Origin of the sequence: Methanobrevibacter sp., from assembly GCF_051877095.1 — an archaeon.
Classification (GTDB): Archaea; Methanobacteriota; Methanobacteria; order Methanobacteriales; family Methanobacteriaceae; genus Methanocatella.
Window position 1 is genome coordinate 288358 of sequence record NZ_JBJEIO010000005.1, and the last position, 57671, is coordinate 346028.

Below are 57671 nucleotides of genomic sequence, written 5' to 3' on the forward strand. Positions count from 1 at the left end.
ATGATATCCAAAGAATATGAAGATTATTCAAGAGGTATTAAAATAACACCAGAAGCGATTGTAGAAAATGCAATTAATTATAATTGTAAGTCAATTGCTTGGACATATAATGAACCTACTATACACTTACCATTCAATGAGAAAACTTCTTTACTTGCAAGACAAAAAAACTTGAAGGTAATTTATGTTAGTAACGGATACTTTTCAGATAAGTCTATTGAAGAGGTTTTAACATTCGTTGATGCTTTTAATATAGACTTGAAATCTATGTCAGAAAATTTTTATAAAAAAGTTTGTGGAGCAGACTTAGATGTTGTTCTTGATAATTTGAGAAGAATTTATCAAGAAGGAAAACATTTAGAAATTACAAATTTAATTATTAATGATTATAATGATTCAATAGAAGAAATTAATTATTTATGTGATTTTGTTGTTAATGAATTGGGTCCAGAAGTGCCACTTCATTTTTCAAGGGCTTTCCCTTATTATATGATGAATGATATTTCCCCAACAAATCATGAAACCTTATTTAAAGCACGTGACATTGCAATTAAAAAAGGAATTTCGAATGTTTATTTGGGTAATATTTAAAAAAAGTAAATTAAAAGTTAGTTATTCTGAAAAACTAACTCTTTCGAATTTTTCAATTGTTTTAAGTGATTTAGTTGCATCTACTCCAATTTTAGTAGTAGTTCCATCACTTTCAGCAACAGGATCAAGAGATGATCCACGTACATTAGGAACAATCATTATGTCTCTATCACCTTTAACACGTGTAGCTATTGCATATTCAACATCTTCAGCATCAAATACATTAACATCTGTATCTACAACAACACAATGTTTAAGTGAAGGATGAGCAGATAATGCGGCCATAATAGCATTTTTACCATCACCTTCTGTCTGTTTATTAATTGAAACAACAGAATGTAACCAACAACAACCACCTTCAGTTAAAACAACATTTTCAACTGTAGGAACTGCATTTTTAACAGATTTGAATATTCTTGGTTCTTGAGGAAGACCTTGTAATAGTTTATGTTCAAATCCTGCTGGTAAAATTGCATGATAGTAAGGATTATCCTTTTTAATGTGCATTTTTTCTAAGTTAATAATTGGTTGCTCACGGATAATATCATAAGTGTCAGTTAAATCAACAAATGGACCTTCAGAAATAGTTTCTGTTACTGAAATCTTACCTTCTAAGATAATATCTGCTGGTGGTACTTCTAAATTTCCACATTTGATTAATTCAAGTTCACCATTTTTAAATGCATTTGCAACTTCCATTTCATTATAGTCAATAGGTATTGAAGTAGTACTTGCAAGTAAAATTGCAGGATCCATCCCAATATCTATTGCGATTTCTAGGTCTTTACCTTCTTTTTGAGCATTTTCAAAATAGGTATAAAGATTTCTAGGAACAATCCTAATAACTAATCTTTTATTATCAAGTACCATCATTCTATGAATTGATGCATTTTGAATTCCAGTCACTGGATCACGTGCAAACACTACACCTGCAGTAATGTAAGCTCCACCATCTCTTGTATAATGAGTTAAAATAGGAATTTTATCTAAATCAATATCTAATGTTTCATATTGGGAAAAATCAGTGTATTTATTTACTTTAATTGGATTTTCCATAGCTTCAATGATTTTTTCAGTAATTTCAGAGACTTCACAATTAATGGATTTTGCGATTTTATCTCTAGTATTACATATTCCTGAAATAACTGGAATATCGAAACCTTTTACATTTTTTATAATTACAGTGTCTTTTGGATATTTTCTTAAAATTTTTGCGACTTCAAACTCGCTTGAAAGCTCTTCAGTAATTTCTATAATGTTTTCATCTTCTAATATCATAGTATCCCTATAAGTTAATTTTTTTGTTTTTTAATTTTCCAAGAAGTTCTGTAATAGAAGGATTGTCAATAGATAGGATTTCTGCTGCGAGAACTGCTGCATTTTTACTATTGTTTATTCCTACAGTTGCAACAGGAACTCCTGGTGGCATATTAACGGTGGTAAGCATATAATTATCCCCATTTTCATTAGTGCAAGGAACACCAATTACTGGTCTATCAGTAAGACCTACAATTCCACCAGTTACTTGAGAAGAGTTAGAGCTAATTCCAATGAATATTTTAGCGTTTTTCATTGATTTAACATAATTTGTAAATTTTTGAGTGGATCTAATCGGACAGACAACTTTGATATCATGTGAAATTTTAAGTCTACTTAATATTACTGAAAGTTTTTTTGCAATGACAACATCTGTTTGTCTTCCAACAATAATTACGACAGTAGCATCTTTATTTTTGCAACCAGGGTCTTCTTCATTTACTTCAGCTTCATTAATATTAAGATCTTTAATTCTTAAAAAATCATTTTGGATGAATTTTTTATCTTCAATTTTTTGTATAATTTCTTCGTTACTATTTTCAACTTTTAAAGCATATTCTTTTCTTAAATTAATTACTTTTTGACGTACTTCTTCATCATGGAGTCCAATAAATTGTGCAGCTAGTATTGCAGCATTATCTCCTCTATCAATTCCTACAGTGGCAATTGGGGAAGGATAAGGCATTTGAACAATGGATTCTAATGCATCAAGACCATCTGTTTTAACATCTACTGGTACGCCGATAACCGGTCTTGGTGTATAAGCTGCTATTGCACCAGGTAAGTGTGCAGCAAGACCTGCAATACCAATAAATACTTCAATTCCAGCATTAGTACCTTGAACAACAATTTCACGGACTAAATTAGGTGTTCTGTGAGCTGATGCGATTTTTAAACTATATGGTATTTCTAGTTTTTCTAATATTTTCATACTTTTTTCAGCTATAGCGATATCTGATCCACTGCCAAGAATAATCATTATCTTTGGTGTCATTTAAAATCCTCTATTTCATATAATTGTTTATTAACTATTACTTATTGATTTTAAAATATATAATATTAAAGTATCATTGAAAGGTTAATCCTATTTCTTTTTAAATCAATGTCTAAAACTTTCACATCAACAATATCTCCGATGCTAACGATATCAAGGGGATGTTTTACAAATTTGTCTGCAACTAATTGTGAAATATGAACTAGTCCATCTTGATGAACTCCAATATCAACAAATGCTCCAAAATCTACTATATTTCTAACAGTTCCTTGCATTATCATACCTATTTCTAAGTCTTCAATTGATAATACATTTTTTCTAAGCATAGGTTTTGGCATATCCTCACGTGGATCTCGTCCAGGTTTTTTAAGTTCTTTAATAATATCTTTTAATGTTTCTTGACCAACATCTAATTCATCTGAAATTTTGTTAATGTCAATATTATCTAATTTTAAATTTGGGTTTCCAATATCATTAACACTATAATTTAAATTTTCAAGTAGTTTATAAGTAATATCATATGATTCAGGATGTATTGTAGTATTATCAAGAGGATATTCTGGATTTTTAACTTTAATAAATCCTGCACATTGTTCATATGTTTTTTTACCAAGTTTTTTAACTTTTAATAATTCTTTTCTAGAGTTAAAGCTTCCATTTTCTTCTCTGTAATTTATAATATTCTTAGCAGTAGTATTTCCAATTCCGGATACATAATTAAGTAAGCTTACAGATGCAGTATTTAAATCTACACCTACTTCGTTTACTACTTTTTCAACAACACCAGTTAATGAGTTATTTAATAATTTCTGATTCATATCATGTTGGTATTGTCCAACTCCAATGGATTTTGGGTCAATTTTTACGAGTTCTGCTAATGGATCTTGAAGTCTTCTGGCAATTGAAATAGCACTTCTTTCTCCTTCAGAAAAATCAGGAAATTCTTCATCAGCATATTTTGAAGCTGAATAAACGGATGCTCCAGCTTCATTTACGATGGTATATTCTACTTTAGTGTTTTTAATTATTTCAGCAACAATTTGTTCTGATTCCCTTGAAGCAGTTCCATTCCCAATAGCTATTACATTAATATTATATTTATCAATTAATTTTCTAACGGTTTCAATTGATTCTTTAACTTTATTTTGAGGTTGTGTTGGATAAATTAATGCAGTATCAAGGACTTTACCTGTTTTATCGATGATTGCTAGTTTACATCCGGTTCTGAAAGCAGGGTCCCATCCTAATATGGTTTTTCCAACAAGAGGACTTTCCATTAATAGTTGATTTAGATTTTTTGCAAATACTTCAATTGATTTTTCTTCTGCTTTTTCAGTTAGGTAATTTCTGATTTCCCGTTCTATTGCAGGTGAAATTAATCTTTTATAAGCATCTTCAACAGATTCTTTGATAATTTTTGTCGTATATGGATTATATTCAATTTTTTCAGGAATTTCTGAGATGTTTTTTAGAATGTGTCTATTTAGATATTTAATTATTTCATCACTATCACATGTGATTTTACCTTTAATAATTCCTTCTTTTTCTGCTCTATTAATCGCTAAAATCCTGTGTGGAGGTATTTTTTTAATGTTTTCTGAATAATTATAGTAAAGATCGTATTCAGTTGATTCTTCATTATTTTTAGCTTTTGTTTCGATTTGACCAGTATAAAAGGTATTTTGCCTAATTTTTTTTCTAAATTCAGAGTTGTCTGAAATTTCTTCAGCTATGATGTCTTTGGCACCTTGAATTGCTTCTTCAATGGTTTTAACTTCTTCAGTTATGTAATTTTTAGCAATAGTTTCTATTTTTTCTTTAGTTTCTTGTTTTAATATTATTGATGCTAAAGGTTCAAGACCTTTTTCACGAGCTTTTGTTGCTCTTGTTTGTTTTTTAGTTTTGTATGGTCTGTATAAATCTTCAAGTTCAACTAGTGTTTTAGAATTGAGAATATTGTTTTTTAAGTTATCATCTAATTTTCCAAGCTCATTTATTCTTTTAATGATTTTTTCTTTTTTATTTTCTAAATTTCTAAGATATTTTAATCTTTCATCAAATTTTCTAAGAGTAACGTCGTTTAATGAGCCAGTAACATCTTTCCTATATCGTGCAATGAATGGTATTGTGTTTCCATCATCAATTAATTGGATTACCTTATTAACTTGCCAATTAGATAGGTTTAATTCTTTTTCGAGTGTTTTTGCTATCATTTTTTCACATAAATTAATTTAATCTTTCTATTACTATTTATATGTTATAAAAAATATAATTAATACTATAGTAATTTGTAATGGTGAATTTTAATGTATTGGTTTTTTGTAATTCTTTCTTTTTTGCTTGCAGGTGTAAAAACTCAAAAACCTAATAAATATAAAAAAGTTTCAGTTATCATTCCAGCATTTAATGAAGAAGATACTGTAGCTAAGGTTGTACAGGTAGTTAAGAAAGTATCCTTTGTTGATGAAATCATTGTTGTTAATGATGGATCATTGGATAATACTGAAGCAGAAGCCTTAAAGGCTGGAGCTACTGTAATTAATCATGATATTAATAAAGGAAAAGGGGAAGCTCTAAAAACAGGATATAGATGTTCTGAATGTGATATCATTGCATTTATTGACGCGGATATCTATAATTTAACATCTAGTAAAGTTGAATCAATGATTAAACCTATTTTAGAGGGTAAAACAGATATTACTAAAACTAAATTTTCTCGTGCAAGTGGACGTGTTACGGAACTCACTGCTAAACCGTTACTCAACTTTTTTTTCCCAGAAATTTCATTTGAACAACCATTAAGTGGTCAATTTGCAGCACGTAAGGAAATTTTAAAAAAGATTAATTTTGAAAGTGATTATGGTGTGGATGTTGGTATTGTTATTGATGCTGATGTTTTAGGAATTTCTATCATGGAAGTTGACATTGGTGCTATTGAACATGACATGTCTTCACTTTCTGATTTGAATTTAATGGCTAATGAAGTTGTAAGAACAATTATAGGTCGTGCTAATAAGTACGGAAGAGTTACAATGATTGATGATATTGGATATTATATCAGGATGGCTATTGTTGGTTTATCTTTAGTAATTCTTGGATTATTTACAATTTTCTTTGTAAAATTTGTTCCATTATCTATAGGAGTTATAATTTCAATCATTGGTATTTTAATTGCAATTTTTTACATTATTAAAGTTATTATTAAATCGATTGTAATGTTTAGGAAGGCACCTGGAAGTAGTTTAATAAAATCTTTTGTTAAAATTCATTTTCCAATGATTATTTCAATAATAATATTACTTTTGATGATTTCAACATTTATTGGTGCAGCACACTTTGATCATGGAGTCTTATCTATTGAACCTAACTCTAGAAATTTAATAATCTATGCTGATGATTCTCCACAAGATACAATTTCTGTAAGAGGACCATATACTATTGATACTGCAATTGAAAATGAATCTAATCAAATACGCATGCCTTCGGATGCGATGATGACGCTGGGTATTGGTATTAATGATACAATTGAATTAGGCGGTAATATATATAAAGTAAATGAAACTAGATTTGGGGAACCTGATATTTTAAGGATGCCTATTGAAGTTAAAAAATTATTGCATGTTAAAAATGGTGAAGTAATTCAAAATAGTCGTTTAAAAGATATTTTTGATGGATCTTTAATTACTCATGCTTATGAATATAATAATACAACAATCAAGGAAAAATATTTCATTTCATCAAGTGAAAAACAATCATCTAAATATGAAATATTTTTAGATAATGAATCTATTGTATCCTCATATGGTTGTTTTAAAGAAAATAGTACCTATGATATTTCTGTAGGTGGAAGTTATGTAACTTCATTTAATTATAATGATAATTTAACTAAATCCTTTGAATATGGTAAGCATAATATAGAAATAGTATTTAACGGTACAAATTCCACCTCAATAAAACAGTTTGCTAGTGGAAATCAGGGTAATTTCTTAAATTTTAATTTTAAAAAGTAGTATAAATCTAAAAAGAATAATTTCTTTTAGATTTATTTATCGTATGCTTTTACAGCTTCTTCAACATCATCATAAAGACCTAAAGCAGCAAGAGCACCAACTTTTCCTTGTTCACCTGTAACAGCGATTAATGGTATGTTTAATTCTTTTGCAAGTGATTCTGCAGTTTTGACATCCATCATTCCAGATTTTGTAGCTATTGAATATTCTCTTAATTTTTCAGGAATATCTAAACCTCCTAAAATAGCAATTGCTGTTTTATCGGATAAAGTGTCTCTTTTAAGAATTTCAATAACTCTGTTTATTAGCTCTTCTTTTTTAGATTCTTCAACAGCGAATGTTAACGCTATAGATACGCAATTTTGAGTTTTATGCGGATTATGTGGGTATAATTGGACAATAATATGATCTAAGTATTCAAAACCTTCATTTTTAAGTTCAACACCTAAATTATGAGCCATTGTCCAAGTAGCTCCAGCATCTTTAACATCTGTATCATCAATACCAATTACTACTTTTTCAAGTTTTGGAGTAACAACTGTAGCTTTTCCAGCTTTTGAACCTCCTCCAACTTGAATAAGTTCAATGTATTTAACGCCTTCTCCCATTCCTCTGCACATTCCAGCTCCAACACCAGCACCAGCAAGTCCACTATGGGTTATTTTAACTTCATCACCATCAACAACAATTTCATCAATTCCTGCTGCATTAAAACTTGCTTTAAGATCTAATGGTGCTTTACCGACATGACATTTATAGACATGTTTGTTACCGTCACGATAAGCTGAATCAATTAACTCAGAATTGTTTCTGTATTGATTTAACAACCAATGGGAACCGGAAATACATGGGTGATATTCAACGAGTTCTACTTTATCTCCTTCTACCATTGTTAGAACTTTTTGGTATGGTGCAATCCACGGATCGTTAAATTTTTCTCGTAATTCATTAGGTTTTAATATTTCCATGTGATCATCTATTCGTCTAATTCACTTAATCTATCACACATTTTAATAGCTGCTTCAACTGCACTTTTTGCATTTTTAACACGTCTGTGAGCATCTAATCTGGTCATTCCAGGACCAGTAATACCAAGTGCTACTGGAGTATCATATTCTAATGCTAAGTCAGCAATTTTACGAGAAGCATGTTGTGCTACAATTTGATCATGATCGGTTGCACCTTCGATTACAGCACCTAATGTAACAATTGCATCATATTTGTCTGATTTTAATAATTTTTTAATTACAAGAGGCATATCGAATACGCCAGGAACAGCGACTACTTTTGTAATTTCGCATCCTCTGTTTTTTGCTTCTGCTTTTGCGAGTTCTAACATCATTTGTGTAATATCATAATTAAATTCTGCAACTACTGCTGCAATTTCATATTTTACCATTTTATCTAACCTCTATATTTTTTTACATACTTCCACTAAATAATGTGAGAAGGAATCCAGCAACACCACTTATTACCATAATAAATATAATAAAAAGTGCTGCAAATTGTATTTTTGTTAATTTTTTAAAATTCATGCAATCTATCTCCATTTTATAAATTATTTTTAACTTCCTCAGCTAGTTCCATAGTGGTCGCAGAACCACCTAAATCGCAAGTTAAAATATTAGCATTATTAAGTACTTTTAATATTGCATTATCAAATTTATCAGCCGCTTCATTTTCACCAAGATATCTAAGCATCATTATAGCTGAGAGCATCATAGCTAGTGGATTGGCTTTTCCTTGACCTGCAATGTCTGGTGCTGAACCATGAACAGGCTCAAATAATGCTGCATTCTTACCAATATTAGCAGATGGTATTAAACCAAGTCCTCCAACAAGACCAGCACCTTCGTCAGAAAGTATGTCTCCAAAAAGATTTGTGGTCACGATCACATCAAAGCTTTCTGGCTTTGTAATAAGATACATTGCGGTTGCATCAACGTAATAATCCTCAGTTGCAATTTCAGGATATCTTTTAGCAACTTCATAGAATACATCTTTGAATAATCCATCACTTTTTTTTAATACATTAGCTTTGTGAACACCAGTTACTTTACTTTTATTATTTTCTTTTGCATATTTAAATGCATAGTCAATAATACGTTCCTCTGCTTCACGTGTAATAATACGTCTAGCTACAGCACCTTCTTCAGTATAATCTTCTTCACCGGCTATGTATAATCCTTCGGTATTTTCACGTACTATCATGAAATCTATATTCTCAGATAAGGAATTAGTGTTTGGATATGATTTTACCGGTCTTAAGTTAGCAAACATTTCCATTTCTTGGCGTATTTTAACAATTACGTCTGCTGCGGTTTCACCTGCTGCACCAAATAAACAAGCATCAGATTTTCTAATAATTTCTAATGTTTCATCAGGTAATGCAGTACCATTTTTTTCAAGACATTCATCACCTGCTTCTGCATAAATATACTCAAAGTTAATGTTTAAAGCATCTAAAACATATATTGCTGCTTCCATCACTTCATTACCTATGCCATCACCTGGAATAACAGCAATTTGATATTTATCTTTTGTTTTTGAGGTATTCAATTAAACCACCTTGTTCTAATATTTCTAACATGAATGGAGGTAATTTTTTAAATGTGATTATTTCGCCATTCTGAGATTTTATAGTTGCTTTATCTAGGTCTATTTCAATTTTTTCTCCATCTTCTATGATTTTACTAATTCCCGGAGCTTCTAATAGTGGGATTCCAACATTTGTAGCGTTTCTATAAAATATTCTCGCAAAAGATTCAGCAATGATAGCTGAAACTCCTGCACCTTTAAGTGCTATTGGAGCATGTTCTCTTGAAGAACCGCATCCAAAGTTTGTTCCCGCAACAATAAAATCGCCTTTTTTACATTTTTTGTTAAATTCAGAATCTAAACCTTCCATACAATGTTTGGATAATCTTTCTTCATCAGTATAAATTAAGTATCTTCCTGGAATGATAATGTCGGTATCAATATCATTTCCGAATTTCCATGCTGTTCCTTTCATATTATTCACCTGGAGCTACAATTTTTCCTTCAATTGCTGAAGCAGCAGCAACAGCCGCAGAGGATAAAAATACTTCTCCATCAGGACTGCCCTGTCTTCCTTTAAAGTTTCTATTGGAAGTGGAAAGACTTACTTCGTCTGGTCCAATAATTCCAGTGTGTCCTCCAAGGCAAGGACCACAACATGGAGCAGATACAAGTGCACCAGATTCAACAAATATTTTAATTAATCCTTCATCTAATGCTTTTAAATATATTTCTCTAGATGCGGGAATAACTAACATTCTAGTGTCTTTAGCTATCTTATTACCTTTCAATATTTTAGCAGCATCTCTTAAGTCACTTAATCTACCATTAGTACAGGAACCTAAGAATACTTGGTCAATTTCTTGGTCTACTTCACTAATTGGCTTTACATTATCTACATTATGAGGACAAGCAATTTGGGGTTCTAAATTGCTTACATCAATGTCAATAAGATTAAGTGAAGGTGAATCCAAATCAGTTTTAAATATTTTATAAGGTTTATTGGAATGTTTTTTAACATAGTCAATTGTTTTTTGGTCAGGTTCTACTAGACCAGTTTTTCCACCCATTTCAATTGCCATATTACATAATACCATTCTATCTGAAATGCTCATATTTGATATGGTTTCACCAGCAAATTCACAGGCTTTGTAAGTTGAACCATCAGCACCCATTTGACCAATAATATATAAAATAACATCTTTTGCATAGACATTTTCTTTTAAATCTCCAGTAATGTTAAATCTATTTGTTTCAGGCACTTTAAGCCATAAATTACCTTCAGCAAATACCATTGCCATATCTGTTGATCCAATACCTGTTGAAAATGCACCTAATGCTCCATGAGTACATGTATGAGAATCTGCACCCACAATTACCTCTCCAGGAACTACATGGCCTTGTTCTGGTAAAATTTGGTGGCAAACTCCAGCATTAACATCATAAAAATTTTCAATATTGTATTTTTTAACAAATTCTCTCATTATTATATGATTATTAGCTGAATCAATAGAATCTGCAGGAACTTGGTGATCAAAAGGAATAATAATTTTTGATGCATCCCAAACATTTTTAGCTCCAATTTTTTCAAAAGATTCTACTGAAAGAGGTCCAGTTAAATCATGTGTCATTGCTACATCGATATTTGCAATAACTATGTCTCCAGCTTCTACATTATCTTTTCCAGAAGCTTTAGCTAATATTTTTTCTGACATTGTTGGCATATTATAATCCTCTTTATTAATGATAAATATATATCTATTATAAAATATATAATGATTGCTTTATTTTTGAAAATTTAATTTTTATATATTTATATAATATGTTTATCAAAATATACAATATGAGTAACTCAATTTTTAAAAGATTTAAGAAAAAGGAAACTCCTGTAATTGAGGAGAAACCTTCTATTTTGGAAGATAGAATTTTTTGGGTTTCAACTTTACAAAAAATTGCTTTTCCAGTATTAAATAATTTGGCAAATGGTTCTCTTAAAAAAAATATGTCTGTTGAATCCATTTCTGCTGATAATTATGAATCTGCTTATTTGGATGCTTTTGTCAGAATATTTAATGGAATTGCACCTTGGTTGGAACTTGGTGTAGATAATTCTGAAGAAGGTAGAATTCGTGAGAAATATATTTATTTGACATTAAAATCTATTTCTAATGCTATTAATCCAAAAAGTAATGATTATATCTTTATTGTAGGACCTAAACAATCTTTAGTTGATGTTGCTTTATTTGCTCAAGGGTTACTTAGAGCTAAAAATCAAATTTGGCTTAACTTACCTATTAATGTTCAAGCTAGAATAATTGAAGATCTTAAAAGTACAAGAATCATAGCTCCTTATGAAAATCATTGGTTATTATATACTTCAATGATTGAAGCTGCTCTTTTAGAATTTACTGGTGAATGTGATAAGGAACGTTTGGTTTATGGTGTTCGTAAGTTTAGAGATGAGTTATATATTGGAGATGCAATGTATGCTAATGGTGAAGATTTTGAGGTAGGTTATTATAATAGCTTATTTATCCATCCTATGCTTAATGATATTTTAATGGTAATGAGAAAATATGGTTTGGAAGATGGTGAATTTTTAGATGTTCAATTAATGAGGTCTTCAAGATTAGCATCACAGCTTGAAAGAGTTATTTCTCCTGAGGGAACTTATCCATTAATTGGAAAATTTTTGTCTTATCGTTGCGGTATTTTTCACGCATTGTCACAAGCTACTTTATTTAAAATATTGCCAAGAAATATTAATCCTGCTCAAGTTAGATCTGCTCTTACAAAAGTTTTAAAAATTCAATTTGAATCTTATAACAATTTTAATTCTAATGGATGGTTAATTATTGGTTTAAATGGTTTACAGGCAGATGTATCTGAAGATACTACTAACACAGGGACTCTTTATTCATGTTGTTCAATCTTTTTACCATTAGGTTTGAAGATAGATGATATGTTTTGGAAATCTCCTTCTGCAGAATGGAGTAGTCTTAAAGCATGGAGCGGTCATCCAATTGAAAGAGATCAATCTATTAATTTTTAGTTTAATTCATATAAGTTCCCGTAATTATATAACTTAATTTCAGAGGGAACTTCTTTTATTATATTTTTTGTATCAAATATTATTGGATTTTTCATACTATTTTTTATTAAATCATAATCTAAATTCTTAAATTCATCATGGTCACAAAGTACTAAAATTAAATCACTATCTTTTATTACTTCATTAAAATTTAAGTAATTAGGATTTTCAATGTGAGGGTCATGAATTAGAATATCATAATCACTACTTAATTTAGATATTATTTCATAAGCAGGACTTTCCCTATCATCATCTGTATTTCCTTTATAAGAAACACCTAAAACAGCTATTTTACCTTTTTTAATAATTTTTTTAACATTTTCACAAACAAAATCTGGCATTGAATTGTTTGTATCTCTTGCTAATTTGATAATTTTTGCAGTTTCGGGAGCTTTTGCGTAAATAAAATATGGATCAATTGCAAGGCAATGTCCTCCAACACCAGGTCCAGGAGAATGAAGGTTAACTCTTGGATGTTTATTTGCCATTTCAATTACATCAAGTGCATTAACACCAATTTTTGCACAAATTTTTGCAAGCTCGTTTGCAAGTGCAATATTCACATCTCTAAATGTGTTTTCCATACATTTTGATAATTCAGCTGTTTTTGCTTCAGTAAGTATTAATTCTCCTTTAACAAATTTACCATAAACTTCACTTGCTTTTTTAGCACATTCTGGTGTAATTCCACCAATAATTCTATTATTATTAACTAATTCATACATTATTTGTCCTGGAAGGACTCTTTCTGGACAGTGTGCAAGATATAAATCTTTTCCAATAGTAAATCCTGCTTCTTCAAATATTGGTTTTATTTGTTCATCAGTTGACATTGGAGCGATTGTAGATTCAATAATGACAGTATTTTCTTCTTCTAAAAATGGTATTATGGAGTGACAGGCATCAATAACGTAAGTTAAATCACAACTATAATTTTCGATAACATATGGTGTTGGTACGGTAATAATAAATGCATCGGCTTTTTGTGGAGTTAAACTAGCTACATATGTTTTTTTTTCTACTGCATTTTTGATTAATTCTCCTATCCCAGGTTCTTCAATGTGAACTATTCCTTTGTTTAAATTATTAATTATTTTTTCAGAAATATCTACTCCGACCACTTTGCAATGACTTTTTGAAAAAAGTGCTGCAGTTGGAAGCCCAATATAACCTTGACCTATTACACATACTTTCATGATGTCAACTCCACATTTTAAATATAAATATAATATTTGTTAAAACTAATATTAAAACATTTAAGTGGTAATATGAAGATTTTAATAACTGGTTCTAATGGAATGTTGGGATATGACTTAAAAGAAGTTTTAAGAAAGAATCATGAATTGATACTTACAACTTCTAAAACATTAGATATAACTGATAAAAAACATACAATTGAGTTTATTTTAGATAAAAAACCAGATATTGTTATTAATGCAGCAGCATACACTGATGTTGATGGATGTGAAGAAAATCAAGATATTGCTTATGCTGTTAATGGAGAAGGCGTTAGGAATTTGGCTCTTGCATGTAATGAAATTGATTGTCCTCTTGTTCATATAAGTACTGATTATATTTTTAATGGAAAAAAAGATAAACCATGGGTTGAAGATGATGGGGTTGGTCCTATAAGTATTTATGGTAAAAGTAAACTTAAAGGGGAAGAGGCGATTATAGAAATACTCGATAAGTATTTTATTGTGAGAACTGCTTGGTTATATGGTATTAATGGTAAAAATTTCCCCAAAACTATGCTTGAACTTGCAAAAGATCACACTGAAATCACTGTTGTTTATGATGAAGTTGGAACACCAACTTATACTTTAGATTTAGCTAATGGTATTTCTAAGTTAATAGAAACAGATTTTTATGGTATTTATCATTTAACTAATTCTGGGAGTTGTTCTTGGTGTGAATTTGCAAGATACATATTTGAGGTAGCTAATATTAATGTTAAAGTAATTCCAGTCACTGCATCTGAATTTGCTCGCCCTGCACCACGTCCTAGTTATTCTGTATTGGAAAATAAAAACTGGATTAATAATGGTTTTAATCCATTTAGAGGTTATAAAGAAGCTATTAAAGAATATATTAAGCGAATTTATGAATAAATTAATATTGTTGTATGTGCAAATTAAGTTCTAATAATCTATTGTACTTTTAGAAGGCATTTAAAAAATTTTTAAATCTAAATAATATATTAGTTATAAAAAATAAAATTAATAGTGATTGTTATGAAGGGTATAGTACTCGCAGGCGGTTCTGGAACTCGTCTTTATCCTATTACAAAGACGATCTCAAAACAATTATTGCCTTTATACGATAAACCAATGATTTATTATCCTATTTCTGTATTAATGTTAGCAGGGATTAAAGATATATTGATTATTTCAACTCCTAGAGATTTACCAATGTATAAAGATCTTTTAGGTGATGGGTCAAGTTTAGGAATTAAATTTTCATATGCTATTCAAGAAAATCCTAATGGGCTTGCAGAAGCATTTATAATTGGGGAAGAATTCATTGGAGATGACAATGTAGTTTTAATTTTAGGAGATAATGTGTTCCATGGTCATAGGTTTACAGAAGTTCTTGAAAGAGCAACTCAGTTAGAGGAAGGTGCAGTGATATTTGGTTATTATACAAATAATCCAGAGGATTTTGGTGTTGTTGAGTTTGATGATGAATGGAATGTACTTTCTGTTGAGGAAAAACCAAAAAATCCTAAATCAAATTATATTGTGCCTGGTTTATATTTTTATGATAATGAAGTCATTGAAATAGCTAAAAATATCAAACCTTCTAGTAGGGGTGAAGTTGAGATTACTTCTATTAATGAGGAGTATTTAAAACGTGGAAAACTTAAAGTTGAGCTCTTAGGGAGAGGTATGGCTTGGCTTGATACTGGAACTCATGAAGGGCTTTTAGAAGCAGCAAACTTTATTGAAACTATTCAAAAAAGACAAGGTTTATATATTGCTTGTCTTGAAGAAATTGCTTATTTAAAGGGATATATCGATGTAAAACAATTGTTGAAGACTGCAGAAGAACTTAAAAAAACTGATTATGGGCAATATTTATTTAATTTAGTTAAAAAGTGATTTTTATGGGAAAGTTTAACTTTATTGAAACTGGTATTGAGGGAATGTTTGTAGTAGAGCCTACTATCTTTGAAGATAATAGGGGCTATTTTATGGAAACATATCAGGAAAAGGATTTTAAAGATGCTGGCTATGATTTGACTTTTGTTCAAGATAATCAATCAAAATCAACAAAAGGAGTTTTAAGAGGTCTTCATCTACAAGTTAAATATCCTCAAGGGAAATTAGTTCGTGTTATCAAAGGAGAAGTATTTGATGTTGGAGTTGATTTAAGAGCTGGTTCTCCTACTTATGGTAAATGGTTTGGAACTATTTTATCTGATGAAAACAAAAAGCAGTTATTTATTCCACCAAAATTTGCTCATGGATTCTTAGTATTATCAGATGAAGCTGAATTTGTATATAAATGTACAGAACTTTATCATGGTGAAGATGAAAGTGGAATTAAATGGGATGATGAAGATATAGCTATTGATTGGCCATTAGATGGAATTGATGAAATAATTTTGTCTGATAAAGATAAAGAATGGTTAAGTTTTAAAGATTCTCAAATTAAATATGAGTGATTATATGTCAAAAATACTTGTTACTGGTGGAGCAGGATTTATCGGAAGTAATTTTATTAGATACATGGTTAATAAATATTCAGATTATGAAATTATAAACTTAGATGCTTTAACATATTGTGGAAACCTTGAAAATTTAAAGGATATAGAAAATAAGGATAATTATTCATTTGTTAAAGGTGACATTAGGGACAAGAATATAGTTGATGATTTGGTTAAACAGTGTGATTACATTATTAATTTTGCGGCTGAAAGTCATGTGGATAGAAGCATAATTGATCCTGAAATTTTTATTAAATCAAATGTCTTGGGAACACAAGTTCTATTAAATGCTGCTAAAGAGTATGGTGTGGAAAAATACATTCAAATTTCAACTGATGAAGTTTATGGTACTCTTGGAGAAGATGGGTATTTTACAGAAAACACATCTTTACAGCCTAATAGTCCTTATTCAGCTTCAAAAGCAGGAGGGGATTTAATAACTCGTGCTTATGGTGAAACATTTGATTTACCAATAAATATTACTCGTTGTTCTAATAATTATGGACCGTATCAATTTCCTGAAAAATTAATTCCATTAATGATTTCAAATGCTTTAGAAGATAAAAAATTACCAGTTTATGGTGATGGTAAAAACATTAGGGATTGGTTACATGTTTATGACCACTGTCAAGCTATTGATTTGGTATTACATGAAGGTAAGTTAGGTGAAGTTTATAATATTGGCGGAAATAATGAAAAAGAAAATATAGAAATCGTTAAACTAATATTGGCTCAGTTAGATAAGGAGGAATCTTTAATTGGATTTGTAACAGATAGATTAGGTCATGATAGACGTTACGCTATTGATTCTAGTAAAATTCAAAATGAATTGGGATGGAGTCCTAAATATACTTTTGAAACGGGGGTTAAAGAAACAATCCAATGGTATTTAGATAATCAAGTGTGGATTGATCAAGTTAAAAGTGGACAATATCAAGATTATTATAATAAAATGTATGGTAATAGGTAAATTTTACATTGGAATTCCATCTCTTCTACTTATTCTTTTTAATTATATTCTTTTTTAGTATATTGTTCATTTTTCTTTTATTTTAAGTGCTTAAAATTGATATTTTTTAATTTTTATAATGGAATTTAGAATATTTAGGATAATTATATATATTATCATAATATTAAATAAATTAGTGAAGTAGATTAATAATTTAAAATATTTGTATGGAGGGATTGTGAAATGTTGGAGCAATATTTACCTTTTGTTGGGTTAATAGTTTTTGGTAATATTGAGAATTTGGTGTTGTCTTCTCAAGGTGTTGTGGCAGGTGTAAATCCTCTTAAATTAGGAATTGCTAGTTTTATTTGTGTTATTTTATGGTTACTTATTGGTACAGTTGCTACTTCAATGTTAATGGATTATGTTTCTTTTATTGATTTTATTGGTGGTTTAGCTATTTTTATTTTAGGTCTACAAGCAATGGTAGAATCTATTAGAGGTGTTTAAATGAAAGAATTAAAACCATTTTTAGCATTGTTAATTTTTGGTAACATTGAAAACTTGATTTTAGCGGCACAAGGTGTTGCAGCACATGTTGATCCAATTATTCTTTCAATTTTAAGTTTAATTGCTGTTGTTTGCTGGCTTTTAATTGGAACTTTTGGTACAAAGATTGCAATGAAATATGCTCGTTATATTAATTTCATTGGAGGTCTTGCTATTTTCATATTGGGTATTCAATCTATGATGGGATCATTACCTGGTATTTTGGCATTTTTCCATTAATTAAATTTTATAGTTTAATATGAATTATTTAAAGCATAAAATATATGGTGTTTTATTTAAGTTATTTAAAAACACCAATATTAAAAAAAACAGAGTTTCCTTTATAATTGATTCAAAAGAGTCGTTTAAAGGCAATTTAAGTTATATTCAAAAAGAATTTGAAAATAGGGGAAACTTTGAATTTCATTATTTTTACAAGGATAAATTTTCTATAGATAGTTTTAGAAAATTGTCTAGTTCTAAGTTTATATTTTTAAATGATAATTTCTTTCCATTAGCTTTTATGGAATTTAATCCTGAGAGTATGGTTGTTCAATTATGGCATGCTCCTGGTGCTTCTAAGAAATTTGGTGGTTCTGTTGATATTAAAAGTAGAGCAATTCTTGAAAAAATTTCTAAAAATACGGATTATTTGATTGTCACATCAGAAAATATTAAAGATTATTACTCTGAAGCTTTCCAAATAGCATTTAATAAAATTAAATCATTGGGTCTTCCTCGTATGGATTATTATTTTGAAAATCATGATGTTGATGCTTTAAAATCAGAATTTCTTAAAAGAAATGGTATTTCATCAAATAAAAAAATAATTCTCTATGCTCCAACATTTAGAAACGAGGAAAAATATAATAATATATTTGATTATCTTGATTTAGAAGAATTCAATGAAAATTTAGGTAATGATTATATTTTAGCTTTAAGACTCCATCCAAAGATTAAGGATTTTTATAAAGGTAATATTTCTGCTAATGGGCAGTATATCGATGTAAGTGATTATGAAAATGAACAGGAATTAATGCTCATGAGTGATTTATTAATAACTGATTATTCATCCATAATGATTGAATATGTAGCATTAAATAAACCAGTAGTATTTTTTACATATGATTTGGATAATTATTTATCTAATGAACGTGGTTTTTATTATGATTTTAAAAAAACAGTACCTGGGACAATTGTTTATAACTCACAAGAATTAGTTGAGGTAATTAAAAATAATAAATTTGATAAAAGTAAAATTTCTGAATTCCTTAAAATTCAATTTGATGTAATTGATGGTAATTCATCTAAAAGAGTTGTTGATTTTCTGTTAAAATAATGGTGGGTATAATGGATAATATTAAAGTCAGTGTTATTGTTCCAGTTTATAATAATTGTGAATATATAGGGGATACACTAGATTCAATAATTAATCAAGATTTTGATGATTTTGAAATAATTGTTATTGATGATGGGTCAACTGATAATAGTTTAAAAATTGTCAAAGATAAGTTATCCTCTTCAACAAGGTCTTATGAGATTATTCATCAAGATAATGCAGGTGTAAGCCAAGCTAGAAATCGTGGAATTGAGAAAGCTAATGGAGATTATTTGGTTTTTGTTGATGCTGATGATTTCATTACTAAAAATCATTTATCAGAATTATATAATGGTGAAACTGACTTTAGTTTAATACAATTGGTTAAAAAGGATGATGATAAGTTATCAATTCCTTATAGTTTTTCAGAAAGTTCAATTTCATGCAATGATTTTATTAAAATGGAATTAAATATGGAGATACCGTTTAATTTCTGTCAATTAATGTATAAAGCAAGTATTATAAAAGAAAATAATATTAAATTTACTCCTAATCTTGTTTATGGTGAAGATACAGAATTTGCACTTAAAGCATTAAGTTTTGGTGATAAAATGTCTATAAGTAATGAAGTAACTTATTACTATATTCAACATGGCCAATCTGCAATTAGGACATCTGAGTTTAGACGTTTTGAGATTGTAGATATTTTTGAGAACTTATCTAAGTACTATCAAAATCAAGGAAAAGGTGATTTAGCTAATTTAATAATTACATCTAGAATTCCAAAAGCTATATTTGGTAATATGAATTATTTTTTCTACAATAATTATGATTTTGATGAAGTAATTTCAAAAATGCACCATTTAGATTTATTCACAAAATTATCTAAATTTGAGGGAAATTCTAAATTTAAATTTAAAATAAAATTATTTTTATTAAGTCCAAAAATTTATTATAAAATATGGAAAAAATTTAAAAATTCAATTGATTAATATGAAAGTTTCAGTTGTAACACCAAATTATAATGGGGAAAAATTTCTAAAAACGTTTTTAAAATCCCTTAGTGAAGATAGCCAATATATTGATGAAGTTATTATTGTAGACAATGGTTCTACTGATGGTAGTTTAGATTATATTAGAAATAATAGTTTTAATTTTCCTATAGTATTGATAGAAAACAAAGAAAATGTTGGATTTTCTCCAGCTGTTAACCAAGGAATTAAAAAAGCTCAAAACAATTTTGTTTTTTCAATTAATAATGATACTGAAATTAAAAAAGGTTCAATTAAATCATTAATAGATACAATTACTTCTAGTGATGATATTTTTTCAGTTCAAGCTAAAATGCTTCAATATAATAATAAAAATTTAATTGATGATGTTGGAGATGAATATAACTTGCTTGCTTGGACTAAAAAAGTAGGTGAAAATCACGAATCTAGTGAATATGTTCAAGTAAAAGAGATATTTTCAAGTTGTGCAGGAGCAGCAATGTATAATAAAACAATTTTGGATGAAATTGGGCTGTTTGATGATAATTTTTTTGCATATATGGAAGATGTAGATTTAGCAATCAGATCTAAAATTAATGGTTATAGGAACTTGTTATGTCCAGAGGCTATTGTTTATCATATTGGTAGTGCAACCTCTGGAAGTAGATATAATGAATTTAAAGTAAAATTAGCTGCACGTAATAATGTATGGGTAGTTTATAAAAATTTTCCTATTCCTTTAAAAATTATAAATTTTATTTTCTTATTTTTAGGTTTTTTAATTAAATATCTATTTTTTTGTAAAAAAGGATTTGGATCTACATATTTGGAAGGTATTCGTGAAGGATTATCCACAAGAAGTAAAATCGATAAAGTTAAATTCAAATCAAAGAATACAAAAAATTATTTTAAAATGGAATTCAAATTAATAATAAACACAATTAAATTTTTAAAAAGATGATTGTATGGACCTGTCAGTTGTAATTGTAAATTATCAAACATTTGAGCTAACAAAAAACACTATCAACTCTATATTTGAAAATAAGTATTCTTTTGACTATGAGGTTTTAGTTGTTGATAATGCTTCTAAAGATGATAGTTTATCTCGTTTAAAGGAATATTTTGGTGATGAAGTATATTTTATTGCATCAAAAGATAATGAGGGTTTTGCAGCTGGAAATAATCAAGCTTTAAGAGTTGCACAGGGCAAATATGTTCTTCTTTTAAATTCGGATACAATTGTTTGGAAAAATACATTGGAAAATATTTATGAGTACATGGAAAAACATACTGATGTTGGAGCTTGTGGATGTAGAGTTCTTTTAGAAAATGGAGAACTGGATAAGGCATGTAAAAGAAGTTTCCCTAATGTTAAAAATTCATTTTTTAGATTATTCCATATTCCAAGCAATAGTGATGATAATGATTATAATTTGGATAATCTCCCTGATGATGAGATTTATGAAATTGATTGTTTAACAGGAGCATTCATGTTCATGAGATCTGATACATTAAAAGAAGTTGGTTTATTAGATGAGACATTTTTCATGTATGGTGAAGATATTGACCTTTGTTTTAGAATTAAAAAAGCAGGTTGGAAGATTATTTATTATGGTCAGTCTAAACTCACTCATTTAAAAGGTGCTAGTAGTAAGAAACAGAAATCTAAGTTAATTTATGAGTTTTATCGTGCAATGTATATTTATTATAAAAAACATCATGCTAATGACTCTTTTTTTGCAGTAAATTTGGTTGTTTATCTTGGAATAACTATCCTATGTGTTTTAAAATTATTTTTAAATTTATTTAAAAAGAAAGATTAAATAATTATTAATTTCAAAATATACTTAATAATAATCTTGGAGTAGTTACATGATTAAAGAGAACCAAAAATTATTAAATTTTACATTAGTTTTAATTGATATTATAGTCATTGGGCTAGCTCTTTTATGTTCTGTATGGTTAAGATTCAAAACTACTCTATTTGGGCCAATAGGAGGGCATTTGGGCTTTTTTAGTTATCTTTTATTTTTTACTTTTGCTGTTATGCCCGTTTATTTAATTCTGTATTTCGCATTTGGTCTTTACAAACCACGTAGAACTTATAAAAATATTTTTTCAGAAGCAACACAGCTTATTAAAGTAAATGTATTGGCATTTATATTATTAGTCTCAATTTTATTTATTATAAATCAGCCTGATTTCTCAAGAATAATGTTAATTTTATTAGCTATTATTGGTGCATTCTTTGGAATTATTGAAAGATTTACTATTAGATCTATTTTGAGGAAAATGCGTATTAATAATAGGAATATTAAGCATATTCTCATTGTTGGAGATAATGATTTGGCATTTAATTTTGCACGTAAAATTCGTGAAAATCCATATTTGGGTTTTGCTGTAAGTGGTTTTTTAGGGCGTTCAAGTCATATAGGTCGTGAAATAGAAGGAAGTAGTGTTATTGGTTCATTTTCAGATATTGATATGATTCTCGATAAAAATAGATTTGATAGAGTTGTTTTAGCTATCCCTTTAGAATATTATTATAAAATTAATGATTTGGTTGAAAGTTGTGAAAGAGTTGGGATTAAAGCAGAGATTATTCCAGATTATATTAGATACTTCCCTGCTCAGCCTTCTGTAGACATGATTGAGGATATACCTATTATCAATATAAGGTATGTTCCGTTAGATGATGAATTTAATAAATTTTTGAAATATTTCTCAGATTATATTATTTCCATAATTGCTATTATTATTACATCTCCGATTATGATACTTACTGCAATAGCAATTAAATTATCTTCTCCAGGACCTATTATATTTAAACAAGAGAGAATAGGATACAATAGTAAACCATTTATGATGTATAAATTCCGTAGTATGAAAGTTCAAGACCCTACTGAAGAAAAATCTGAATGGACAACAAAAGATGATCCAAGAAAAACTAAAGTTGGTAATTTTATAAGGAGAACTAGTATTGATGAATTGCCTCAATTTTTCAATGTATTAAAAGGGGATATGAGTGTTGTGGGGCCTAGACCTGAAAGACCATATTTTGTTGATCAATTTAAAGAAAAGGTTCCAAAATATATGGTTAAACATCAAGTTAAACCAGGATTAACTGGTTGGGCTCAAATTCATGGTTGTCGCGGAGATACTTCTATTAAAAAACGTATAGAATATGATATTGAATATGTAGAGAATTGGCACATGGGTTTAGATTTAGCAATAATGATTAAAACAGCATTAAAGAAAAATCCTAATGCATATTAACTGGTTTTCATATTTTAATATAGTCACATTTAAGAAATATATATTAATAATTTTTTTTAATTTTAATTATATGGATTACATTTCAAATGCTCTCTCTAATAATTTATATACATTCTAATTACAAACTAATAATTAACTTTCAATGAGGGTTTGGTATGCAAGAAGAAATTTTAGAATTATACGAAAAGATTAAAGATCAACTTTCAGAAGATGAATTTGAAGCTGAAATGGCTGAAATTCGTGAAAATAATGCAGATATAAACTTTTTCGATGATTTAGATATTGCACGTATGGTTTTACAAAATCATGGAATCGTAGAAACAATTGCTCAAAAAAAAGAATATGCTGAGCAATTATCTTTAGAGTCTAATGAAAAGGGAATTATTATGAACGAAGAAATTTTAGAAAGATATAATAAAGTTAAGGATAAACTCTCTGAAGAAGAATTTTTAGCTAAAATGAAAGTTCATAAAGAAAATAATGAGCATGCTTCATTTATGAATGATGTTACATTTGCAGACATGGTAGTTGGGGAATTTATCACTGAAGAAGTCGAAACTATTTCTGAATCACCAGAGTTTTCCGATAAGACAATTAGTGATCTTGAAAAAAATAGTAAGGATGTAAATGTTTCCGGTAGGGTAATTTCTATTTCTAATCCAAGATCATTTAAAACACGTAAAGGACAAAGTGGTAAAGTGTGCAATGTTGAGTTAAAGGATAATACTGGCTCTATTAAGACTGTTTTCTGGACTCAAAATATTAAACTTCTCAATAGTGTTAATGAAGGGGATATTATTCAAATTAAAGGTGTGGATATTAAAGAAGGATATTCAGGACTTGAAGCTAACCTAAGACCAAGATCTATCATTGTTCATTTAGAAGATAATCCTTCAAAATTCCCAGAATATAAGGAAGAAATTACTGACATTGCAGATATTAAACCAGAAACTAAAGTTAATATAATTGCAAGAATTATTAGAATTCCAGCAATTAGAACTTATGAAAAGAATGGTAAAGAAGGTAATGTTGCTTCTATTGAACTACAAGATTATTCTGGTAAAATTACTTACACATTATGGAATAAAAATGTTGAACTTATCAATGATTTAGGTCTTGAAGATGGTGATTCTGTCAAAATTATTCAAGCTCAAGCTCGTGAAAGAATTAACAGAGATGGTGAAAGTGAAATCTCCTTGACTCATTGGGATGGAAGAATCATTAAAGGTGATTTCGATGTTCCTGAAGTTAAACAAGAGTTCACACCTATTGGGGATGTATCTGAAGCACAAGATGTTTCTATTAAAGGTATTGTTTCAAGACTCCAAGATGTTAAAACATTTATAAGAAAAACGGATGGTGCTGAAGGAAGATTAAGGAATTTTGATGTTAGAGATGTTACTGGTGAGATAAGAGTAACTTTATGGGGAGATGATACTGCTAAACCAATAAATAAAGGAGATATCATCAAAGTCATTGGTGGAAACGTGAGATATGATGAATATACTCAAAGCCAATATTCAATGAATACTAACTTTAACACTCAAATTACTATTAATCCTGAAAATTTATCTGCTGAAGAATTAGATGAATTAAATGCATTAAGAAATGAATTAAGGCCAACACCAATTGGGGAAATTTACGAAATTGATGATGATGGTATTGAAATTGATGTAATAGGTAGGATTCTTTCAGTAAATGATGTTAATGAATTCCAGAGAGATGATGGGAGTGTTGGTATTGTACGTTCAATAATTTTTGCTGATGAATCTGGTAAAGTTAATTTATCATTATGGAATGAACGTGCTGAAGAAGAATATACTGTTGGTGATGCATATCAAATTGAAAATGCAAGAACTAGGATGGGAATGTATAGTGTAGATTTAAATATTGGTAGTGGAGCTCGTCTTATTAAATTATCTGAGGAAGAAGCTTCTGCAAGATTTATTCCAGAATTATCTACATTAGAAAAAGCATTATATGATTACAAAAAAATTGATGAAATCGATGAAGATGATCAAGATGTTATCATTATCGGTAGAGTAATTGAATTAAATGATATTCATACCTTTGAAAGAGACAATGGTGATACAGGGTCTGTTAGAAATATTGAAATTGCAGATGAAACTGGTTCTATGAGGATTGTTTTATGGAATGATGATGCAAAAAGAGAGTTTGAGATGGGTCAACCAATCAAATTACAAAATCCGCGGTTTGATTTAGATAGGGATAATCGTATTGAAGCTATTGTAAATAGAGGTACAACAATTTTAGAACCTAGTGAACGCGAAATAGAAAGATTACCAACTCAAGAAGAATTGATGGAAGCAATATATGTTCCTAAACCTATTGAAGCATTAACAGAAGATGATGTTAATGTTTGTGTAACTGGTGTGATTAGTGATGTTGAATCAGATAGGGTTATTCGTAAAAGATGTCCTGCATGTGGAAGGGGTGTAGAGGAAAATGAAGATGAATATATTTGTGACAATTGTGGTCATTTATTTGATGAACCTAACTACCTCCTTATGGTTCCTTTGAGAATTGAAGATGATACTGGTTCAATTAAAGTTACCTTCTTTGATAACTTAGCTGAGGAATTAATTGGTAATACTAAAGATGAAATTGTCAGTATTGTTGAAGATGGTTATGGAATTGAAGATAAACTTGAAGATTTAAATGGTCAAACTATTGAAATTATAGCTAATGTTAGTTTCGATGAGTATAGTGAAGAAAATAGGTTAAATCCTAAGAAAATTTTATCAAAATATATTTAAATAAACAAAAGGAATGAGAGTTATGGTTGAATTAAATGATTTACCAGGTGTTGGAGAAAAAACTGCAGAAAAATTAAAAGATGCAGGATTTGCTGACATGATGAGATTAGCAACTGCTACTGCAAAAGAATTATCTGTAAAAGCAGAAATTGGTGAAGGTGTTGCTGAGAAAGTTATTGAAGCAGCACGTAGATCTGAAAACATTGATTTCGAAACTGCATTGGAAGTTGATGAAAGAAGAAAAGATGTTGGCCATATTACTGTTGGTAGTCAAGAATTTAATGATTTAATTGGGGGTGGAATAGAAACTCAATCTATTACTGAAGTATTTGGTGAATTTGGATCTGGTAAAAGCCAAATTTCTCATGAATTGTCTGTAACTGTTCAATTACCTGAAGAATTAGGTGGTCTTGATGGTGAATGTGTATTTGTCGATACTGAAAATACTTTCCGTCCAGAAAGAGTTAGGCAAATTGCAGAAGGTTTTGAATTAGATGTTGAAGAAGTTTTAAGCAAGATTCATGTTGCTCGTGCATTCAATTCTTCTCATCAAATTTTAATGGTTGATAAGATTAATGATTTAATTCAAAAAGGTAACAATGTTAAATTAGTCATTGTTGATTCATTAATGGCACATTTCAGAGCAGAATATGTTGGAAGGGAGTCTTTAGCTGTAAGACAACAAAAATTAAACCAACATTTACATTCACTTCAACAAATTGCTAATACTTATAATGTTGCTGTATTTATTACAAATCAAGTTCAAGCTAAACCAGATTCATTCTTTGGAAGTCCAACAAAAGCTATTGGTGGTCACGTTTTAGGGCATGCATCTACTTACAGGATTTGGCTTAAAAAAGGATTAGCTGGAAAAAGAATTGCACGTTTAGTTGATTCACCTCATTTGCCTGAAGGTGAATGTGTATTTAAAATTACTAGCGAAGGTATTGTTAGTTAATTGTTAATAAATATTATTATTTTTTACTTTTTTTAAATTTTTTTCATTTTTTCCCTATTTATTTTATTTTTCATTAATTTTAAATACAATTAAATTTAATTATTTGTTATGGATGCAATAGCTATTACTATTTTCTCAATTATTATAATGATTGGATTAGGTTATTTTCTTAAGAGAATTGACTTTTTATCTAAGAAAGATATGGATCCGTTTAATAAAATAGTAATGTATGTTTTAATGCCTTGTATGATATTTAATGCAATTTATAATGCAGATTTATCATCACTTCCAGAATTGAGTATATTGCCATTTATTATTCTGATTTCATCAATAATCACAGGAATCATTTCATATTTCATTTTAAAAAGATTACATTTTGATGATAAAAAGATATGGAGTGTATTAGTCACAGTTATGATTGCTAATACTGCTTTTATGGGTTATCCTGTTAATTTGGGTATTTATGGACAAGCTGGTTTTTTGAGAGCAATATTTTGTGATATGGCAACATTATGTATATTTTTATTGTTGTCTTTTATTTTAATTCTAAGATTTGGAGGAACAATTAAAGTAGCTATTAAAAAAATTGCACTTTTCCCACCTTTATGGGCTGTTGTTTTAGGATTAATTTTTAATTTATTACATATTCATATTGCGGATGTTTTTGAATACACTATAAATTATTTAGGTCAAGGAGCAATTCCTTTAATCATGATTACTTTAGGATTATCTATTGATTTTTCAGCTTTATCTAGAAGTAAATCTATGATTATTTTTACTTCAATCATGAAATTAGCATTTTTCCCACTAGTTGCATTTATACTTGTAATTAAATTGGGTTTAGTTGATTTACAATACACTGTTTCAATTATTGAAGCAGCAATGCCTTCTGGAATGTTATCATTGTTACTTGCAATTACTTATGATTTGGATTATGAACTAACATCGGATTGCATATTGATTAACACTGTAATCTCTTTGATTACACTACCTATTATTATTTCATTATTGTAGTTAAAAAATGAATTTTTTCTTAACTATATTTTTTTTATTTTTTTAAATTATCTATATTTTGCCTTTATTTAATTTAAATATAATTTTAAACTTGTTATTTATAAAATACTATGTTTGTTTCATCTACATTATTTTATCATATATAAAGTTTACTCCAAGTAATTTATAGAAATGTTTATAAGTGTGTATTTACTACATTAAATATATCTAATACTATGTAAAATTTTTATAGTCTATTTTTAAAAAATTGCAATTTTTTATATATATTAGATATTTTTCACGACTTGTACAAGGTGAATTATATGGCAGAAGAAAAAAGAGATAATAACGAAGAATTAAGGATTGGAGTTTACGTCTGTCACTGTGGTGTAAACGTTGGTGGAGTTGTAGACTGTCCTGATGTTGCAGAATATGCTAGTTCATTACCAAATGTAGTTTATGCTACTGACTACAAATACATGTGTTCTGACCCAGGTCAAGCTATGATTCAAGAAGACATTAAAGAGAAAAACTTAAACAGAATTGTTGTTGCAGCATGTTCTCCTCGTCTTCACGAACCTACTTTCCGTAGATGTGTAGAAGAAGCTGGATTAAACAAATTTTTATTTGAATTTGCTAACTTAAGAGAACAAGACTCTTGGGTACACATGGACGAACCTGAAGCAGCTACTGCAAAAGCTAAAGATTTAGTACGTATGGCTGTTGCAAAAGCAAGATTACTCGAACCATTAGAAGCTACTAAAGTAGCAGTAGATAACAAAGCATTAGTTATTGGTGGTGGAGTATGTGGTATCCAAACTGCATTAGATTTAGGTGATATGGGATTCAAAACCTACATGGTAGAAAGAAACCCAACCATTGGTGGAAGAATGGGACAATTAGATAAAACTTTCCCTACTCTTGACTGTTCAATGTGTATCTTAGCACCTAAAATGGTAGACTGTGCAAAACACGAAAACATCGAATTAATTTCCTATGCAGAAGTTAAAGAAGTAGACGGATACATCGGAAACTTCACTGTAAAAGTAGAGAAAAAAGCTAGATATGTAGATGAAGATCTCTGTACTGGATGTGGATCTTGTGTAGATGCTTGTCCTATCGAAATACCTAACTACTACGATGAAGGTGTAGGTATGGTAAAAGCTGCATACATCCCATTCCCTCAAGCTGTACCATTATGTGCAACTATTGACAAAGATTATTGTATTGAATGTATGTTATGTACTCAAGTTTGTGGACCTGAAGCAATCGACCACAACCAAGAAGCTACTGAAATTGAATTAGAAGTTGGTACTATCATCGCAGCTATCGGTTACGACCCATTCGACCCATCTGGAATTTACCAATACGGATACGGACGTTACACTAACGTTATTACCGCTATGGAAATTGAAAGGATGATTAACGCATCTGGTCCTACTGGTGGTCACGTAATCAAACCTTCCGATGGTATCGAACCTAAACGTGTTGCATTCATCCACTGTGTAGGTTCAAGAGATGAAACAATTGGTAAACCTTACTGTTCCAGAGTATGTTGTATGTACTCCATGAAAAACGCTCAATTATGTATTGATCACGAACCTGATACTGAAGTTACCTGTTACTACATGGATATTCGTGCATTCGGTAAAGGATATGAAGAGTTCTATAAAACTTCCCAAGAAAAATACGGAATTGAATTTATTAGAGGTAAACCAGCTCAAATCTTCGAAAATGATGACTTAACCTTAACTATCAGAGCAGAAGATACTTTACTTGGTAAAGTAACTGAATACACTTACGATTTAGTTGTATTAAGCGTAGGTCTTGAACACTCTGCAGGATCTGACGAACTCAGACAAACCTTAGGTGTTTCAAAATCTGCAGATGGATTCTACATGGAAGCTCACCCTAAACTCAGACCTGTTGACACCTTAACTGATGGTGTTTACATTGCTGGTGTAGCACAAGGTCCTAAAGATATTCCTGACTCTGTTGCACAAGGTTCAGCTGCAGCATCCAGAGCAGCTATTCCAATGGCACAAGGTGAAGTAGAAATCGAACCTATCATTGCAGCTAACGATGAAGCTATTTGTGGTGCTTGCCAAGTATGTGTTGAATTATGTCCATATGCTGCAATTACTATCGCAACCGGTGTAGGTGGAAAAGAATTTGCACAAATTAACTCCGCATTATGTAAAGGATGTGGTACTTGTGTAGGTGCATGTCCATCTGGTGCAATGAACCAACAACACTTCAAAACCGAGCAAATTATGGCACAAATCAGTGCTGCTCTTGAAGACTTAGGTAAATAGATTTAGAGATTCTATCTCTATTTCTTTTTTTTATTTTTTTTTAAACTAATTTTTAAGAATTTTTTATTATACTTTTATAACTTTCCTATTTTTTCATAAATCTTATATTATAAGATAAACAAAAATTAAATCATAAATATTTAATTGGATATTAGGTGTAGTAAATGACTAATTATCATGATGAAATTTTAAATTTTGAAAAAATTGCAAAAGAACATACTGAATATATGAGAAATAGTGTTAACCTCATTGCTTCTGAAAATGTTACTAGTGTAGAAGTAACCGAAGCATTAGCTACTGATTTTGCTCACAGATATGCTGAAGGACAAGCATTTGAAAGGTTCTATGAAGGATGTCAATATGTTGATTTAATTGAAGATAAGACTAAAAAACTTTCTTGTAAATTATACGACTGTGATTATGCTAATGTTCAACCAGTTTCTGGAGTAACTGCAAACCTTGCAGCATTCTTTGGATTTACTAAACCTGGTGAAAAAGTAATGGCATTAGAAGTACCTTCTGGAGGTCACATATCTCATGCTGATGTAAGTGCAGCAGGTATTCGTGGATTAAAAACTGTTTTCCATCCATTAGATAAGGATATTATGAACATCGATATTGATGCAATGAACAAAAAAATCCTTGAAGAAAAACCACAAATTATCTTATTCGGTGGAAGTTTATTCTTATTCCCTCACCCAATTAAAGAAGCACGTGATGCAGCTGATGAAGTTGGTGCAAAAATTATGTACGATGGAGCTCACGTATTAGGTTTAATTGCTGGAGGACAATTCCAACAACCTCTTAAAGAAGGAGCAGACTTAATGATGGGAAGTACCCACAAAACATTCCCTGGTCCACAAGGAGGAATTATTCTCTCACATGAAGAAAATGCAGAAATTATTGATGAGGCTGTATTCCCAGGTGTTGTAAGTAACCATCATTTACATCATTTACTTGGTTTAGGTATTGCAACTACTGAAATGTTAGAATTTGGTAAAGATTACGCAAAACAAATCATTAAAAACGCTCAAGCATTAGGTCAAGCAATGTATGAAAGAGGTTTCGATGTATTATGTGAAGAACAAGGATTTACTCAATCTCACCAAATTGCAGTAGACTTATCTAACATTAGATCTGCATCTGATATTGCTCGTGAATTAGCTGATAATAATGTTGTTTTAAATAAAAACCTCTTACCTGGAGATAACAGAGATAATTCAGATGATCCATCAGGTATTAGAATAGGTACTCAAGAGATTACTAGAAGAGGGTTAAAAGAAAAAGAAATGGATGAAGTTGCAGAATTCATTAAACGTGTTGCAGTTGATAAAGAAAACATTGCTGATGAAGTAGCTGAATTCATGAATCAATATACTAAACTTGATTATTCATTCTCTGATAGGGAAGCTTATCAATATCACAAATTATAGATTAAAATGAGAATAGGATTTGCATTTACTGGAGCGGGTCATTTACTCAGAGAATCAGTACAAGTAGCTGAAAAACTCGCAAAAGATCATGAAGTTACCATATTCTTGTCTGGGGCTGCTGAAGAAGTCCTTAAAATGTATGGTCTTTATGAAAGGGTTGAACGTTTAACTGGTGGAAAATACCGGGAACTTGCAACTGATTCCAATCAAAAATTTTCGTATCCAATAACAGGTCGTCTTTCTCTTGGAAAGTATGATTTATTAATCGTTTCACCAGCTACAGCAAATACAGTTTCAAAAATTGTTTGTGGGATTGCAGATACTTTAGTGACCAATGCTGTTGCTCAGTCTGGAAAAGGTGCTGTTCCAGTGTATATGGTACCTGTTGATATTCATCCAGGTCCAATCGATACAGTTCTTCCATCTAAAATAGAATTGTCTAAATGTCAGTCATGTGATGATTGTGTTGCGGCTCTTGTGTGTGAACAGGGTGCAATAATCCCCCATGAAGAAATTAATTTGACAAAATGTATTGGATGTGGTTTATGCAGAAATTCATGCCCATATGATGCAATTTCTGAAGGTAAAATCATAACAATCTATATGAGAGATATTGATATTGAAAATACTCGTAAATTAAGTAGTATTGATAATATCAAGATATTTGAAAATCCGGAAGAAATCTTAGATAAAATCTAAGCAATCTCCTATTTTCAATTTTAACTTATCTTTTTTTGTTTCTAATATAAATTTAGCTTGTTTTTTTGGTCTATAAAATTTCCAAGGTTTCAAACTGGTTTTTTCATAAATTACCTTATTTTCATCAAAAAAATAGACATCTATTTCAAATCTCATGAAAATAGTATGAATGCTTGAATCTTTGAGATTTGTAAATATTGGTCCTTCATCAAAATCTTTTTTTAGCATCAATCCTTTAAAACGTTTGTAAAATGTATTTGCATAGGCTATTTTGATTTTTAATGTATTTTGTGGTGTTTTTTTTAAAATCATCAAAGTAATTTATCTTAATGGTTATATATAAATTTAGAGGAATGTTTTCTTTTTTATTTCACCACTAATTAACTCTTCAAATGCAATTTTGAAAGCTTCTTTTTCAAAGACTCCAGGAATCATTAATCTTTCACCATCGTAATTTATGAAATAATATGGGGTTGTACTTATTCCATTTGAAATAGCTTCGTCCATGTCAAGATCAACTTCAATAGAGTAGGTTTCCTTGTTTAGAAATTCTTCAATTTCACTTTTATTTAATCCACATGAAGATGTGATTTTTATTAATGTGTTGTGGTCTGCAATATTCTCATTTTTAATAAAATTAGATTCGAAGGTTTTTAGGATAAATTCTTGAGTTACTTCAGGATAATAACGTTCTAAATATTTAACAATTCTATGGGCATCTTTTGAACTTGTAAGTTGAATATCTTTGTAGTTCATGTTCAATCCTTCATTTTGAGCAATTTTTTCTAGTTCTTCAATTTCTTTTTCACTATCTTTGATGGATAATTCATTTCTAATTGCATATCTCTCTACGCTACTTACTGGAATATTACTTAATCCAGGTTCTAGTTCGAAGGATTTCATTTCCCATTTAACATCTAAATTGAGCTCATTACATATGTTCTTGATACGGTTCAGTCCAATGTATGAATAAGGGCAGTTAAAATCACTTAAATATTCTATTATCATTTTTTATCATCCTTATAATTCAATAAATTTATCTGGTTTCTGTAAACTTCTATGATTGTTATTTTATATCAAATTTTTTATATTAGTAATTACTTTATATCATAATTTTAAATTTAATTTCAAAATTAAGGTACTTCATTCTAACGCAAATCACGATTAAAATTATCAATTTTAAATGTGCTTTTATTAGAATACTTCTTCATTTTTCAATTTAAATTAATCAAGAATTCCTTTCTAAATTTTGTTTTTAATGTTATTTCCATAACCTTTATTTATTATCTAAAACAAAAAGATATATATTATAAATTAATTGATATGTGTGATGATAATATGAGAAATATTGTAGTAAAAGAATTAGACCAAACATATATTGAAGATTTGGAAATTGAAATTGTAGAAAGAAAAGGAATAGGTCACCCTGACAGTATCAGTGATGGAATTGCTCAATCAGTGTCTAACGCTTTATGTGAAATGTATCAAGAGGAATTAGGTGAAGGATTTATTTTACACCACAATACTGACGAAGTTCAAATTACTGCTGGTGATTCTGAGCCTGATTGGGAAGGTGGAATTATCAGAAAACCAATTGATATTTTATTAACTGGTAGGGGAGTTTCTGAATTTGAAAAAGATGGAAAAATTATTAAATTCCCACTTGAAAGAGTAGCAATTAAAGCTGCTAAAGACTTTTTAAGAGAAACAATTATTAACTTAGATGTTGAATTAGACACAGTTGTTGAATGTAAAATCGGTCACGGTTCTGGAGATTTAGTGAACGTATTTGATAGAAGCCCTGAAGCTATTCCTAAATCAAATGATACTTCCTTTGGTGTAGGTTTTGCTCCTTTATCTGAAGTTGAACAATTGGTTTTAGCAACTGAAGAATTATTAAATTCCAAAGAATTCAAAGTAGAACACCCGGCTGTTGGTCAAGATATTAAAGTAATGGGATTAAGAGAAGGGGATGAAATTACTTTAACCATTGCTTGTGCAATGGTTTCAAAATATCTTAAAAATAAAGAAGAATATATTGAAGTTCGTGAAAGCTTAAAATCTATTGTTGAAGAGCTTGCACATAAATATACATCAAGGAATGTTCAAGTTGATGTAAATACTGGAGATAATGATGATATTGAAGATAAATCTGGTTATTACTTAACTGTAACAGGTACTTCTGCTGAAATGGGAGATGATGGTTCTGTAGGAAGAGGAAACAGAGCAAACGGATTAATTACTCCATGCAGACCAATGTCCATGGAAGCAACTTCTGGTAAAAATCCTGTTAACCATGTTGGTAAAATTTACAATGTTTTAGCAAATAAAATGGCTAATGATGCTGTTAATGAAGTTGATGGTATTAAACAAATGCATATTATGCTTTTAACTCAAATCGGTTCCCCAATTAATGAACCTACTGCATCTATTCAAGTTATCCTTGAAGATGGTATTAAATTGGAAGATGTAGAAGATGAAATTAATGTTGTAATTAACAGGAACTTAGATAATATTAGGGATGTTACTAAATTAGTTATTGAAGGAAAAGCTAGAACTTTCTAGAGATTAACTATTTATTTATTATCGGCATGTCAATTTATTTGATTTTAAATCTCTTTTAAAGAGATTATTTATTTTTTTTTATTTACACATATTAATTTTAATTTTTGAGGAGTTACAATGCCAATACAAGAGGCAGAAAAATCATACAATCATGATAAAATAGAAAAGAAAGTACAAAAATTCTGGAAGCAGAATGAAACTTTCAAAAAAGTCAATGAACTTAGAGAACAGGGACCAAGATACTCATTTTTAGATGGACCACCTTATTGTAGTGGTAAAATTCACTTAGGCACTGCTTGGAACAAAGTTATTAAAGATTCATATCTTAGATTCAAATCAATGAATGGATTTAGCTTAAGAAGACAAGCTGGATGGGATATGCATGGTCTTCCTATTGAAAATAAAGTAGAACATTTAATGGGAATTCAAAGTAAACAAGAAATTGAAGAGGATATTGGAATAGCTACTTTTGTTGATAAATGTAGAGAATTCGCAATTGAAAATAAAATAGCTATGGAACATGAATTTGACCAATTAGGTGTTTGGATGGATTGGGATGATCCATATATGACACTTGATCCTAAATATATGGAATCTTCTTGGTGGACTCTTAAAAAAGCAAATGAGCAGAATTTACTTATAAATGACCAAAGAGTAATCAGTTGGTGTCCTCATTGTGGAACTGCACTTGCAGCTGCTGAAATTGAATATGAGGAAAAAGTTGACCCATCTATTTACATTAAATTCCCAGTAAAAGGGGAAGAAAATACATATTTCCTTGTTTGGACAACTACTCCATGGACTTTACCAGCAAACATGGCAATTTGTGCAAATCCAGAGTTTGATTATGTTTATGTTTTAAAAGATGGTGAAATTTACATTTTAGCTGAAAACTTAATGGAAGAAGTATTAGGTAAACAGGTTAAAATTCATAGAACTAAAATCCCTGCTGAATCTGAAGATGAGGAAGATCAAATCATCGAAGAAAAAGAAGTTATGTACGAAGTTGTTAAAACAGTTAAGGGTGAGGAATTAATTGGAATGAGCTATGATTATATTTTAGCTGATGAAGTTCCAAAACATGCTGAATTTGATAAAATCGAACCTGTTCACACTGTTTTATCTGGAGATCATGTAGAACTTGGTGAAGGTACTGGATTAGTACATACTGCACCAGGACACGGTCCAGACGATTTTGAAGTAGGTCAAGTTAATGATATTCCTATTTTCTGTCCTGTTGAGGAAGATGGATGTTTTAGTGAAGATGCTGGAAAATATGCTTCTAAATTTACTAAAGATGAAAATTCCCAAATTATCAAGGATTTAGAAGACAAAGGATTAATGTATAGGTCTGAAACCATTGAACACAGGTATGGTGTATGTTGGAGATGTAAAACTCCTATTATTTATCGTGCTACCAAACAATGGTTTTTAAAAGTAACTGACATTAAACAGAAAATGTTAGATGAAATTGGCAATGTTGAATGGGTACCTAAATGGGCTGGAGAAGGAAGGTTCTATGATTGGGTAGATAATGCTCGTGATTGGACAATTTCAAGACAAAGATATTGGGGTATTCCAATTCCTATATGGGAATGTCCTGATTGTGGTGAATTAAAAGTAATAGGTTCTCTTAGGGAATTAAAAGAAGAATCATTAACTGAAATAGATGTTTCTGATGCTGAACTTATCCACAGGCCGTATGTTGATGAAGTTGAAGTAAAATGTGACAAATGTGGAAAGACTATTAAAAGAATTCCTGATGTATTAGATGTATGGATTGACTCAGGAGTAGCTGGATGGGCTTCACTTTATTACCCTGAAGAAAAAGAAAAATTCAACGAATGGTATCCTTATGACTTTATTACTGAAGGTCACGATCAAACTAGAGGATGGTTCTATTCACAATTGGGTACTGGAGTGATTTCTATGGGTAAAGTTCCATATCAAAAAGTATTGATGCATGGATTTGTATTAGATGAAAATGGAAATAAAATGTCTAAATCATTAGGCAATGTAGTAGCTCCAGAAGAAGTAATTGAAAAATATGGTGCGGATGTTTTAAGATTTTACTTATTATGGGCTTCAAAACCATGGGATGATTTAAAATTCGTTTGGGATGAACTTTTAAACATTAATAAAATGTTTAACATTTTATGGAATGTTTATGTATTCTCAACCACTTACATGTCATTAGATGAATTTAATCCAATGGATTTAAGTGAAAATGATATTATTTTAAGGTCTGAGGATAAATGGATTATTTCTAAAGCAAATACTTTAGTTAAAGAAGTATCTGAAGATTTAGATAAATTATTCTTCCATAATGCAACAAGAAAAATTAATAACTTCATCTTGGAAGATTTAAGTCGCTGGTATGTGAGACTTATTCGTGGAAGAACTTGGGTTGAAAGTGATGATCCTGATAAATTAGGTGCTTATTATAGTTTATACACTGCACTTGTAAAATTAATTTCAGTATTATGTCCAATTGCACCTCATGTATCTGAAGAGATTTATGAAAATCTTGTAAAAGGAGTTAATCCTGATGCACATGAAAGTATTCACATGAACGATTGGGGATATGATGAAGAGGCAATTGATGTGGAACTTGAAGCAAAAATGGATGTTGTTCGTGATGTAATTGATGCATCTATCAGAGCTCGTGATATCGCACAATACAAACTTAGATGGCCAGTTTCAGATATTACTGTTGTATCTCAAGATGAAAAGGTTTTAAATGCTATTGAAGAGTTAACAGATATTATTAAAGATCAATCAAATACAAAAGATGTGCTTTGTGCTAGTGAATTCGAAAAATTATCATTTAATGCTAAACCTAACCTTAAAAATTTAGGTCCTAGACTTAAAGGAGATATGGGTAAGGTAATGAAAGTATTAAAAGAATCTGATGGTAATCAAATAAAAGCTGAAATTGAAGCAAATGGAAGTATCACTATTGAAGGTCATGAGTTATCAAAAGATGATGTATTATTCGACTCAGAACTTCCAGATGATTTTGTTTCATCAGAATTTGAAGGTGGAAATGTCTTTGTAAATACTAATGTTACCTTAGAAATTAAACAAGAAGCTATGGCTCGTGAATTAATAAGAAGGATTCAAGATATGAGGAAGGATTTAGATTTAGATGTTGAAGCAAACATTAATGTTGGTGTTGAAACTTCAGATGAATTTAAAGATTTAATCGTACCGCAATCTGAGGTTATTTCTCATGAAGTTAGAGCTAAAAGTTTAATTATATACACTAGTGAAGAATGTAGTAAAGATTCTAAAGAGTATACCAAAGAATGGGATATTGAAGGAGAAAAAGTAATTATTTCAATTAAAAATTAGGTGTTTAACATGACTTTAGCTGACTCTGAAATTGAATATATTGAAGAAATTCTTGGTAGGGAAATGAACGAACTGGAAGAAGGAATGCTTGATGTAATGTTTTCAGAACATTGTTCTTACAAAAGTAGCAGACCATTTTTAAGGGCTTTCCCAACTGAAGGAAAAAATATTATCTTGGGTCCAGGTGATGATGCAGGACTTGTATCTGTAACTGATAAATATGCGTTAGCAGTAGGAATGGAATCTCACAACCATCCTTCAGCTATTGAACCTTATGGAGGTGCAGGTACCGGAATTGGAGGTATTTTAAGAGATATCATATCTATGGGAGCAATGCCAATTGCACTTTTAGATTCACTTAGATTTGGACCATTAGAAGATGATAAATCAAGATATCTATTTGAACATGTTGTTAAAGGAATATCTGACTATGGAAATCGTGTAGGAATTCCAACTGTTGCTGGTGAAATTGAATTTGATGAATCTTTTAGGACAAATCCTCTTGTAAATGTAATGTGTGTAGGACTTGTTGAAAAAGATAAAATCGTTCGTGCTCAAGCACCTAATATTGGGGATGTATTCCTTTTAATGGGAGGAACAACTGGTCGTGATGGAATTCATGGTGTAACATTTGCATCTGAAGAACTTACTTCTGATTCTGAAACTGAAGATAGACCAGCTGTACAAGTAGCTGATCCATTTACTAAAAAAAGAGTTTTAGAAGCTTCATTAGAAATTCTAGAAAAAATAAATGTTAGTGGTGTAAAAGATTTAGGTGGTGGAGGTCTCACCTGTTGTATATCTGAACTTGTAGATTCATCAAGTAATGGAGCATTAGTAGATTTACGTTCTATTCCATTAAGAGAAACTGGTATGACTCCATATGAAATCATGCTTTCTGAATCACAAGAAAGGATGGTATTTGTTATCAATCCTAATGATGTGGAACTTGCTTGTCAAATATGTGATAAACATGAAATATCTTCAGCAGTTATTGGTGAAGTAATTGAAGGAAATAATATGGTTATTTCAGATGAAGGGGAAACAATTGCTAATTTACCAACTATTCTCTTAGCAGATCCACCTTCAATTGACAGACCTATTGCAGAGATTCCAGAGGATACAGATGAAATAATTGTTAAAGATCCTCCAATTTACGAATCATTCTCTAAATTATTATCTAGTCCGAATATAGCTTCAAAAGAGTGGGTTTATAAACAATATGATCATGAAGTTCAAGTAAGAACTGTTGTAAAACCTGGTGATGATGCAGCAGTTTTAAGAATTGATGAAAACACAGCAATTGCACTCACCACAGATTCAAATACAATTCACACTAAATTATCTCCATTTGATGGAGCTGCAGGTTGTGTTGCAGAAGCTATTAGAAATGTTATTTCAATGGGTGCAACTCCATATGCTGTTGTAGACTGTCTAAACTTTGGAAATCCAGAAACTCCAGAAATTTTATGGCAATTCAAAACAGCTATTGAAGGAATGAGTTTAGTAGCTGAAAATTTCGATGCACCTGTAATTAGTGGAAATGTAAGTTTCTATAATGAAACTGAAGGAGTTAAAATTAATCCAACTCCTGCTGTAGGAGTAATTGGTGTAGAGGATATTGAAAATATAAGAACATTAGACTTCAAAAATGAAGGAGATAAAATTATCTTAATAGGTAAAACCTATGATGAATTATCTGGATCTGAATATCACAGGACTATCCATAATATTGAAAAAGGAATAGCTCCAAAAGTCAGAATTGAAGAAGAAGTTGCTAACGGTAAAACAGTTTTAGATTTAATCAGCAATGATAAGGATAAAAATATCACTGCTGTGCATGACGTATCTGCTGGTGGACTTGCAGTAGCTTTATCTGAAATGGTTATCAAATCCGGACTTGGATGTGATGTGACTTTAGAAGAAGATAACTTAGATAAAATCCAAATGCTTTTCTCTGAAAGTCATGCTAGATATATTTTAACCGTAAAAGCTGATGCTTTAGAAGATATTTTATCTCAAATTGATGTTGAAGTAAAAGTTATTGGGGAAGTAAAAGGTACTTCATTATTTATCAATAATCATGAATTTAAATTTGAAGATTTAGATGATGCATATCATGGTGTTATTGAACAATATATGGCTTAAATAACACGGGGGGGAGTTTAATATGTTTTTATCTAAATTAGAATCTTTAAAAAAAGCTATTAAATTAGTTGATGATAATCAAAAATACACAGAAACTGAAGAAATTCCTATAGCTGATGCTCATAAAAGAGTTTTAGCAGAAGATATCATGGCATTTCATGATTCTCCTCCATTTGATAAATCTGCAATGGATGGATTTGCAGTAATTGCTGAAAATACTTTTGGTGCATCTCAATCTGCTCCTAAGAAATTTAAAATCATTGATGCAATTGGGGCTGGAGATTTCTCATCTAAAACAATTGGTGATAATGAGGCTATAGTTATTGCTACTGGTGCTCCAATTCCTGATGGAGCGAATGCTGTTTTAATGAAAGAGTATACTACTACTGATGGTGATGATTTAACAATTTATTCCCAAGTAACTCCTGGTGAAAATGTAAGTCCAAAATCTGAAGATATAGAAAAAGGCCAAAAAGTATTGGATAAAAATACTTTTATAAGATATCAGGAAATGGGTTTGATAGCTTCTGCAGGTTATGATACTGTTAAAGTCTTCAAAAAACCTAAAGTTAAAATTATTATCACAGGTAATGAATTAGTAGAACCTACAAAAGAAGAAATTGATAAAGCTAAAATTATTAATTCAAATAAATTCACTATAAAAGCAATGGTTGAAGATTCAGGTGCTGTTGCTGAAATTGCACATGCTGGTGACACATTTGAAGAAGTAAAGGAGGCTATTTTAAAAGCTTCTGAGGAATATGATGTTATCATAACAACTGGAGGAACAGCAATAAGTAAAGGAGATGTTGTTTTAGATGTAGTAGATGACATTGGAGATATATTATTCCATGGTGTTGCTGTAAGACCAGGTAAGCCAGTAGGTGCAGGTGTAATTAATGAAAAAATGATATTTACACTTTCAGGACAACCTGTAGCATCTATGAGTCAATTTGACATGATTGTAAGAAAATACTTATTTGAAATGCAAGGAAGGTTTTTTGATTTTCATGTTGAAAAAAGAATATCTGAACTTAAAATTCCTTCTCAACTTGGTAGAACAGATTTCATACGTGCGGTTGCTGATGATGAACATGCAAAACATGTGTTAAATAGGGGTTCTGGTATTATTAGGTCAATGGTTGAGGCGAATAGCTATATCATAATTGACGAAAATGATGAAGGGTATCAAAAGAATGATATAGTTAATGTAGTGTTCTTTAATTCATTACTTTGGTAACTCAAAGGTGTATTTAATGAATGGCATTTATTATTATTTGATAGCTTTTGTTATCATCTGGGTATTAGTCGCAATATTTCATGAGAAATTATCTAATCGAGGTGTTGAGTTAAATTTTCCAGTAATAATGTGGAAAACTCAAAGGTTTAGAGGACTAATATCTAAAATCTCTAATTTTTCTCCAACATTCTGGAGATGGTACATGAATGTTGGTATTATTGTGGCATTTGGTGCTATGATTTTTATAACTGGAACATTAATTTCATCATTGCCATCAGTTTTTGACACACCGGCTGTTTCAATTGCAGTTCCAGGTGTTGAAATTCCAGGATCTACATTTTATGTTCCTTTTGTATATGGTTTAATTGCTCTTGCAACTGTATTGATAGTTCATGAATTTTCTCATGGTATACAATCAGTTTGTGAAAAAATTCCAATAAAATCAATTGGTCTTTTATTATTTATTTTTCTTCCAGGTGCATTTGTTGAGCCTGATGAAAAAAGTTTAAAGAATTCTAAAAAAGCATCGAAATTAAGAGTTTATGCTGCAGGATCAATTGCTAATATTACACTGGCACTTATTGCAATACTTTTAGTATCTTTAATATCTATGGGTATCCCACATTATTTTGAAGAAGATGGTATAGCAATAGATAGAGTAGTTTCGGATTCTCCTAGTGAGGGAATATTAAAAGAGGGTATGGTTTTACAGGCTATTGATGATTATAAGATAAATGATACTGAGTCATATGTTAACATTGTAAAATCTTTTAAGCCAGGAGATAATGTTACGGTTCAGACAGATCAAGGTAGCTATTCACTTGTGTTAGATAAAAATCCAAATAATGAATCACTAGGATTTTTTGGAATTCAAGCTACTAAACATTATGAGCTATTAAATGATAGTTTAGGGTCTCTACCATGGGTTTTATTTAATCTTTTAGAATTATTTAATTGGGTGTTTATTTTAAACATTGGAATTGGGTTGTTTAATCTACTTCCACTCAAGCCATTAGATGGTGGACATATGCTTGAAACATTGCTGACCTATAAATTTGAAGAGCAAGGGGTAAAGCGATTTGTAAATGCATTGTCAGCGGTCATGGCAATAATAATTATATTTAATATTTGTGTTGGTTTTTTATAAAAATAAGTATAATATGATTAGAGTGATTTAAGAGATTAATCTCTTATATTATTCCGTTTTTTTTTAAAAAAATAGGAAAAGAAAGAATTAGATAATTCTTTCGATTTTATTTTTAGAAATATCTGGATAAGATTCCTTCTAAGATTTTGTAGTGACGACCTTCGTCTTTGGAACTTTCTCTGAAGAAATCAGCAGCAGTTTCAATACCTGCTTCTTCAGCTTTTTCAGAAGCTTCTCTTTTTTCTGCATTTGCCATTTTTTCTCCACCCATCATCCATTCGATGTTTTCTTTGAGGGTGTCTTTAATGATTCCATTCATTTCACAGAATCTTGCAGCATGTTCAGCTTCTTCCCATGCTAATCTTTTAAATACTTCAGCTAATTCCCCATAACCTTCTCTAGAAGCTTGTCTAGACATTGCTAAGTAAATACCTACTTCGTTAGTTTCACCTTCAAAGTTTCCAGCAACATATTTTTCAACAGGGGTTCCTTTTGTAATTCCAATACTATGTTCATATTTAACCATTTAAATCACCATTTATAATTCTTTACATGCTTTAGCTAATTTTACACCTAAATCATAGCTTGCGTTATCTTCGTCTGCGGTTGGTACAAAATAAATTTCTTGAGTGTCTACAACATCAAATCCACAGGTACCTAATTCTTCAGCGAGTTTTGCAGGAGCTCCTCCTTTTCCACCCATTGAACCGAAAGTAACAGCTTTTCTTTCAATACCAGTTCTATTGAATAAAAGTCCTTTCAAGTAGTACATGATGTCTCCAACACTTGGGTAAGGTACATCATTAATGGTAGGATCACCAAGTGCAATTCCTTTACTGGTCAAGATACTTTTGACTATTTCGGATCTTTCATCTTCGTGTAAGAAGAATATTTCTACATCATAACCTTCGGACATTGCACCTTCAGCAATTTCATGAGCCATTTGTTGGGTTGAGTAGTGCATGGTATCGTAAATGATAGTAATTTTATCTTCACATACACCAGTAGCCCAGTTTTGGTAAGCTCCAATTACTTGCATTGGGTCAGTCCATATTTGACCATGAGATGGTGCAATCATTTTAATAGAATCTAGTAAACCTAATTCAACAACTTCATTTAATTTTTTAAGTACTAATTTTGAAAGTGGTGTAATTAAGTTCGCATAAAATTTTTGTGCTGCATCCATTAAAATATTTTCCGGAATTTCATCAGAGAATCTTTTGGTGAAGCATAAATGTTGACCAAATGCATCGTTAGGGAATAAAATACCAGTTTCATCAGCGAGTAAAGTGAACATGCTGTCTGGCCAGTGTAATAAGAATGCATCTAAGAATGCTAAGGTTCTTCCACCAACATCTAATGAGTCACCAGTTCCTACAGTAATGAATTCCGCACCTTCAAGTGCTGGGTAATGTTTTAAAAGGCCATCAACTGCAATTTTGGTACAATAGATAGGTGCTTCTGGGAATCTTTTATGTAAGTCTACTAAAACCCCAGAATGATCTTTTTCAACGTGGTTTTGGATGATGTAGTCAACTTTAACATCTCTTCCTTCTTGTGCGAAAGCGTCATCGATACGTGCCATCATTTCTTTGGTTTTTCCAGGGTAAGCATTATCAATAATTGCTACTTCATCTTTTCCAAATACAATATATGCATTGTAAGTAGTTCCATCTAATGTGTATCCATGGTAGGTTCTTAAATCCCAATCGAGTACACCAATCCAGTATACTCCATCAGCTATTTTTTGAGCATTAGCTTTCATTTTTTATTCTCCTAGTTTATAATAATCCATAATTATATCATGGATATTAATATTAACTTGGTTGTATCTATTATTTATACTTAACCTAAATTATTCCATACAATACGAACAGTTCGATATTTATTTTTGAGTTATTTCTAATTTTTGTATAATTATTAAAGTTTTTTTTATCATTTTGATTAAATTTTAGATTATAGATATATTTATTAACTAAATACATTAAATATAATTATACATATGGGGGAAATTAATGAGCAAACAAAAACCGATACAAATATTTTCAGATTCAACAGAATTATGTGTTAATGTAGTTAAAAGCCCAGCAAAACTCATAATTCTAGAAATGCTCAGAGATAGAGATATGGAATTTGATGAAATTGTTGCTAACATTGGTAAATCTAAATCTACAGTTTCAGTGCATTTAAAAAATTTAAGAGAAGATGGGATTATTTCATATAGAATGCATCCTGCAGATAATAGAAAAAAAATATTTTACTTAAATTCTAAATATCTTGGTTCTGTAAATCTTTCCGAACCAAAGGAACTTGAAGAGACTCAAGCAGATTATTTAATAAAAAATATAGTTGAAGGTGATGGACAGTTTTCAACATTATTGTTCCACACTTTAAAAGCAATGCTTATTCAAGAAGGAATTAATATTGATCCTATTTTAAAATCAACTGGTAATCAAATAGGTAAATCTCTCTTTAATAAATTGTATGATGAAGATTTAGATGTGTTTATGAATAATTTATCCAAATTTTGGAGTAAAAAAGGATTAGGCATGTTGAATTTTGAAATAGGTCAAATAATTAAAATTATAATTGTGGATTGTTTTGAATGTGAGTTACTTCCAAAGACAGGAAAACCTGCTTGTTTTTTAGATGCTGGTATTATGGAAGGTTTATTTACAGAATTTTTTAAATTACCTGTTAGTGTTATTGAGACACAATGTTATACAATGGGTGATGGAAAATGTGTCTTTGAGGTTGAACCCCAAAGTGTAAAAACTCACTAATCATTTTTAAATTTTATAATTGATGTTGTAAGGTAAGGTTTTTCGTGGGAAAATCCTTCAATTATTTTTTCATTTTCGCGAGTGCAGTTTTGAACTGAATAAATTTCTTTTTCTCTTTTATCGTTTTTGATTTTTAATTCAAGTTTTGTTGAATTTCTTGAAGCTTTCATAAGAACAATTGAATCACTATATTCTAAAATATTTTCAATTCTATTGTCAATTTTAGGAACAATAGTTAAAATGTCATTTTGTTCTACTAATGCTTCATTTTTAGCAGCTGCACATGCAGTAAATGAGGTAATTCCAGGAATAGTTTCTACTTCGTATTCATCAATTAATCTTTTTTGTAAGTATGAATAAGTACTAAATATGGATGTGTCTCCAAGTGTAATGAATGCGACATCTCTTCCAGTATTAAGATATTGTGCAACTAATTCAGATGCACTATCCCATATTTTTTCGAGTTCTTTTTTATCTTCAATCATAGGAAAAATAGGTTCAACGATCATTATTTTTTTATAATCTTTTCTTTCTTTAAGAAGTGGTCTTACGATTGATAAAGCAATACTTTCTTTTTCTTTCGCAGATTTAGGTGAAAAAATAACCGGGACTGTTTCTAATACTTTAGCAGCTTTTAATGTTAATAATTCAGTATCTCCGGGTCCAACACCAATTCCAATCAATTTTCCTTTTTTAACCATATAATCACTTTATTTTATAATTATTAATTTTAATCATTATTTTACAAATGCTCTTTCTATAATTTATTTATATTATATTTACCTAATATATTTTTAATGTCAAATTCAATTTTTTGCCCAAATTGTGGAATGTTAAAAAGTAATTGTACTTGTGGGAAATACTCTAAAAAAGAATCTGATGGTCCAACAAATTTATTTAGTTTTTCTGAATCAAAAATAAGGAATTCATCAATATTAGATGATGAAATTCCTGAAGTTTATTCTATAGATGATCATAAGCAAGATGAAGGGACTGCAGCATATTTGAAAGAATTAAATCCAAATATAGATGAAGATATTATTGAAAATTTTCCATTTGATGAGCCTAGAACTGGACAGTTAGAAATTATTCAAGAGATTAATGATGCAATTAAAAAAGGTTATAAATATATTATATTGGAGGCAGGGACAGGTACTGGTAAGTCTGCAATAGCTACAACATTAGCTAAAATGTATGGATCTGCTTATATTTTGACTATGACTAAACAATTGCAATCACAATATTCTGATGAATTTGATTTTCCATTGGTTAAAGGTAGGGGTAATTTTGCTTGTTTGCAGGATAATTTAGAGTCTACTTGTGATATTGGGGCTTGTAAAACATCTCCTGTTTCAAGTAAATTTTTCTGTCCTTATGGTGTTGCTAAAAATCCAACATTGGATGCAGAATTGGCTTTTGAAGATTCATATGGAGGAACAGTATTTTATCAATCAAGTGGGCATTGTCATTATTGGAATCAAAAGGCCAATGCGGTTAATTCTCCAATAACACTAATGAATTATGATTATGCTATTGTTGAGTTTAATTATGTTAAACATTTTGGACCTCGTTCTTTACTTATTTTAGATGAGGCTCATAATATTGAAAATAAATTAATGTCCACTATGGAAGTTACATTATATAATAGGACACTTGAGAAAGATATTAATAAGCAGATTTCTCCTCAAACTTTAAAAGATGGTGAACTTGAAGATTGGATGATGGAAATCGATGCAATTAGGGATTCTTATGAAGATATTGATTTAAAAGATATAAGTAAGAATAAGGCAGATAGGATTAGATCAACTATTGGTAGGTTAAAAACCCTTAGAAATAATCTAGAAAAAGAGCCTAAAAATTGGGTAATTGACACTGGAGATTATGGTGTTACATTTAAACCATTAAGGGTTCATCATTATGCTAAAAATAATTTATTAAAGTATGGGGATGTTGTTATTTTTATGAGTGCAACTATTTTATCCCATAAGATGTTTTCAAAATGGTTAGGGTTAAATCCTAATGAAGTTTATCATATTAAGGTGGATAGTCCATTTACGAAAGAAAAAAGACCTATTATTCTTGATTTAGCTGGAAAAATGTCTGCTAATAGGATTAAAAGAACTGCTCCAAAAACAATTCATATTTTACAAGAGATTTTAAAGAAACATGAGGGGGATAAAGGTTTAATACATACTCACAGTTATAAATGTCAACAATACATCACAAATAATTTACCTAATTCAAGATTAATTTCACATACTTCAAAAAATAGGGAGCAAATTTTGGATTTCTTTGAAAAAGATAAAAATCCATTGGTTTTAGTTTCACCATCTATGAGTGAAGGTGTTGATTTACCATACGATAAGTGTAGATTCCAAGTTATTTATAAAATGCCTTTTCCATATCTTGGAGATAAGCAAGTTAATATGAGAATGAAACGTGATAAAAAATGGTATGCTTATAAAACTGTAATGACTTTAATGCAAGCATATGGTCGTGGTATGAGAGCAGAAGATGATTCATGTTATACTTATATTATTGATAGTGATATTAACATGCTTTTTAAAAGTCCAATGTATAGATCGTTGATTCCTGAATTTTTCAAGGAAGCAGTTGTTAGAGTTAAAAAATAGCGGACCTGGAGGGATTTGAACCCCCGATCTCAGGATCCGAAGTCCTGCGTCATTCCTGACTAGACTACAGGCCCAATAAATAAAATTTTATTTCTTTTCTTCTTTTTCTTCAGAATCAATGGAAATAATTGGCAGGTCATCAATATCTTCTACTTCTGCAAAAATATCGTCAATAGTTTCATTATCAAGTTTTACTTGTTTATATTTGATATCCTCAATTTTTTCGATGGTTAGTTCTTTTTCATTTTCATCTTTCTTTTTAGCAGGGGGGATATCGCTTATATCTTGGGTGTTTGGTTGTGGTTTTTTAGAAGTAGTTGATTTTTTAAATTTATTTTTTATATCACCCATGTTGAATTCACCTATTTTATAGGAATTTTTATCCAATGGGATGTCGCTTTTAGGGATAATTTTTTTATTTTCTTTTTCCTTAGAAGCATCAGTTTTTACTTTTTCTTTAGCATCAATAGAATTAATACTATTTGTTATTCCAGTCAGTGGATTTTTGATGTCGAATATTTTATAAATTCCATAAATTAATAATAAAATCCCTAATCCAAGAACAATAACAGAAATAAAATTTGTTTCACCAGAAGTTACATTATCTATTATTCTATCGCTACGAGATCCAAAAATGAACATTGAGATTATTATAAATATAATTCCAAGTATGGAACTGATAATACTTAAAATAGGGGTTTTACCAATTTTAGCATTAACAAATTGGTCAAAATTTTCAGTTATATCACTAATAATGTCTTCTTCTTCAAAATCATTAACTGGGCTTTCTAATTCTTTTTCCTCTTTTGGTGTGTTAATTATAAAATTTTCATCAATAGGAGTTTCTTCTAAATTTATCGCATGGTCTTCAGTATTATCTGGATGATAGATAAATTCATCATCAATTTCTAACTCATCAAAATCTATTTCATCTTCATGTAGGTAATTTATCAATTCATTATCTTCCTGTGAATCAATAGCAGAATCTTCTTCTTTGACATTATCAATTAAGTCTTTTAAATTAGAAATCCTATGCTCTTTTTCTTTAGAATCTTTCATGAGAAAACCTCAGTCATAAGCTCTCCAAGTGTGTTTACATTTTACGCATGTGAATATACGGGTGGGAGCTTCATCAGCACTACGAGTTTGTAATAATTTATAAGTTGCTATATTGTGTCCACATTCAGGACAAATTTCTTCTGTTCTTGGGCCGACATCTACATCTTCACCCAACATTTTAACAGTTTCTTCAGCTTCAATTTTCTTTGAAACTTTATAATCAGTATTATCGGAGTTTTCTTCAGTGTAACCACAACTATTGCATTTTAAAATACCATTATTGGGAAACATCATTGCTCCACATTCAGGACAAAATTCCATTTAACTCCTCCTCTAATTAATTTTAATAAGTTTTATATTACAATATTTTTTTTAAGTTATTTAAATATATGGCATTATTTTTTATTTTTAACTATATTTAAGCAGTCTTTTATTATTTTATCATGGTCAAAAGCAAGATTGATTTCATTTAGTTTTTCAACTGAAAATATGTCAATGTCTTTTGCGTCATCATTAGCTTTTCGTTTATTAAAATCTCCTTTTGCAGTATATACAATACTTATGGTGTGGCCTCTTGAATCTCTATCTGGATTAGAGTAAACATTAACTAAATCTTCAAGTTTCACATTAATGCTAGTTTCTTCTTCAGCTTCTCTTATTGCAGCGGATTCTACAGTTTCACCATAATCAACAAATCCACCAGGCAATGCCCAGTAATCTTTAAAAGGATTATTTTTTCTTTTAATCAGAATAAAATTAAAATGCTCATCATAAATAAAAACATCTGTTGTTACAGATGGTTTTTTATATTCGGTCATTAAATCACTTAAAAAAGAATAGGAAGCTTATTCTAAAGCTTCATCAATAAGTTTTTTGAACTCAAGACTTTCTTTTTGGAGTTCTTCTGCAGCTTTTTGTAGTGCGTTTCTTGGTCTTTTTCCTCTTTTTGTTTTAATAGTCATTTCTGGTTTTCCAGTAAGAGGGTGATCAATATTATAAACTGCATATTCAACATCAGGATTTTGCATTAAAATGTGTCTTAACGCGTTACAGATTCCGTGACTTTCATCTTTTACAATAAAAGTTAATTCTAATGTTTTATCTTCAATAATTTCAAAATTTTCCATTTTATCAACCTAATTAATCATTAATGTAGTTTTTAGAAACTTTACGTTTTTCTTTTCTATTACATGTATTACATTGAAGTTCATCAATTTGTTTTGTAGTGTGCATGTAATCTCTACAACGAGTACACATAGCTTTTAGGACACCACAATCATCATCTGTGCTACCTAAATCGACATTATCTCCAGTAATTTTAATAACTTTTGCCTGAATAATATCTCCTATTCTAAAAGCATCAGATAATTTCTCTAAATAATCTTTTTTAGCTTGTGAGATGTGTATAGTACCCAGATATGGTAATGCTAATGGTCTTGCATTGTCTTTAATACATTCGATTTGAACATTTGCTCTTTGTGGTTTGATATCAGTAATCTGACCATAAACAATATCTCCAATTTTTAAAAGAGCAGGTTTTGCATCTGACACAACAGAAATTACCTTCATTTTTTGATTAATTTTAACATTTCCAAGTACTGATGATTTGATGTCTCCTTCATCATCATAAGTACCCTCTCCTGGGAGATATTGTTCGATTATTCCTAATTTATCTCCAGGCATCACAATTTTATCTTCTTCTATTTTCATATTAAAATCACCAAAATAAAGAGTTTATAAAACTCTCTTTAATATAATAATAATTTTATTTATATTAATATTTAAAATTATTTATAACGTTCATGGAATAAAATTTCATCCAATTGATAATTCTCCCATTCTCGTTTATTTAAAACTATTTCTAATTCTTGCGGAGTTAATAATGGTTTTTTATACATTTGTGAATCATCAATTGCGATTCTTGGACAAGCACTCACAACAAAAGCATCTAATTCTAAGTATGGAAGTAAAACATCTGGGGATACATTGTCTACTAGGATAATGTAGGCTTCCATTTTCATATCTTCTAGAATTTTTTTAATTTCTTTTGCTAAATTCATCCTGTATTGTCCTTCTTTTGTAGATACTAAAATTCCCCATTTTTTAGCACTACGGGCTTTTGTAATTCTTGCAAATCTTATTCTTAAAATTCTATCTGCAAATTCATCCATACTTCTAATTTCACCATTATAGGGATCTAATGCAATTACTGGAGTGTTAGAGAATAATTTAATTCCTAATGCATGGAAATTTCCATTTCCTATGAATAATATAACTTCAACATCTAAGTTTTTAATAGATGAAAAATTACACCCTAAAACTTGACCTTTCCTAGTTGATGGTGATGAACCTAGGATGACTTCTTTTCCATTGTCTTCTAAGAAATCTTTAGTTTCATTTAAAAGATGTAAGTGTTGTGTTGTTGTTACAAGTCCTATTCTGTAATAATCTTTTAAATATTCTAATGATTTTTCAAGGTTATTTTTAATATCTATATTAGAATATGCTTCAATAAATAATGTAGGAACTTCATATTTTAATGGAAGGGAAGTATGTCCGTAATGTACTATTAAATCAACTGATCCTTTCATTTTATAATCACTTACATCACATGCTCCAAAACAAGGATCTCCTGAGATAATAACTGTTGCTTCAGTTTCTTCTTCAATTTGTTTAGCTATTTTTATAGCTTGTATTTTTAAACCTTCTGGAAATTGAAGGCCAACAGTTTGAGCATCAAGTGAGGTTATCTTACGGATTACTTTGTCTAAATCCATATTATACATTGACATTTTAATCTTCAATTGTTTTTTCAATAACTACTTTTCCGTTGACAACATTGATTTTAACAATGGATATTACATCAACACCAGTTTCCTTTTTAACAATATTTTTGCCTTCGCCTTTTTCAATAACTGCAACAGTGGATTTAACTTCTAATCCTATATCTTTTAAAGTGTTTAATAAAGCTATTAAGGTTCCTCCAGTACTTACTACATCGTCAATAAGCAATATTTTTTCTCCAGCATGTAAATCGTTTACATAAAGGTTGGAGGAGCCATATCCTGTTTTTTGATAAACTTCTGTTTCTCCTTCAAGACCATATTGTCTTTTACGGATTACAACAAATGGGATGTCTGTTGCAAGAGATAGTGCAGTAGCTAAATGTATTCCCATTGCTTCAACTGCTACAATTTTATCAACATCTAAATCAGCATATTTAGAAACTATTAGTGATAATTCTCTAAGCATTTTAGGGTCCATTGCTGGAACACCATCACTTATAGGATTTACAAAGTAGTTATATTCACCTTTTTTAACTACGGGTGATGATTCTAAAGATTTTATTACTTCTTCTAACATGATATCACAAATTATTAAAACTTTAATTAAATAAATATATAATTAATATAATTATATAAGTTTGCTAATTAGAATTATTATAAGTGATAATATGCTTGGAAATTTAGGAGAAAATCTTACTAATACGATGAAAAAATTAGTAGGAATGTCCGTTATTGATAAAAAGACTATTAAAGAAGTTGTAAAAGATATTCAACGTGCTTTAATTCAATCTGACGTTAATATTAAGTTAGTCCTTGATTTATCAAAAAAAATTGAAAATAGGTCTCTTGAAGAGGAACCTCCAAAGGGTATTACTCCAAGGGAACATGTTATAACAATTATTTATGAAGAAATGGTAAATCTTTTAGGCAGTGAGACTGTTGGTTTAGATATTGATGAAAGACCTTACAAAATTTTATTCTTAGGTCTTCAAGGTAGTGGTAAAACAACTACCATTGGTAAATTATGTAGATTTTTACAGAAAAAAGGTTTTAACCCGGCTGTTGTATGTACTGACACATGGAGACCTGCTGCTTATGTTCAATTGAAACAGTTAACTGAAGAAATTGATGTTCCTTTATATGGGGATCCTGATAATAAGGATGCTCTTGATTTAGCTAGAAAAGGTTTGCAAGAGTTCAAAAATAGAAAAGTTATTATTTTCGATACAGCAGGTAGGCATAAAGAAGAAGAAGATTTAATTGCAGAAATGGATGAATTAGATGATATCATAAATCCAAATGAAGCTATTCTTGTTATTGATGGAACAATAGGTCAACAAGCAGGCGAGCAAGCAAAAGCTTTTTCAAAAGCTACTGATATTGGATCAATTATTATTACAAAATTAGATGGTTCAGCAAAAGGAGGAGGTGCAATGTCTGCTGTTGCAGAAACAGGTGCTCCAATTAAATTTATCGGTACTGGTGAAAGAATCGATGATTTTGAATTATTTGATTCAGAAAGATTTATTTCAAGATTACTTGGTATGGGGGATATAAAATCTCTTATTGAAAAAGCTGAAGAAAATATTGATGAGGATATTGCAGAAAAAACAATGAACAATATGCTCACTGGTAAATTTACATTAATGGATATGAGAAACCAATTTGAAATGATGAATAAAATGGGTCCAATGCAGCAAGTTTTAAATATGATTCCAGGTATGGGAAATAAAATCTCAAAAGAAGCTTCTAAGATGACTGAAGATAAAATAGACTCATATAAAATTATGATGTCTTCCATGACTGAAGAAGAAATGTTAAACCCTAAAATAATCAAACAGTCTCGTGTTCAAAGAATTGCTAGAGGGTCTGGTGTTGATGAAAGTGATGTAAAAGAACTTTTAAAATATTATAACAATACTAAAAAGACCATGAAAGGAATTGGTAAACGTGGTGGCCGTTTAGGTGGCGGTGCTATGAACCGTATTATGGGACAATTCATGAATAGATAATATGTACGAATTAGCAAAACAAATCTTAGAGCAAACAGATGGGAAAATCTGTAAAAATTGTCTTGGTAGAAAATTATCTAAAACAATTGAAGGATTAAACAACATTGAAAGAGCAGATAAAGTTTGTTCAGAATTAAATATAAATCTAGATGATGTAGATTGTGTGATATGTAATAATATCTTTAACAAGCTCGATGATGATTTATACAAAAAAATTGATGATAAAATTAATCAATTAGGAATTGAATTTGATACATTTTTAGTTGGTTCAAAGGTTCCTAAAGATATTCAAGAACGTGATGAAGAGCTTTCTAAAAAATTTAATCTTACTGTTGAGACTATTAAAAAAGAGATTAATAGATTAATTGGTCTTAGACTTTGGGAAATATATGACAAAGAGGCGGAATTTGAAAGTCAAGATATTGTATTTAACATAGATTTGATTGATAATCCTAAAGTTAGAATTCAAATTAATCCATTATATATTGAAGGTAAATATAATAAACTTAAAAGAGGAATTCCTCAAACTAAATGGCCATGCACAAAATGTAAAGGAAGAGGATGTGAAGAATGTAACTTCACAGGTAAACAATACCTAGAGTCAGTCGAAGAACTAATTTCAGAGCATGTATTAGAATTAACTAAGGGTAAGGAAGCTAAATTCCATGGTGCTGGTCGTGAGGATATTGATGTTTTAATGTTAGGTTCCGGAAGACCTTTTGTATTGGAAATCAAAGAACCAAAATTAAGAAAACTTGATTTATCAAAAGTTGAAGAAGATGTAAATAAAATTAATGAAGGTAAAACTGCTTATCATAATCTACATTTATGTAAAAGAAATAGGAAAGCAGAAATTAAACAATCCTCTCCGGATACTTATAAGGTTTATGATGCACTTGTTGGATGTGATGAAAGTTTTGATAAATTGAAACTTGAAGAATTATTAAAATTAGATGAGATTCATCAACAAACTCCTTTAAGAGTATTGAGAAGGCGTGCTGATAAGGTACGTATTAAACATGTTAAAGAATTATCATATGAAATAATTGATGATAAACATTTTAGCATGCGAATTAAGACTGAAGGCGGTTTATATATTAAAGAATTAATTTCTGGGGATGAAGGAAGAAGTCATCCTAATGTAAGTAAAATTTTAGGCGTTAAAGCTATTTGTGAGCAATTGGATGTAATAGAAGTAAGTGAGAAGTAGATAGTATGGTAGAAGAATTTACACATTTAACAGAAACAGGAGTCCACATGGTTGAAGTTGGTGGAAAACCTGATCAAAAAAGAAGAGCTATTGCAAGTGGTAGTATCTTTTTAGATAGAAATACAATTAATTTAATTCAAAATGAAGAAATAAAAAAGGGTAATGTTTTAACAACTGCTCAAATTGCAGGAATTCAAGCTGTTAAAAATACATCTTCAATAATTCCTCTTTGCCACCCATTAGCATTAACCGGTGTCGAGCTTGATTTTGAAGTTAAAGAGGATGAGATTATAGCTACATGTGCAGTTAATACATTAGGTAAAACTGGTGTTGAGATGGAAGCCATTACTGGTGTAAGTGTTGCTTTGCTTACCGTTTGGGATATGGTTAAAGCTGTTGAAAAGGATGAAAATGGACAATATCCAGATACTAAAATTAGTAGTATTAAAGTTATTAAAAAAGAAAAAATTTAAACTTTATATACTATAAAAATGATAATTAAGTATATTATTTTTATTAATTAAATTTTATGGGGATTTGTATGGCGAAAAAAAATGATAAAATTTCTATGCCTCAAACAGGTGCAGGTTTAGTAAGATATTTTGATGAAGAAAGTCTTGGACCAAAACTTTCTCCAGAGCATATCATTGTTGCTACTGTTATTGTAGCTATATTATGTTTTGTATTAAGATATTCAGTTTAAATTCATTGTTTTTTAAAAAAACAACATTACTTTTTTTCTTTATTTTGATAATATGTTAACTAAAAGAATTATTCCTTGTTTAGATTGTGATTTGCAAGTACCAGAAGGTAGAGTTGTAAAAGGTGTGGAGTTTAAAGAAATTAAATATGCTGGAAATCCAATAGACCTTGCAACAAAATACTACGAAGAAGGTGCAGATGAAATTGTAGTTTTAGATATCACTGCTTCACATGAAAGACGTGCTACAATGGCAGATGTTATTGATAAATTAACAGAAAATGTATTCATGCCAATTTGTGTAGGTGGAGGAATAAGACGTGTTGAAGATTATATTAAAATGCTTAGAGCAGGTGCAGATAAGTGTTCAACTAACACAGCAGCAATTAAAAATCCAGAATTATTAACTGAAGCTTCAAAAGTTGTAGGATCACAGGCAGTTGTCATTGGAATTGATGCAAAAAGAAGATATGTTTCACATCCAGATGATGCACCAGATAAAGTTGTTGTTGAAACTGATAAAGGATTCTGTTGGTTTGATTCAAGTATTTATGGTGGACGTGAATTCACAGGTATTGATGCAATTCAATGGGCACAAAAATGTCAAGATTTAGGTGCTGGTGAAATTCTTTTAACTAGTATGGATGGTGATGGAACTCAAAATGGATATGATATTGAGTTAAATAAGGCTATCAATGATGCTGTTGATATTCCAGTCATTGCTAGTGGTGGAGTTGGAGAGCCAAAAGATATTCTTGATGTATTTGAAAAAACAGATGTTAGTGCAGCTCTTGCAGCAAGTATATTTCACTTTAATCAGTATTCTCTTGGTGAAGTAAAAGAATATTTAAAAAAGAATAATATACCTGTCCGTTTATGATAATTAAAACTCCTATTGATTTGGAATTAACTCAGATTTCAGGTCAAACATCACAACCTCCATGGAAACAAGTAAACAATTCATTTAAGGAAGTTGTACAAGTTAATGATAAACCAGTTATTTTTGATGTTAAACAGTCTGGAGAATTTTTAGATTTTAATTTTTCTGGAGAGATTACTCAAAAAGAAGCTATTTCTAAAATAAATTATATTTATGATTTAGATTTTGATTTGAATAAATTTTATAAATATTTATCAAACCATGCTGAACTATCTGCAATGCCAGAGTTTTGTAATGGTTTAAGACTATTTTTAGCTTCAAATCCATTTGAATGCATTATTTCATCAATTTGTTCAGCAAATAATTCTATTAAAAGATGGACAAAATCAATTTCTGATATTAAACAGAAATGGGGAACTAATTATCATGATTTTTATAGTTTTCCAAGTGTTCAAATTCTTAAAGATGTATTTTTAGATGAAGAAGAGGAATTTGATTTATCAGATAATAATGACTTATGCAATTGTAGTAATAACTTAAAATCATGCGGTGTTGGATATAGAGCTCCATATATGAGAAAAGCATCTGAATTTTTTACATTTGAAATGGATTTCTCGGAAATTCAAAAAATGAGTTATGATGAGG

General features: G+C 30.0%; 54 protein-coding genes and 1 tRNA gene (2 of these 55 only partly in view). 33 read left to right on the top strand and 22 right to left on the bottom strand.

Features of this window, described 5'->3' with window-relative positions; all coding sequences use genetic code 11:
• On the top strand, positions 1-591 hold the 3' portion of the coding sequence (amrS, locus tag ACI389_RS04420) for an AmmeMemoRadiSam system radical SAM enzyme (protein ID WP_439780443.1). 282 nt of this gene lie to the left of the window's left edge; only the last 591 of its 873 coding nucleotides appear in the window; its start codon lies beyond the left edge, outside the window; it ends in the stop codon at positions 589-591.
• 21 nt (positions 592-612) lie between these two features.
• On the opposite strand, the gene ACI389_RS04425 is transcribed toward amrS, so the two are convergent.
• The 3 genes from ACI389_RS04425 to ACI389_RS04435 all read right to left on the bottom strand — a co-directional run bounded on the left by ACI389_RS04425 (position 613) and on the right by ACI389_RS04435 (position 5115).
• Positions 613-1869 carry a UbiD family decarboxylase gene (locus ACI389_RS04425; RefSeq protein WP_439780332.1) on the bottom strand — a complete coding sequence of 419 codons (1257 nt, stop codon included), beginning with the start codon at positions 1867-1869 and terminating at the stop codon, positions 613-615.
• 7 nt (positions 1870-1876) lie between these two features.
• A complete protein-coding gene (purE, locus tag ACI389_RS04430) occupies positions 1877-2902 on the bottom strand; it encodes a 5-(carboxyamino)imidazole ribonucleotide mutase (protein ID WP_439780333.1) in 1026 nt (341 codons plus the stop codon).
• Between the two features lie 65 nt (positions 2903-2967).
• Entirely contained in the window at positions 2968-5115 is a 2148-nt protein-coding gene (locus ACI389_RS04435; RefSeq protein ID WP_439780334.1) for a Tex family protein, read from the bottom strand.
• Between the two features lie 93 nt (positions 5116-5208).
• On the opposite strand from ACI389_RS04435, the gene ACI389_RS04440 reads away from it, so the two are divergent.
• Positions 5209-6912: a glycosyltransferase gene (locus ACI389_RS04440; RefSeq protein WP_439780335.1), complete on the top strand. Its 1704-nt coding sequence runs from the start codon at positions 5209-5211 to the stop codon at positions 6910-6912.
• A 32-nt stretch (positions 6913-6944) separates the two neighbouring features.
• Here the strand turns inward: ACI389_RS04440 and mmp11 are convergent, their stop codons facing one another.
• The 5 genes from mmp11 to hacA form a co-directional block, all read right to left on the bottom strand.
• The gene (mmp11, locus tag ACI389_RS04445) at positions 6945-7880 is read right to left on the bottom strand and encodes a methanogenesis marker protein 11 (protein WP_439780336.1); all 936 of its coding nucleotides are present in this window, start codon (positions 7878-7880) and stop codon (positions 6945-6947) included.
• Positions 7881-7888: 8 nt separating this feature from the next.
• Positions 7889-8311 (bottom strand): 6,7-dimethyl-8-ribityllumazine synthase, encoded by a 423-nt coding sequence (gene ribH, locus ACI389_RS04450; protein ID WP_439780337.1) that lies wholly within the window; start codon positions 8309-8311, stop codon positions 7889-7891.
• Between the two features lie 152 nt (positions 8312-8463).
• Positions 8464-9471 (bottom strand): isocitrate/isopropylmalate family dehydrogenase, encoded by a 1008-nt coding sequence (locus tag ACI389_RS04455; protein ID WP_439780338.1) that lies wholly within the window; start codon positions 9469-9471, stop codon positions 8464-8466.
• On the bottom strand, positions 9446-9925 hold the full coding sequence (locus ACI389_RS04460) for a 3-isopropylmalate dehydratase small subunit (RefSeq protein WP_439780339.1): 480 nt from the start codon (positions 9923-9925) through the stop codon (positions 9446-9448). Before ACI389_RS04460 ends, ACI389_RS04455 begins: the two co-directional genes overlap by 26 nt.
• Position 9926: 1 nt before the next feature.
• On the bottom strand, positions 9927-11174 hold the full coding sequence (gene hacA / locus ACI389_RS04465; protein ID WP_439780340.1) for a homoaconitase large subunit: 1248 nt from the start codon (positions 11172-11174) through the stop codon (positions 9927-9929).
• 98 nt (positions 11175-11272) lie between these two features.
• Here hacA and ACI389_RS04470 point away from each other — a divergent pair, with 98 nt between their 5' ends.
• On the top strand, positions 11273-12502 hold the full coding sequence (locus ACI389_RS04470; protein WP_439780341.1) for a DUF2264 domain-containing protein: 1230 nt from the start codon (positions 11273-11275) through the stop codon (positions 12500-12502).
• Here the strand turns inward: ACI389_RS04470 and ACI389_RS04475 are convergent.
• Positions 12499-13737 (bottom strand): nucleotide sugar dehydrogenase, encoded by a 1239-nt coding sequence (locus tag ACI389_RS04475; RefSeq protein WP_439780342.1) that lies wholly within the window; start codon positions 13735-13737, stop codon positions 12499-12501. The two genes, ACI389_RS04470 and ACI389_RS04475, sit on opposite strands and share 4 nt — an antisense overlap.
• A 72-nt stretch (positions 13738-13809) precedes the next feature.
• Between ACI389_RS04475 and rfbD the strand changes: the two genes are divergently transcribed.
• The 17 genes from rfbD to ACI389_RS04560 all read left to right on the top strand — a co-directional run bounded on the left by rfbD (position 13810) and on the right by ACI389_RS04560 (position 32509).
• Positions 13810-14652 carry a dTDP-4-dehydrorhamnose reductase gene (gene rfbD / locus ACI389_RS04480; protein ID WP_439780343.1) on the top strand — a complete coding sequence of 281 codons (843 nt, stop codon included), beginning with the start codon at positions 13810-13812 and terminating at the stop codon, positions 14650-14652.
• 123 nt (positions 14653-14775) lie between these two features.
• Positions 14776-15642, top strand: a complete 867-nt coding sequence (rfbA, locus tag ACI389_RS04485) for a glucose-1-phosphate thymidylyltransferase RfbA (RefSeq protein WP_439780344.1) — start codon at positions 14776-14778, stop codon at positions 15640-15642.
• A 5-nt stretch (positions 15643-15647) separates the two neighbouring features.
• Positions 15648-16208, top strand: coding sequence for a dTDP-4-dehydrorhamnose 3,5-epimerase (rfbC, locus tag ACI389_RS04490; RefSeq protein ID WP_439780345.1), 561 nt, complete (start codon positions 15648-15650; stop codon positions 16206-16208).
• A 4-nt stretch (positions 16209-16212) separates the two neighbouring features.
• The gene (rfbB, locus tag ACI389_RS04495; protein WP_439780346.1) at positions 16213-17220 is read left to right on the top strand and encodes a dTDP-glucose 4,6-dehydratase; all 1008 of its coding nucleotides are present in this window, start codon (positions 16213-16215) and stop codon (positions 17218-17220) included.
• 222 nt (positions 17221-17442) lie between these two features.
• The gene (locus ACI389_RS04500) at positions 17443-17709 is read left to right on the top strand and encodes a hypothetical protein (RefSeq protein ID WP_439780347.1); all 267 of its coding nucleotides are present in this window, start codon (positions 17443-17445) and stop codon (positions 17707-17709) included.
• Positions 17710-17988 (top strand): hypothetical protein, encoded by a 279-nt coding sequence (locus ACI389_RS04505; RefSeq protein WP_439780348.1) that lies wholly within the window; start codon positions 17710-17712, stop codon positions 17986-17988.
• A gap of 19 nt (positions 17989-18007) precedes the next feature.
• Positions 18008-19087, top strand: coding sequence for a CDP-glycerol glycerophosphotransferase family protein (locus ACI389_RS04510; RefSeq protein WP_439780349.1), 1080 nt, complete (start codon positions 18008-18010; stop codon positions 19085-19087).
• A gap of 11 nt (positions 19088-19098) precedes the next feature.
• Positions 19099-20058, top strand: coding sequence for a glycosyltransferase family 2 protein (locus ACI389_RS04515; protein ID WP_439780350.1), 960 nt, complete (start codon positions 19099-19101; stop codon positions 20056-20058).
• 1 nt (position 20059) lies between these two features.
• A complete protein-coding gene (locus ACI389_RS04520) occupies positions 20060-21019 on the top strand; it encodes a glycosyltransferase family 2 protein (RefSeq protein WP_439780351.1) in 960 nt (319 codons plus the stop codon).
• Between the two features lie 4 nt (positions 21020-21023).
• Positions 21024-21881: a glycosyltransferase family 2 protein gene (locus tag ACI389_RS04525; RefSeq protein ID WP_439780352.1), complete on the top strand. Its 858-nt coding sequence runs from the start codon at positions 21024-21026 to the stop codon at positions 21879-21881.
• Positions 21882-21930: 49 nt separating this feature from the next.
• The gene (locus ACI389_RS04530) at positions 21931-23334 is read left to right on the top strand and encodes an undecaprenyl-phosphate glucose phosphotransferase (RefSeq protein ID WP_439780353.1); all 1404 of its coding nucleotides are present in this window, start codon (positions 21931-21933) and stop codon (positions 23332-23334) included.
• 155 nt (positions 23335-23489) lie between these two features.
• A complete protein-coding gene (locus ACI389_RS04535) occupies positions 23490-26111 on the top strand; it encodes an OB-fold nucleic acid binding domain-containing protein (RefSeq protein ID WP_439780354.1) in 2622 nt (873 codons plus the stop codon).
• Between the two features lie 22 nt (positions 26112-26133).
• Entirely contained in the window at positions 26134-27069 is a 936-nt protein-coding gene (gene radA, locus ACI389_RS04540) for a DNA repair and recombination protein RadA (RefSeq protein WP_439780355.1), read from the top strand.
• A 108-nt stretch (positions 27070-27177) separates the two neighbouring features.
• Positions 27178-28083, top strand: a complete 906-nt coding sequence (locus ACI389_RS04545) for an AEC family transporter (RefSeq protein ID WP_439780356.1) — start codon at positions 27178-27180, stop codon at positions 28081-28083.
• Positions 28084-28385: 302 nt separating this feature from the next.
• The gene (locus ACI389_RS04550) at positions 28386-30377 is read left to right on the top strand and encodes a 4Fe-4S binding protein (RefSeq protein WP_439780357.1); all 1992 of its coding nucleotides are present in this window, start codon (positions 28386-28388) and stop codon (positions 30375-30377) included.
• A gap of 164 nt (positions 30378-30541) precedes the next feature.
• On the top strand, positions 30542-31810 hold the full coding sequence (gene glyA, locus ACI389_RS04555; protein ID WP_439780358.1) for a serine hydroxymethyltransferase: 1269 nt from the start codon (positions 30542-30544) through the stop codon (positions 31808-31810).
• Between the two features lie 6 nt (positions 31811-31816).
• Positions 31817-32509 (top strand): dihydromethanopterin reductase (acceptor), encoded by a 693-nt coding sequence (locus tag ACI389_RS04560; RefSeq protein ID WP_439780359.1) that lies wholly within the window; start codon positions 31817-31819, stop codon positions 32507-32509.
• Here ACI389_RS04560 and ACI389_RS04565 read toward each other — a convergent pair.
• Complete coding sequence (locus ACI389_RS04565; protein ID WP_439780360.1) at positions 32495-32821, bottom strand: DUF192 domain-containing protein; 327 nt, start codon at positions 32819-32821, stop codon at positions 32495-32497. The two genes, ACI389_RS04560 and ACI389_RS04565, sit on opposite strands and share 15 nt — an antisense overlap.
• 33 nt (positions 32822-32854) lie before the next feature.
• The gene (locus ACI389_RS04570; RefSeq protein ID WP_439780361.1) at positions 32855-33517 is read right to left on the bottom strand and encodes a DsbA family oxidoreductase; all 663 of its coding nucleotides are present in this window, start codon (positions 33515-33517) and stop codon (positions 32855-32857) included.
• Between the two features lie 330 nt (positions 33518-33847).
• Between ACI389_RS04570 and ACI389_RS04575 the strand changes: the two genes are divergently transcribed.
• From ACI389_RS04575 to ACI389_RS04595, 5 genes are all read left to right on the top strand, one after another.
• Positions 33848-35074 carry a methionine adenosyltransferase gene (locus tag ACI389_RS04575; protein ID WP_439780362.1) on the top strand — a complete coding sequence of 409 codons (1227 nt, stop codon included), beginning with the start codon at positions 33848-33850 and terminating at the stop codon, positions 35072-35074.
• A gap of 117 nt (positions 35075-35191) precedes the next feature.
• Positions 35192-38428: an isoleucine--tRNA ligase gene (gene ileS / locus ACI389_RS04580; RefSeq protein WP_439780363.1), complete on the top strand. Its 3237-nt coding sequence runs from the start codon at positions 35192-35194 to the stop codon at positions 38426-38428.
• Positions 38429-38437: 9 nt separating this feature from the next.
• On the top strand, positions 38438-40576 hold the full coding sequence (gene purL / locus ACI389_RS04585) for a phosphoribosylformylglycinamidine synthase subunit PurL (RefSeq protein ID WP_439780364.1): 2139 nt from the start codon (positions 38438-38440) through the stop codon (positions 40574-40576).
• Positions 40577-40598: 22 nt separating this feature from the next.
• The gene (locus tag ACI389_RS04590) at positions 40599-41816 is read left to right on the top strand and encodes a molybdopterin molybdotransferase MoeA (protein WP_439780365.1); all 1218 of its coding nucleotides are present in this window, start codon (positions 40599-40601) and stop codon (positions 41814-41816) included.
• Between the two features lie 16 nt (positions 41817-41832).
• Positions 41833-42963, top strand: coding sequence for a site-2 protease family protein (locus ACI389_RS04595; RefSeq protein ID WP_439780366.1), 1131 nt, complete (start codon positions 41833-41835; stop codon positions 42961-42963).
• 112 nt (positions 42964-43075) lie between these two features.
• On the opposite strand, the gene ACI389_RS04600 is transcribed toward ACI389_RS04595, so the two are convergent.
• Positions 43076-43489, bottom strand: coding sequence for a ferritin-like domain-containing protein (locus ACI389_RS04600; RefSeq protein ID WP_439780367.1), 414 nt, complete (start codon positions 43487-43489; stop codon positions 43076-43078).
• A 12-nt stretch (positions 43490-43501) separates the two neighbouring features.
• The gene (locus ACI389_RS04605) at positions 43502-44728 is read right to left on the bottom strand and encodes an FprA family A-type flavoprotein (protein WP_439780368.1); all 1227 of its coding nucleotides are present in this window, start codon (positions 44726-44728) and stop codon (positions 43502-43504) included.
• Between the two features lie 250 nt (positions 44729-44978).
• On the opposite strand from ACI389_RS04605, the gene ACI389_RS04610 reads away from it, so the two are divergent.
• Positions 44979-45746 carry a V4R domain-containing protein gene (locus ACI389_RS04610; RefSeq protein WP_439780369.1) on the top strand — a complete coding sequence of 256 codons (768 nt, stop codon included), beginning with the start codon at positions 44979-44981 and terminating at the stop codon, positions 45744-45746.
• Here the strand turns inward: ACI389_RS04610 and cobI are convergent.
• Positions 45743-46447 (bottom strand): precorrin-2 C(20)-methyltransferase, encoded by a 705-nt coding sequence (gene cobI / locus ACI389_RS04615; RefSeq protein ID WP_439780370.1) that lies wholly within the window; start codon positions 46445-46447, stop codon positions 45743-45745. The two genes, ACI389_RS04610 and cobI, sit on opposite strands and share 4 nt — an antisense overlap.
• A gap of 96 nt (positions 46448-46543) precedes the next feature.
• Between cobI and ACI389_RS04620 the strand changes: the two genes are divergently transcribed.
• Positions 46544-48379, top strand: coding sequence for a helicase C-terminal domain-containing protein (locus tag ACI389_RS04620; protein ID WP_439780371.1), 1836 nt, complete (start codon positions 46544-46546; stop codon positions 48377-48379).
• On the opposite strand, the gene ACI389_RS04625 is transcribed toward ACI389_RS04620, so the two are convergent.
• The 8 genes from ACI389_RS04625 to hpt form a co-directional block, all read right to left on the bottom strand.
• Positions 48380-48453: transfer RNA gene (locus tag ACI389_RS04625), tRNA-Arg, on the bottom strand.
• Between the two features lie 13 nt (positions 48454-48466).
• The gene (locus ACI389_RS04630) at positions 48467-49438 is read right to left on the bottom strand and encodes a topoisomerase IV (RefSeq protein WP_439780372.1); all 972 of its coding nucleotides are present in this window, start codon (positions 49436-49438) and stop codon (positions 48467-48469) included.
• Between the two features lie 9 nt (positions 49439-49447).
• Positions 49448-49759, bottom strand: a complete 312-nt coding sequence (locus tag ACI389_RS04635) for a transcription factor S (RefSeq protein ID WP_439780373.1) — start codon at positions 49757-49759, stop codon at positions 49448-49450.
• 74 nt (positions 49760-49833) lie between these two features.
• Positions 49834-50256: an NUDIX domain-containing protein gene (locus ACI389_RS04640; RefSeq protein ID WP_439780374.1), complete on the bottom strand. Its 423-nt coding sequence runs from the start codon at positions 50254-50256 to the stop codon at positions 49834-49836.
• A 27-nt stretch (positions 50257-50283) separates the two neighbouring features.
• Positions 50284-50565: a DNA-directed RNA polymerase subunit L gene (locus ACI389_RS04645; RefSeq protein ID WP_439780375.1), complete on the bottom strand. Its 282-nt coding sequence runs from the start codon at positions 50563-50565 to the stop codon at positions 50284-50286.
• A gap of 13 nt (positions 50566-50578) precedes the next feature.
• On the bottom strand, positions 50579-51148 hold the full coding sequence (locus ACI389_RS04650; protein WP_439780376.1) for an exosome complex RNA-binding protein Csl4: 570 nt from the start codon (positions 51146-51148) through the stop codon (positions 50579-50581).
• Positions 51149-51225: 77 nt separating this feature from the next.
• The gene (gene dph2, locus ACI389_RS04655) at positions 51226-52230 is read right to left on the bottom strand and encodes a diphthamide biosynthesis enzyme Dph2 (protein ID WP_439780377.1); all 1005 of its coding nucleotides are present in this window, start codon (positions 52228-52230) and stop codon (positions 51226-51228) included.
• A 1-nt stretch (position 52231) separates the two neighbouring features.
• A complete protein-coding gene (hpt, locus tag ACI389_RS04660) occupies positions 52232-52801 on the bottom strand; it encodes a hypoxanthine/guanine phosphoribosyltransferase (RefSeq protein ID WP_439780378.1) in 570 nt (189 codons plus the stop codon).
• A gap of 91 nt (positions 52802-52892) precedes the next feature.
• On the opposite strand from hpt, the gene ACI389_RS04665 reads away from it, so the two are divergent.
• From ACI389_RS04665 to ACI389_RS04690, 6 genes are all read left to right on the top strand, one after another.
• Positions 52893-54236: a signal recognition particle protein Srp54 gene (locus ACI389_RS04665; RefSeq protein WP_439780379.1), complete on the top strand. Its 1344-nt coding sequence runs from the start codon at positions 52893-52895 to the stop codon at positions 54234-54236.
• Complete coding sequence (locus ACI389_RS04670; protein WP_439780444.1) at positions 54229-55446, top strand: tRNA pseudouridine(54/55) synthase Pus10; 1218 nt, start codon at positions 54229-54231, stop codon at positions 55444-55446. Before ACI389_RS04665 ends, ACI389_RS04670 begins: the two co-directional genes overlap by 8 nt.
• 5 nt (positions 55447-55451) lie before the next feature.
• The gene (moaC, locus tag ACI389_RS04675; protein ID WP_439780380.1) at positions 55452-55919 is read left to right on the top strand and encodes a cyclic pyranopterin monophosphate synthase MoaC; all 468 of its coding nucleotides are present in this window, start codon (positions 55452-55454) and stop codon (positions 55917-55919) included.
• Positions 55920-55987: 68 nt separating this feature from the next.
• Positions 55988-56149 (top strand): preprotein translocase subunit Sec61beta, encoded by a 162-nt coding sequence (locus ACI389_RS04680; RefSeq protein WP_432645014.1) that lies wholly within the window; start codon positions 55988-55990, stop codon positions 56147-56149.
• Positions 56150-56201: 52 nt separating this feature from the next.
• The gene (gene hisF / locus ACI389_RS04685; protein WP_439780381.1) at positions 56202-57026 is read left to right on the top strand and encodes an imidazole glycerol phosphate synthase subunit HisF; all 825 of its coding nucleotides are present in this window, start codon (positions 56202-56204) and stop codon (positions 57024-57026) included.
• Positions 57023-57671: the 5' portion of a DNA glycosylase gene (locus tag ACI389_RS04690; RefSeq protein ID WP_439780382.1), read on the top strand. It continues 269 nt past the right edge of the window; only the first 649 of its 918 coding nucleotides appear in the window; it begins with the start codon at positions 57023-57025; the stop codon falls past the right edge of the window. The genes hisF and ACI389_RS04690 overlap by 4 nt, the downstream gene beginning before the upstream one ends.

Excerpts from the sequence above, each read along its gene's own strand:
- ACI389_RS04425 (WP_439780332.1), bottom strand. The coding sequence starts at position 1,869 with ATGATATTAGAAGATGAAAACATTATAGAAATTACTGAAGAGCTTTCA.
- purE (WP_439780333.1), bottom strand. The coding sequence starts at position 2,902 with ATGACACCAAAGATAATGATTATTCTTGGCAGTGGATCAGATATCGCT.
- ACI389_RS04435 (WP_439780334.1), bottom strand. The coding sequence starts at position 5,115 with ATGATAGCAAAAACACTCGAAAAAGAATTAAACCTATCTAATTGGCAA.
- ACI389_RS04440 (WP_439780335.1), top strand. The coding sequence starts at position 5,209 with ATGTATTGGTTTTTTGTAATTCTTTCTTTTTTGCTTGCAGGTGTAAAA.
- mmp11 (WP_439780336.1), bottom strand. The coding sequence starts at position 7,880 with ATGGAAATATTAAAACCTAATGAATTACGAGAAAAATTTAACGATCCG.
- ribH (WP_439780337.1), bottom strand. The coding sequence starts at position 8,311 with ATGGTAAAATATGAAATTGCAGCAGTAGTTGCAGAATTTAATTATGAT.
- ACI389_RS04460 (WP_439780339.1), bottom strand. The coding sequence starts at position 9,925 with ATGAAAGGAACAGCATGGAAATTCGGAAATGATATTGATACCGACATT.
- hacA (WP_439780340.1), bottom strand. The coding sequence starts at position 11,174 with ATGCCAACAATGTCAGAAAAAATATTAGCTAAAGCTTCTGGAAAAGAT.
- ACI389_RS04470 (WP_439780341.1), top strand. The coding sequence starts at position 11,273 with ATGTTTATCAAAATATACAATATGAGTAACTCAATTTTTAAAAGATTT.
- ACI389_RS04475 (WP_439780342.1), bottom strand. The coding sequence starts at position 13,737 with ATGAAAGTATGTGTAATAGGTCAAGGTTATATTGGGCTTCCAACTGCA.
- rfbD (WP_439780343.1), top strand. The coding sequence starts at position 13,810 with ATGAAGATTTTAATAACTGGTTCTAATGGAATGTTGGGATATGACTTA.
- rfbA (WP_439780344.1), top strand. The coding sequence starts at position 14,776 with ATGAAGGGTATAGTACTCGCAGGCGGTTCTGGAACTCGTCTTTATCCT.
- rfbC (WP_439780345.1), top strand. The coding sequence starts at position 15,648 with ATGGGAAAGTTTAACTTTATTGAAACTGGTATTGAGGGAATGTTTGTA.
- rfbB (WP_439780346.1), top strand. The coding sequence starts at position 16,213 with ATGTCAAAAATACTTGTTACTGGTGGAGCAGGATTTATCGGAAGTAAT.
- ACI389_RS04500 (WP_439780347.1), top strand. The coding sequence starts at position 17,443 with ATGTTGGAGCAATATTTACCTTTTGTTGGGTTAATAGTTTTTGGTAAT.
- ACI389_RS04505 (WP_439780348.1), top strand. The coding sequence starts at position 17,710 with ATGAAAGAATTAAAACCATTTTTAGCATTGTTAATTTTTGGTAACATT.
- ACI389_RS04510 (WP_439780349.1), top strand. The coding sequence starts at position 18,008 with ATGAATTATTTAAAGCATAAAATATATGGTGTTTTATTTAAGTTATTT.
- ACI389_RS04515 (WP_439780350.1), top strand. The coding sequence starts at position 19,099 with ATGGATAATATTAAAGTCAGTGTTATTGTTCCAGTTTATAATAATTGT.
- ACI389_RS04520 (WP_439780351.1), top strand. The coding sequence starts at position 20,060 with ATGAAAGTTTCAGTTGTAACACCAAATTATAATGGGGAAAAATTTCTA.
- ACI389_RS04525 (WP_439780352.1), top strand. The coding sequence starts at position 21,024 with ATGGACCTGTCAGTTGTAATTGTAAATTATCAAACATTTGAGCTAACA.
- ACI389_RS04530 (WP_439780353.1), top strand. The coding sequence starts at position 21,931 with ATGATTAAAGAGAACCAAAAATTATTAAATTTTACATTAGTTTTAATT.
- ACI389_RS04535 (WP_439780354.1), top strand. The coding sequence starts at position 23,490 with ATGCAAGAAGAAATTTTAGAATTATACGAAAAGATTAAAGATCAACTT.
- radA (WP_439780355.1), top strand. The coding sequence starts at position 26,134 with ATGGTTGAATTAAATGATTTACCAGGTGTTGGAGAAAAAACTGCAGAA.
- ACI389_RS04545 (WP_439780356.1), top strand. The coding sequence starts at position 27,178 with ATGGATGCAATAGCTATTACTATTTTCTCAATTATTATAATGATTGGA.
- ACI389_RS04550 (WP_439780357.1), top strand. The coding sequence starts at position 28,386 with ATGGCAGAAGAAAAAAGAGATAATAACGAAGAATTAAGGATTGGAGTT.
- glyA (WP_439780358.1), top strand. The coding sequence starts at position 30,542 with ATGACTAATTATCATGATGAAATTTTAAATTTTGAAAAAATTGCAAAA.
- ACI389_RS04560 (WP_439780359.1), top strand. The coding sequence starts at position 31,817 with ATGAGAATAGGATTTGCATTTACTGGAGCGGGTCATTTACTCAGAGAA.
- ACI389_RS04565 (WP_439780360.1), bottom strand. The coding sequence starts at position 32,821 with ATGATTTTAAAAAAAACACCACAAAATACATTAAAAATCAAAATAGCC.
- ACI389_RS04570 (WP_439780361.1), bottom strand. The coding sequence starts at position 33,517 with ATGATAATAGAATATTTAAGTGATTTTAACTGCCCTTATTCATACATT.
- ACI389_RS04575 (WP_439780362.1), top strand. The coding sequence starts at position 33,848 with ATGAGAAATATTGTAGTAAAAGAATTAGACCAAACATATATTGAAGAT.
- ileS (WP_439780363.1), top strand. The coding sequence starts at position 35,192 with ATGCCAATACAAGAGGCAGAAAAATCATACAATCATGATAAAATAGAA.
- purL (WP_439780364.1), top strand. The coding sequence starts at position 38,438 with ATGACTTTAGCTGACTCTGAAATTGAATATATTGAAGAAATTCTTGGT.
- ACI389_RS04590 (WP_439780365.1), top strand. The coding sequence starts at position 40,599 with ATGTTTTTATCTAAATTAGAATCTTTAAAAAAAGCTATTAAATTAGTT.
- ACI389_RS04595 (WP_439780366.1), top strand. The coding sequence starts at position 41,833 with ATGAATGGCATTTATTATTATTTGATAGCTTTTGTTATCATCTGGGTA.
- ACI389_RS04600 (WP_439780367.1), bottom strand. The coding sequence starts at position 43,489 with ATGGTTAAATATGAACATAGTATTGGAATTACAAAAGGAACCCCTGTT.
- ACI389_RS04605 (WP_439780368.1), bottom strand. The coding sequence starts at position 44,728 with ATGAAAGCTAATGCTCAAAAAATAGCTGATGGAGTATACTGGATTGGT.
- ACI389_RS04610 (WP_439780369.1), top strand. The coding sequence starts at position 44,979 with ATGAGCAAACAAAAACCGATACAAATATTTTCAGATTCAACAGAATTA.
- cobI (WP_439780370.1), bottom strand. The coding sequence starts at position 46,447 with ATGGTTAAAAAAGGAAAATTGATTGGAATTGGTGTTGGACCCGGAGAT.
- ACI389_RS04620 (WP_439780371.1), top strand. The coding sequence starts at position 46,544 with ATGTCAAATTCAATTTTTTGCCCAAATTGTGGAATGTTAAAAAGTAAT.
- ACI389_RS04630 (WP_439780372.1), bottom strand. The coding sequence starts at position 49,438 with ATGAAAGATTCTAAAGAAAAAGAGCATAGGATTTCTAATTTAAAAGAC.
- ACI389_RS04635 (WP_439780373.1), bottom strand. The coding sequence starts at position 49,759 with ATGGAATTTTGTCCTGAATGTGGAGCAATGATGTTTCCCAATAATGGT.
- ACI389_RS04640 (WP_439780374.1), bottom strand. The coding sequence starts at position 50,256 with ATGACCGAATATAAAAAACCATCTGTAACAACAGATGTTTTTATTTAT.
- ACI389_RS04645 (WP_439780375.1), bottom strand. The coding sequence starts at position 50,565 with ATGGAAAATTTTGAAATTATTGAAGATAAAACATTAGAATTAACTTTT.
- ACI389_RS04650 (WP_439780376.1), bottom strand. The coding sequence starts at position 51,148 with ATGAAAATAGAAGAAGATAAAATTGTGATGCCTGGAGATAAATTAGGA.
- dph2 (WP_439780377.1), bottom strand. The coding sequence starts at position 52,230 with ATGTCAATGTATAATATGGATTTAGACAAAGTAATCCGTAAGATAACC.
- hpt (WP_439780378.1), bottom strand. The coding sequence starts at position 52,801 with ATGTTAGAAGAAGTAATAAAATCTTTAGAATCATCACCCGTAGTTAAA.
- ACI389_RS04665 (WP_439780379.1), top strand. The coding sequence starts at position 52,893 with ATGCTTGGAAATTTAGGAGAAAATCTTACTAATACGATGAAAAAATTA.
- moaC (WP_439780380.1), top strand. The coding sequence starts at position 55,452 with ATGGTAGAAGAATTTACACATTTAACAGAAACAGGAGTCCACATGGTT.
- ACI389_RS04680 (WP_432645014.1), top strand. The coding sequence starts at position 55,988 with ATGGCGAAAAAAAATGATAAAATTTCTATGCCTCAAACAGGTGCAGGT.
- hisF (WP_439780381.1), top strand. The coding sequence starts at position 56,202 with ATGTTAACTAAAAGAATTATTCCTTGTTTAGATTGTGATTTGCAAGTA.